General features: G+C 49.2%; 60 protein-coding genes, 1 pseudogene and 1 riboswitch (2 of these 62 cut by a window edge). Of the genes and pseudogenes, 48 read left to right on the top strand and 13 right to left on the bottom strand.

All coding sequences use genetic code 11. The annotated features are described in order from the left end of the window. From gltB to DFR62_RS06175, 13 genes and pseudogenes are all read left to right on the top strand, one after another. Positions 1–1,497, top strand: the 3' end of a protein-coding gene (gene gltB / locus DFR62_RS06230; RefSeq protein ID WP_121298793.1) for a glutamate synthase large subunit. Its footprint begins 3,087 nt before the window's first position; only the last 1,497 of its 4,584 coding nucleotides appear in the window; the start codon falls outside the window, past its left edge; it ends in the stop codon at positions 1,495–1,497. Between the two features lie 65 nt (positions 1,498–1,562). Next, positions 1,563–3,050, top strand: coding sequence for a glutamate synthase subunit beta (locus DFR62_RS06225; protein ID WP_058382702.1), 1,488 nt, complete (start codon positions 1,563–1,565; stop codon positions 3,048–3,050). Between the two features lie 296 nt (positions 3,051–3,346). Further along, entirely contained in the window at positions 3,347–3,817 is a 471-nt protein-coding gene (locus DFR62_RS06220; RefSeq protein ID WP_121298791.1) for a DUF3450 domain-containing protein, read from the top strand. A 187-nt stretch (positions 3,818–4,004) separates the two neighbouring features. Beyond that, positions 4,005–4,820 (top strand): HD domain-containing phosphohydrolase, encoded by an 816-nt coding sequence (locus tag DFR62_RS06215; protein ID WP_338324977.1) that lies wholly within the window; start codon positions 4,005–4,007, stop codon positions 4,818–4,820. Between the two features lie 115 nt (positions 4,821–4,935). Further along, entirely contained in the window at positions 4,936–5,478 is a 543-nt protein-coding gene (locus tag DFR62_RS06210) for a hypothetical protein (RefSeq protein ID WP_121298787.1), read from the top strand. Positions 5,479–5,618: 140 nt separating this feature from the next. After that, positions 5,619–7,076 (top strand): circularly permuted type 2 ATP-grasp protein, encoded by a 1,458-nt coding sequence (locus DFR62_RS06205; protein WP_121298785.1) that lies wholly within the window; start codon positions 5,619–5,621, stop codon positions 7,074–7,076. Then, positions 7,077–8,009: pseudogene (locus DFR62_RS17635) on the top strand (alpha-E domain-containing protein); the annotation flags it as partial. 87 nt (positions 8,010–8,096) lie between these two features. Further along, positions 8,097–8,948: a transglutaminase family protein gene (locus DFR62_RS17630; RefSeq protein WP_421958182.1), complete on the top strand. Its 852-nt coding sequence runs from the start codon at positions 8,097–8,099 to the stop codon at positions 8,946–8,948. A gap of 82 nt (positions 8,949–9,030) precedes the next feature. Continuing rightward, positions 9,031–10,476: a DEAD/DEAH box helicase gene (locus DFR62_RS06195; protein WP_121299540.1), complete on the top strand. Its 1,446-nt coding sequence runs from the start codon at positions 9,031–9,033 to the stop codon at positions 10,474–10,476. Positions 10,477–10,708: 232 nt separating this feature from the next. Next, positions 10,709–11,272 (top strand): 3D domain-containing protein, encoded by a 564-nt coding sequence (locus tag DFR62_RS06190; protein WP_121298780.1) that lies wholly within the window; start codon positions 10,709–10,711, stop codon positions 11,270–11,272. Positions 11,273–12,062: 790 nt separating this feature from the next. Then, positions 12,063–13,589: a phytoene desaturase family protein gene (locus DFR62_RS06185; RefSeq protein WP_121298778.1), complete on the top strand. Its 1,527-nt coding sequence runs from the start codon at positions 12,063–12,065 to the stop codon at positions 13,587–13,589. Beyond that, positions 13,586–15,037 (top strand): phytoene desaturase family protein, encoded by a 1,452-nt coding sequence (locus tag DFR62_RS06180; protein ID WP_121298777.1) that lies wholly within the window; start codon positions 13,586–13,588, stop codon positions 15,035–15,037. The genes DFR62_RS06185 and DFR62_RS06180 overlap by 4 nt, the downstream gene beginning before the upstream one ends. Continuing rightward, positions 15,037–15,867 carry a phytoene/squalene synthase family protein gene (locus tag DFR62_RS06175; RefSeq protein WP_121299538.1) on the top strand — a complete coding sequence of 277 codons (831 nt, stop codon included), beginning with the start codon at positions 15,037–15,039 and terminating at the stop codon, positions 15,865–15,867. The genes DFR62_RS06180 and DFR62_RS06175 overlap by 1 nt, the downstream gene beginning before the upstream one ends. A 62-nt stretch (positions 15,868–15,929) precedes the next feature. On the opposite strand, the gene DFR62_RS06170 is transcribed toward DFR62_RS06175, so the two are convergent. From DFR62_RS06170 to DFR62_RS06155, 4 genes are read right to left on the bottom strand one after another with little or no spacing between them, the layout of a single operon-like run. Next, a complete protein-coding gene (locus tag DFR62_RS06170; RefSeq protein WP_121299536.1) occupies positions 15,930–17,414 on the bottom strand; it encodes a phytoene desaturase family protein in 1,485 nt (494 codons plus the stop codon). Beyond that, a complete protein-coding gene (locus DFR62_RS06165) occupies positions 17,411–18,514 on the bottom strand; it encodes a glycosyltransferase family 2 protein (protein WP_121298775.1) in 1,104 nt (367 codons plus the stop codon). Before DFR62_RS06165 ends, DFR62_RS06170 begins: the two co-directional genes overlap by 4 nt. Further along, positions 18,511–19,188 (bottom strand): lysophospholipid acyltransferase family protein, encoded by a 678-nt coding sequence (locus tag DFR62_RS06160; protein ID WP_121298773.1) that lies wholly within the window; start codon positions 19,186–19,188, stop codon positions 18,511–18,513. Before DFR62_RS06160 ends, DFR62_RS06165 begins: the two co-directional genes overlap by 4 nt. Continuing rightward, positions 19,185–19,937 carry a carotenoid biosynthesis protein gene (locus tag DFR62_RS06155; protein ID WP_241663078.1) on the bottom strand — a complete coding sequence of 251 codons (753 nt, stop codon included), beginning with the start codon at positions 19,935–19,937 and terminating at the stop codon, positions 19,185–19,187. Before DFR62_RS06155 ends, DFR62_RS06160 begins: the two co-directional genes overlap by 4 nt. 268 nt (positions 19,938–20,205) lie before the next feature. Here DFR62_RS06155 and DFR62_RS06150 point away from each other — a divergent pair, with 268 nt between their 5' ends. The 4 genes from DFR62_RS06150 to DFR62_RS06135 all read left to right on the top strand — a co-directional run bounded on the left by DFR62_RS06150 (position 20,206) and on the right by DFR62_RS06135 (position 23,393). Then, entirely contained in the window at positions 20,206–21,045 is an 840-nt protein-coding gene (locus DFR62_RS06150) for a MurR/RpiR family transcriptional regulator (RefSeq protein ID WP_121298769.1), read from the top strand. A gap of 73 nt (positions 21,046–21,118) precedes the next feature. Beyond that, complete coding sequence (locus DFR62_RS06145) at positions 21,119–21,958, top strand: transporter substrate-binding domain-containing protein (RefSeq protein ID WP_121298766.1); 840 nt, start codon at positions 21,119–21,121, stop codon at positions 21,956–21,958. A gap of 31 nt (positions 21,959–21,989) precedes the next feature. Further along, a complete protein-coding gene (locus DFR62_RS06140; protein ID WP_121298764.1) occupies positions 21,990–22,658 on the top strand; it encodes an amino acid ABC transporter permease in 669 nt (222 codons plus the stop codon). A 12-nt stretch (positions 22,659–22,670) separates the two neighbouring features. Next, the gene (locus DFR62_RS06135; protein WP_121298762.1) at positions 22,671–23,393 is read left to right on the top strand and encodes an amino acid ABC transporter ATP-binding protein; all 723 of its coding nucleotides are present in this window, start codon (positions 22,671–22,673) and stop codon (positions 23,391–23,393) included. Between the two features lie 84 nt (positions 23,394–23,477). Here the strand turns inward: DFR62_RS06135 and DFR62_RS06130 are convergent, their stop codons facing one another. After that, entirely contained in the window at positions 23,478–24,248 is a 771-nt protein-coding gene (locus tag DFR62_RS06130) for a SurA N-terminal domain-containing protein (RefSeq protein WP_121298759.1), read from the bottom strand. A 192-nt stretch (positions 24,249–24,440) separates the two neighbouring features. Between DFR62_RS06130 and DFR62_RS06125 the strand changes: the two genes are divergently transcribed. Continuing rightward, entirely contained in the window at positions 24,441–24,866 is a 426-nt protein-coding gene (locus DFR62_RS06125; protein WP_121298757.1) for a CBS domain-containing protein, read from the top strand. 19 nt (positions 24,867–24,885) lie between these two features. Next, positions 24,886–25,185: an AraC family ligand binding domain-containing protein gene (locus DFR62_RS06120; RefSeq protein WP_121298756.1), complete on the top strand. Its 300-nt coding sequence runs from the start codon at positions 24,886–24,888 to the stop codon at positions 25,183–25,185. Between the two features lie 33 nt (positions 25,186–25,218). On the opposite strand, the gene DFR62_RS06115 is transcribed toward DFR62_RS06120, so the two are convergent. Then, on the bottom strand, positions 25,219–25,935 hold the full coding sequence (locus DFR62_RS06115; protein WP_121298754.1) for a DUF6904 family protein: 717 nt from the start codon (positions 25,933–25,935) through the stop codon (positions 25,219–25,221). Between the two features lie 11 nt (positions 25,936–25,946). After that, the gene (gene rluF / locus DFR62_RS06110) at positions 25,947–26,654 is read right to left on the bottom strand and encodes a 23S rRNA pseudouridine(2604) synthase RluF (protein WP_121298752.1); all 708 of its coding nucleotides are present in this window, start codon (positions 26,652–26,654) and stop codon (positions 25,947–25,949) included. 210 nt (positions 26,655–26,864) lie between these two features. Here rluF and adh point away from each other — a divergent pair, with 210 nt between their 5' ends. The 4 genes from adh to DFR62_RS06090 all read left to right on the top strand — a co-directional run bounded on the left by adh (position 26,865) and on the right by DFR62_RS06090 (position 29,714). Then, complete coding sequence (gene adh, locus DFR62_RS06105; protein ID WP_121298750.1) at positions 26,865–28,385, top strand: aldehyde dehydrogenase; 1,521 nt, start codon at positions 26,865–26,867, stop codon at positions 28,383–28,385. 19 nt (positions 28,386–28,404) lie between these two features. Continuing rightward, complete coding sequence (locus tag DFR62_RS06100; protein ID WP_121298748.1) at positions 28,405–28,764, top strand: DUF779 domain-containing protein; 360 nt, start codon at positions 28,405–28,407, stop codon at positions 28,762–28,764. A 181-nt stretch (positions 28,765–28,945) separates the two neighbouring features. Beyond that, the gene (locus DFR62_RS06095) at positions 28,946–29,134 is read left to right on the top strand and encodes a hypothetical protein (protein WP_058382723.1); all 189 of its coding nucleotides are present in this window, start codon (positions 28,946–28,948) and stop codon (positions 29,132–29,134) included. Then, the gene (locus DFR62_RS06090) at positions 29,127–29,714 is read left to right on the top strand and encodes a Fic/DOC family protein (RefSeq protein WP_121298746.1); all 588 of its coding nucleotides are present in this window, start codon (positions 29,127–29,129) and stop codon (positions 29,712–29,714) included. Before DFR62_RS06095 ends, DFR62_RS06090 begins: the two co-directional genes overlap by 8 nt. A 75-nt stretch (positions 29,715–29,789) precedes the next feature. Here the strand turns inward: DFR62_RS06090 and DFR62_RS06085 are convergent, their stop codons facing one another. Further along, positions 29,790–30,617, bottom strand: coding sequence for an AAC(3) family N-acetyltransferase (locus tag DFR62_RS06085; protein WP_121298744.1), 828 nt, complete (start codon positions 30,615–30,617; stop codon positions 29,790–29,792). 134 nt (positions 30,618–30,751) lie between these two features. Here DFR62_RS06085 and DFR62_RS06080 point away from each other — a divergent pair, with 134 nt between their 5' ends. Beyond that, entirely contained in the window at positions 30,752–31,228 is a 477-nt protein-coding gene (locus DFR62_RS06080) for an acyl-CoA thioesterase (protein WP_121298742.1), read from the top strand. A gap of 10 nt (positions 31,229–31,238) precedes the next feature. Here the strand turns inward: DFR62_RS06080 and DFR62_RS06075 are convergent, their stop codons facing one another. After that, entirely contained in the window at positions 31,239–31,757 is a 519-nt protein-coding gene (locus tag DFR62_RS06075) for a DUF421 domain-containing protein (protein WP_121298740.1), read from the bottom strand. Between the two features lie 337 nt (positions 31,758–32,094). Between DFR62_RS06075 and DFR62_RS06070 the strand changes: the two genes are divergently transcribed. Continuing rightward, entirely contained in the window at positions 32,095–32,307 is a 213-nt protein-coding gene (locus DFR62_RS06070) for a hypothetical protein (RefSeq protein WP_121298738.1), read from the top strand. A gap of 34 nt (positions 32,308–32,341) precedes the next feature. Here the strand turns inward: DFR62_RS06070 and DFR62_RS06065 are convergent, their stop codons facing one another. Then, positions 32,342–33,361, bottom strand: coding sequence for an SEC-C metal-binding domain-containing protein (locus tag DFR62_RS06065; protein WP_121298736.1), 1,020 nt, complete (start codon positions 33,359–33,361; stop codon positions 32,342–32,344). A 107-nt stretch (positions 33,362–33,468) separates the two neighbouring features. Further along, positions 33,469–34,371 (bottom strand): acetamidase/formamidase family protein, encoded by a 903-nt coding sequence (locus DFR62_RS06060; RefSeq protein WP_121298734.1) that lies wholly within the window; start codon positions 34,369–34,371, stop codon positions 33,469–33,471. Positions 34,372–34,523: 152 nt separating this feature from the next. Between DFR62_RS06060 and lepB the strand changes: the two genes are divergently transcribed. Beyond that, a complete protein-coding gene (lepB, locus tag DFR62_RS06055; RefSeq protein ID WP_121298732.1) occupies positions 34,524–35,045 on the top strand; it encodes a signal peptidase I in 522 nt (173 codons plus the stop codon). Between the two features lie 264 nt (positions 35,046–35,309). Continuing rightward, complete coding sequence (locus DFR62_RS06050; RefSeq protein ID WP_121298730.1) at positions 35,310–37,589, top strand: purple acid phosphatase family protein; 2,280 nt, start codon at positions 35,310–35,312, stop codon at positions 37,587–37,589. A 36-nt stretch (positions 37,590–37,625) separates the two neighbouring features. On the opposite strand, the gene DFR62_RS06045 is transcribed toward DFR62_RS06050, so the two are convergent. Further along, positions 37,626–38,795: a pyridoxal phosphate-dependent aminotransferase gene (locus tag DFR62_RS06045; RefSeq protein WP_121298728.1), complete on the bottom strand. Its 1,170-nt coding sequence runs from the start codon at positions 38,793–38,795 to the stop codon at positions 37,626–37,628. Between the two features lie 85 nt (positions 38,796–38,880). On the opposite strand from DFR62_RS06045, the gene DFR62_RS06040 reads away from it, so the two are divergent. The 8 genes from DFR62_RS06040 to DFR62_RS06005 all read left to right on the top strand — a co-directional run bounded on the left by DFR62_RS06040 (position 38,881) and on the right by DFR62_RS06005 (position 46,417). Further along, positions 38,881–39,675 carry a carbon-nitrogen family hydrolase gene (locus tag DFR62_RS06040; protein ID WP_121298726.1) on the top strand — a complete coding sequence of 265 codons (795 nt, stop codon included), beginning with the start codon at positions 38,881–38,883 and terminating at the stop codon, positions 39,673–39,675. A 46-nt stretch (positions 39,676–39,721) separates the two neighbouring features. Continuing rightward, a riboswitch (SAM riboswitch) is annotated at positions 39,722–39,829 on the top strand. A gap of 69 nt (positions 39,830–39,898) precedes the next feature. Then, positions 39,899–40,912, top strand: coding sequence for a methionine ABC transporter ATP-binding protein (locus tag DFR62_RS06035; protein ID WP_121298725.1), 1,014 nt, complete (start codon positions 39,899–39,901; stop codon positions 40,910–40,912). After that, positions 40,902–41,573 carry a methionine ABC transporter permease gene (locus tag DFR62_RS06030; RefSeq protein ID WP_101191632.1) on the top strand — a complete coding sequence of 224 codons (672 nt, stop codon included), beginning with the start codon at positions 40,902–40,904 and terminating at the stop codon, positions 41,571–41,573. The genes DFR62_RS06035 and DFR62_RS06030 overlap by 11 nt, the downstream gene beginning before the upstream one ends. Positions 41,574–41,585: 12 nt before the next feature. After that, on the top strand, positions 41,586–42,416 hold the full coding sequence (locus tag DFR62_RS06025) for a MetQ/NlpA family ABC transporter substrate-binding protein (RefSeq protein WP_121298723.1): 831 nt from the start codon (positions 41,586–41,588) through the stop codon (positions 42,414–42,416). A gap of 187 nt (positions 42,417–42,603) precedes the next feature. Further along, positions 42,604–43,542 carry a carbohydrate kinase family protein gene (locus tag DFR62_RS06020; RefSeq protein ID WP_121298721.1) on the top strand — a complete coding sequence of 313 codons (939 nt, stop codon included), beginning with the start codon at positions 42,604–42,606 and terminating at the stop codon, positions 43,540–43,542. A gap of 17 nt (positions 43,543–43,559) precedes the next feature. After that, positions 43,560–44,006, top strand: coding sequence for an OsmC family protein (locus DFR62_RS06015; protein ID WP_121298719.1), 447 nt, complete (start codon positions 43,560–43,562; stop codon positions 44,004–44,006). A 150-nt stretch (positions 44,007–44,156) separates the two neighbouring features. After that, positions 44,157–45,749, top strand: coding sequence for an ATP-binding protein (locus tag DFR62_RS06010; protein WP_121298717.1), 1,593 nt, complete (start codon positions 44,157–44,159; stop codon positions 45,747–45,749). Then, positions 45,749–46,417: a response regulator gene (locus DFR62_RS06005; protein ID WP_121298715.1), complete on the top strand. Its 669-nt coding sequence runs from the start codon at positions 45,749–45,751 to the stop codon at positions 46,415–46,417. The genes DFR62_RS06010 and DFR62_RS06005 overlap by 1 nt, the downstream gene beginning before the upstream one ends. Positions 46,418–46,531: 114 nt before the next feature. Here DFR62_RS06005 and DFR62_RS06000 read toward each other — a convergent pair whose 3' ends face one another. After that, positions 46,532–46,744: a hypothetical protein gene (locus DFR62_RS06000; RefSeq protein ID WP_121298713.1), complete on the bottom strand. Its 213-nt coding sequence runs from the start codon at positions 46,742–46,744 to the stop codon at positions 46,532–46,534. Positions 46,745–46,968: 224 nt separating this feature from the next. Here DFR62_RS06000 and DFR62_RS05995 point away from each other — a divergent pair, with 224 nt between their 5' ends. The 13 genes from DFR62_RS05995 to DFR62_RS05935 all read left to right on the top strand — a co-directional run. Continuing rightward, the gene (locus DFR62_RS05995) at positions 46,969–47,976 is read left to right on the top strand and encodes a tripartite tricarboxylate transporter substrate binding protein (protein WP_058382743.1); all 1,008 of its coding nucleotides are present in this window, start codon (positions 46,969–46,971) and stop codon (positions 47,974–47,976) included. A 119-nt stretch (positions 47,977–48,095) separates the two neighbouring features. Further along, positions 48,096–48,554: a tripartite tricarboxylate transporter TctB family protein gene (locus DFR62_RS05990; protein ID WP_121298711.1), complete on the top strand. Its 459-nt coding sequence runs from the start codon at positions 48,096–48,098 to the stop codon at positions 48,552–48,554. Between the two features lie 15 nt (positions 48,555–48,569). Beyond that, positions 48,570–50,072, top strand: coding sequence for a tripartite tricarboxylate transporter permease (locus DFR62_RS05985; protein ID WP_121298709.1), 1,503 nt, complete (start codon positions 48,570–48,572; stop codon positions 50,070–50,072). Between the two features lie 11 nt (positions 50,073–50,083). Beyond that, positions 50,084–51,463, top strand: coding sequence for an SLC13 family permease (locus DFR62_RS05980; protein WP_244201652.1), 1,380 nt, complete (start codon positions 50,084–50,086; stop codon positions 51,461–51,463). A gap of 139 nt (positions 51,464–51,602) precedes the next feature. Further along, positions 51,603–51,989: a DUF302 domain-containing protein gene (locus DFR62_RS05975; RefSeq protein WP_121298707.1), complete on the top strand. Its 387-nt coding sequence runs from the start codon at positions 51,603–51,605 to the stop codon at positions 51,987–51,989. A gap of 33 nt (positions 51,990–52,022) precedes the next feature. After that, a complete protein-coding gene (locus DFR62_RS05970; protein WP_121298705.1) occupies positions 52,023–53,141 on the top strand; it encodes an MBL fold metallo-hydrolase in 1,119 nt (372 codons plus the stop codon). A gap of 169 nt (positions 53,142–53,310) precedes the next feature. Continuing rightward, the gene (locus tag DFR62_RS05965; RefSeq protein ID WP_058382748.1) at positions 53,311–53,571 is read left to right on the top strand and encodes a metal-sensitive transcriptional regulator; all 261 of its coding nucleotides are present in this window, start codon (positions 53,311–53,313) and stop codon (positions 53,569–53,571) included. Positions 53,572–53,732: 161 nt separating this feature from the next. Beyond that, entirely contained in the window at positions 53,733–54,212 is a 480-nt protein-coding gene (locus tag DFR62_RS05960; protein WP_121298703.1) for a DsrE/DsrF/DrsH-like family protein, read from the top strand. A gap of 29 nt (positions 54,213–54,241) precedes the next feature. After that, positions 54,242–54,607, top strand: coding sequence for a rhodanese-like domain-containing protein (locus DFR62_RS05955; RefSeq protein ID WP_058382750.1), 366 nt, complete (start codon positions 54,242–54,244; stop codon positions 54,605–54,607). Positions 54,608–54,625: 18 nt separating this feature from the next. Next, positions 54,626–54,922: a rhodanese-like domain-containing protein gene (locus tag DFR62_RS05950; RefSeq protein ID WP_121298701.1), complete on the top strand. Its 297-nt coding sequence runs from the start codon at positions 54,626–54,628 to the stop codon at positions 54,920–54,922. 44 nt (positions 54,923–54,966) lie between these two features. Beyond that, positions 54,967–55,524: a sulfurtransferase TusA family protein gene (locus DFR62_RS05945; protein ID WP_058382752.1), complete on the top strand. Its 558-nt coding sequence runs from the start codon at positions 54,967–54,969 to the stop codon at positions 55,522–55,524. A gap of 39 nt (positions 55,525–55,563) precedes the next feature. Next, complete coding sequence (locus DFR62_RS05940) at positions 55,564–55,959, top strand: DsrE/DsrF/DrsH-like family protein (protein WP_121298699.1); 396 nt, start codon at positions 55,564–55,566, stop codon at positions 55,957–55,959. A 52-nt stretch (positions 55,960–56,011) separates the two neighbouring features. Further along, positions 56,012–56,037: the 5' portion of an MBL fold metallo-hydrolase gene (locus tag DFR62_RS05935; protein ID WP_121298697.1), read on the top strand. The gene runs 1,096 nt beyond the window's last position; 26 of the gene's 1,122 nt are visible here — the first part of the coding sequence; the start codon lies at positions 56,012–56,014; its stop codon lies off the right edge, out of view.

The following is a 56,037-nucleotide window of genomic DNA, read 5'->3' as shown; positions in this document are numbered from 1 at the left end:
GCAGTCGGTGTCGGCACAATCGCAGCTGGCGTCGCCAAAGGCCGTGCAGATCTCGTGTTGATCAGCGGTTATGACGGCGGCACGGGCGCTGCGCCGAAAACGAGCTTGAAGCATACCGGCTTGCCATGGGAAATCGGCCTTGCGGAAACGCATCAGACGCTTCTGTTGAATGGCCTGCGCGACCGCATCGTCGTCGAAACAGACGGCAAGATGATGACCGGCCGCGACGTCGTTACTGCAGCGCTCTTGGGTGCCGAAGAATATGGCTTCTCGACAGCCCCGCTAGTTGTCCTTGGATGTGTCATGATGCGCGTCTGCCATTTGGATACATGCCCAGTCGGGATTGCGACGCAAAATCCGGAACTGCGCAAAAAGTACACGGGCGAAGCAGATCATGTGGCGAACTTCATGCGCTTTATTGCCATGGAAGCGCGCGAATTGATGGCGGAACTTGGATTCCGCACAATTAACGAAATGATCGGCCGCACCGATGTGCTGGAAACGAATAGAGCGATCAAGCATTGGAAAGCGGAAGGGCTGGATTTGACGCAGCTTCTCTATCAGCCGGACCTGCCGGAAAAAGTCGGCCGCTATGCAACGATCAAGCAAGACCACGGTTTGAAGCACACGCTCGATGTGCAGGAACTCTTGCCTCGCTGCCGCAATGCGATTGAAACAGGGGAGCCAGTCGAAGTATCTACCGCAATCCGCAATATCCACCGTGCGACCGGGACGATCATCGGCAGCGCCATCTCCCGCAAATACGGTGCAGAGGGCTTGCCGGAAGATACCATTACGTTGAATTTCCAAGGCTCAGCCGGGCAAAGCTTCGGTGCGTTCATTCCGAAAGGCATGACGCTCAATTTGATCGGAGACTCCAATGACTTTGTCGGAAAAGGCTTATCCGGAGGTAAGATTGTCGTCAAGCCGGCAGTGGATTCGACATTCCTTCCCGAGAAGAACATCATCATCGGCAACGTGTCGTTTTATGGTGCTTCGGCTGGGGAAGCGTATATCCACGGTATGGCAGGCGAGCGTTTCGCCGTCCGCAACTCAGGTGCAAAAATCGTCGTCGAAGGCGTCGGCGACCACGGCTGTGAATACATGACCGGCGGGCGCGTCGTCATTCTTGGAGATACCGGCAAAAACTTCGCAGCCGGCATGTCAGGCGGTGTCGCTTATGTCTTGGATGAAGATGAAACATTCAGCGCGCGCTGCAACCCTGAAATGGTGCATATGCAGCCGCTCGCAGATCCTGTTGAAATTGCGGAACTGAAAGAGATGGTCGAAAACCATGTCCGCTATACAGGAAGCTTGAACGGCAAACGCGTGTTAGATCATTGGGAGATTCTGTCTGCCAAATTCGTCCGCGTCATTCCGAAAGCCTATTTGAAGATCAACGAACGCATCAGCAAGCTTCAAGACAGCGGCATGGAGAAATTCGATGCCGAAATGGCCGCATTCGAAGAAAGTAAAATGGCTTCGGCCGGCAAGTAACAGCGCCGGCAATAGCTGCCTTTCATAGAGAAAAGCTTGGAAAATATGCGAACTGGAGGGAAACGATGGGGAAGATAACCGGATTTATGGAATATGACCGTCAGACTGTAAAAGAACGCGACCCGGCACAGCGGACGAAAGACTGGAAAGATTATACGATTCCGCTATCTGAACAGGAAGTACAAAAGCAAGGGGCGCGCTGCATGGATTGCGGCGTCCCGACCTGCCAGACCGGCATGGATCTCGACAATGGCACGACCGGCTGCCCGGTCAATCACTTGATTCCGGAGTGGAATGATCTTGTCTATCGCGGCCAATGGAAAGAAGCGCTTCACCGTGAACATTTGAAGAATAATTTCCCGGAATTCACCGGTGTTGCTTGTCCGGCTCCATGTGAAGGGGCTTGTGTTCTGGGGATCAACGAACCGCCTGTCGCCATCCGCACGGTCGAACGCTCGATCATTGAACGCGGATTTGCGGAAGGCTGGGTCGTTCCGGAACCGCCGAAACACCGCACCGGCAAAAAAGTGGCTGTAGTCGGTTCAGGTCCTGCGGGGCTTGCATCGGCAGCCCAATTGAACAAAGCAGGCCATACCGTAACGGTATTCGAAAAAAGCGACCGCATCGGCGGTTTGCTGACTTACGGCATTCCTGAAATGAAATTGCCGTATGATATGGTCATGCGCCGCGTCAAAATCCTTGAGCAGGAAGGCATCACATTCGTGACGAATGTTGAAGTCGGCAAAAACTATCCTGCAACAAAATTGCGTGATGATTTCGATTCGGTCATCATGGCGACTGGCGCGACTGTGCACCGCAACATCGATGTCGAAGGGCGTGACTTAGAAGGCGTGCATTTCGCAATGGACTTCCTGCATGCCAGCACGAAAAGCTTGCTCGATTCCGATTTGGAAGACGGCAATTATATTTCGGCAAAAGGAAAAAACGTCATTGTCATCGGCGGTGGGGACACAGGAACAGACTGTCTCGCAACTTCCGTACGCCACGGCTGCGAGAGCCTTGTGCAATTCGATGTCTACGATCAAAAAGGCGCGCTCCGTGACGAAAAAGGCAATCCATGGCCGCAATATCCGAAAATCCACCGCGTAGAATACGGCCATAAAGAAGCTGCCGCAACGTTCGGTGACGATCCGCGTGCTTATGCGGTCATGACGAAGAAATTTGTCGGCGATGAAAACGGACATGTAAAAGAAGTCCATACCGTTAACGTCAAACTGAAAATCGATGAGCAAGGCAACCGCATCCGCGAAGAAATTCCAGGTACGGAAAAAGTGTGGAAAGCGGACCTCATCCTAATCGCTATCGGTTTCAGCGGGCCGGAACAGCTGCTGATCGACCAATTGAATGTGGAAACGCACGCCAATTCACGCGTTAAAGCTGAATACGGCGATTATCGCACGAATGTCGAAGGCATCTTTGCGGCTGGCGATATGCGCAGAGGCCAGAGCTTGATCGTCTGGGCGATCAACGAAGGCCGTGAAGCTGCCCGGGAATGCGACCGTTATTTGATGGGCAGTACGGTATTGCCTTAATAAGTGTGACTGAACGAAAAAAGCCTGCAATTTTTCATTGCAGGCTTTTTCTTTTTTGGGATTATAAATCGAGATAAAAGGGAAAGGTTAATAAATTGATTATTTTAATAACTTTAAATAATTAAATAATTTCTTTATTGTAAATTTTTTCAGGAGTTGTTGTGCAAAAGTCCTAGTGTGTATATACTAGGGATTGTAGGACTATCGGTCGCTTATTCGATTAGTAAACACAGTATAAAAATGTTAAGCGATCCGCAATTTCTTCAAAAAACTAAATCACCTCAGGAGGAATACGCATGTTCAAGAAAAGTATCACAGCCGTCATCTTCTCATTCATAATGATTTTATCAATGGGAACAGGAGCGTTTGCATCGGACATTCCAGTTGTAGACGATGTGCCATTCCATAACTTTGAAGACTCTATGACAGTAGAAGAAAAAGAAGCTATTGCCGATGTCAACAAGGTGAACGCGAAGATCGAAGCGGAAATCGCTAAAAACCAAGAAAAAGCTGACAAGCTATACACTCAATACACAGAAAAGTTAGCGGAAGAAACAGATGTTAACAAACAGGAAAAGTTAACAGCGAAGTACGAAGAACAAATCACAAAGCTGATCACTAAACTTCAGGAGAAAGCTGAGAACATGACAGTTAAAGGGATGGATAGAGCAACTGCTGCAGGACTCACTGTAGACATGGTTTATGTAGACATCCAGTTCGGCGACAGAACCGCTTTGATCGACCCGATTATTGTGGTGGCTTGGTAAGTATATTGTAGATATCTTTTAAAAAGAGTAGTATGGGGGTAGAGGAAACTTTACTCTCATTTTTTTATATTTTAGGGGATGTGAATTTGTGAAGGGCTTGGATATATTAAAAGGAAAATATCTGGAAAAAGTTGAAAATGATGCTACCACTCTTTCTTTGCTAGGCAGAGGTAGTGGTTTGGAACTGATGAAGCAAACTATTTTAAAAGATAAAACTTTTATTTTGATTCCAAGCGAGTCCGCTGAGGCACATGAATTCTATTATATATTAGATGGAGAGATACAAGCGGAAATCGAAGGCAAGCAAATTCATCTAGGCAAAGATGATTTCTTTTCATGTAAAGAATTGGAATCGCCTGTGAATTTTAATGTAGTAGAAACCGTTGTGTTATTGTCCGTTTCAAATTTCCCGGTTTTCCAATATGCTAGTAAAATGATTGCGGAGTTGCGGAAAATCGGTGAAAAAGTTGAGCATAAAGATCGTTATACATTTAATCACAGCTCTCGTGTGGCTGGCTATGCGATTAAGACCGCATCCAAATTGAAGATGACCAGAGAACGGACAGAGTCATTATTTTTGGCATCCATCCTCCACGATATCGGCAAAATCAATATTCCTGAAGAAGTGTTGAAAAAGCCTTCCAAACTGACTGACGAAGAATTCGACCTGGTGAAAAAACATCCGGGAGACGGTGCTGATATGATCCGGGATACCCCTTATAAAGATATCGCTGACATCGTCGAGCAACACCACGAGCGGGTGAACGGGCGTGGTTATCCGTTCGGTTTGAAAGGTGACGAGATTTTAATCGAGGCGAAGATCATCGGCGTATGCGATACTTTCGATGCGATGACGGAAGACCGTGCTTACCGTTCTGCGTTCACCGCCCAGTATGCGATGGACGAGCTCGAGCAGCTGATCGGCATCCAATATGATGAAGAAGTCGTCAAAGCATTCAAGGAAGTATTGTTAGAAGAAGGCAAATTAATAGATACACCGTAAAGGGCGCTCTTCCATAGGAGTGTCCTTTTTCATTTGGGAAGCGATGTTTAAAAATAGGCAATTCCGTCTATACTTACTACACTAAGCTTTATTAAATGGAGAAGGAGGTCATAAAATGGCAAGAAGATCAGGTGGATTTTTCAGCAAGCTCGTATTGCTCGGGGTAGGTGCAGCCATCGGGGCAGCGATGACACAGAAAAAGTCAGAAACCGGCAGCACGCAAAATACAGGCAGCTCTTCGACAAGTACAGCTGACATGAAAGAAAATATCAAAAAGAATTTAGATCGCTTCAACGAGCAATCGGGAGGCATGGTCGACAAAGTGAAGCCTCATATCAACAAAGCGGTCGAAACGGTCAAAACGACGATCGAAAAGCAGCAGCAAATGATGGATAAGGAAAAAGACGCGCTCGATAAAGCGAACAAGACCCTCCAGGATGATGTCGGCGAGACAAAAGGCTCAGGTTCTTCAACGGACCAATCGACATCTTCGGCGAATAAAAATTCGTTCTCGTCTACTGGTTCTTCTAAGGAAGCCGATAAACCGAGCGGAGGCGCATTCGGTGGCAGTACTCCCTATGCTGAATCGCTGAAAAAGCATCCGGAAACCGATTCATCTTCCGGTAATTCTTCAAATGATGGCACAACGAAAAAATAACTTCGGTTATAATAGAACAAAGAACAGCTATGCCGAGCATGGGCATGGCTTTTTCTTTCCCTCCAGTAGACAGAAAATTCATATCTTTTAAAAATCAGCGGCAGTTACTGGCGGTATTCTGACAGAGGGGGTTCGGCCACGTGTTTAACAACTATAAAACCAGTCCATTTTTTGATGAAATGTTTACGCCCGATGGTAAACCGAAAGCCCATTACGAAACCTTCCATGAAGTGATCAAGCGATTTTCAGAAGATGAACTAAGGGAAAAGCATGAAACGGCGCAGTTGTCGTTTCTCCGACAAGGCATCACTTTCACCGTCTATCATAATAATGTAGGGACGGAGCGAACGATGCCGTTCGACTTTGTGCCGATCATCATCCCGCCAGAAGAGTGGGAAGTGGTCGAAAAAGGAATGACGCAGCGTGCAGAAGCATTGAACCGTTTCTTGGACGATGTCTACCACGACCAAAAGATCATCGAAGCGGGCATCGTGCCGCGCCATCTAGTCGAAGACAATCCTTATTATTACGAAAAGCAGATGAAAGGCGTCGATATCCCGCTCAACAACCACATCTTCCTGGCGGGGATTGACTTGATACGAGATGAGAACGGAAAATATCATGTCCTTGAAGACAATTTGCGCAACCCGTCCGGATTGTCGTATGTGTATCAGAATCGTTACGTCATGCGCCAAGTATACCCGGAGTTTTTCGTCAACCACTCGGTGATGACGCTCGAGCATCAAATGAGCTTCCTGCACGATTCCATTCTGGACCATGCCCCAAAAGGCAGAAAAGACAAACCGTTTGCGGTGCTCCTGACGCCGGGCATGTACAACTCCGCTTATTACGATCACGTCTTCCTGGCCCAGCAGATGGGCATGGATTTAGTCGAAGGCCGCGATCTGGTCGTCCGCAACAATATCGTCTACATGAAATCGATCCGCGGGCTGAAGCGCGTCGATATCATTTACCGCCGCATCGATGATGATTTCCTGGATCCGGAATCATTCCGTTCAGACTCTGCGCTCGGGGTGCGCGGCGTGATGGAAGCTTACCAAAAAGGCAATGTCGCGATTTTGAACGCGGTCGGCAACGGCGTCGCGGATGACAAGGCGATCTATGCGTATGTGCCGGAGATGATCCGCTATTATTTGGACGAAGAACCGATCATCGACAATGTGAAAACTTATTTGCTTGATAAGCCCGAAGATCGGGAATGGGTACTCGAGCATCTTGAAGAGCTCGTCGTTAAAAACGTAGGGGCATCCGGCGGATACGATATGCTCGTCGGCCCGCACGCCTCGAAGGAGCTGATCGAAAAGTTCAGGGAGAAAATTATCGAAACGCCTCATCAATATATAGCACAGCCGACGATCAAGCTGTCCCGCGCACCGGCTTATCAAGGAGACAAGTTCTACCCCTGCCACGTGGATTTGAGGGTATTCGTCATGAGGGGCGAGACGACCCATGTCCTGCCTGGCGGATTATCCCGTGTCGCGCTGAAAGAAGGGTCGCTTGTCGTCAACTCTTCACAGGGCGGCGGCGGAAAAGATACTTGGGTGTTCAAAAAGAAAGAAGAAGGGGAGGATGCGTAAATGTTAAGCCGTGTTGCAAATTCATTGTATTGGATGTCCCGGAATGTCGAGCGGGCGGAGAACAATGCGCGCATCCTCGACGTGCAATTGCTGCAGATGATCGAAGCGGCCGACGAAGAGCTGGTGCGTGACTCAGATTGGCGGTTGATTTTTGAAATCTGCGATTCGACGGAAACGATGCGCCGGATCAAAGCCAACCCGACATATGAGGAATCAGAGCTGGTGCAATATTTGGCGATGGCGCAGGAAAATTCCAATTCAGTCGCCAGCTGCGCGATGGTCGTCCGGGAAAATGCCCGCATCAGCCGCGACCACATCCCGGATGATTACTGGGAAACCTGGAACCGTTCGTATTTGGCGCTTAATGATATGGACTTGAAGAACAGTTCGGTCCGTGACATGAGAGCGTTCCTGGAAAACATCAAAACGACTTCGCTTATTTCCCAGGGAATTGTCGAGTCTTCGATGTCACGGGGTGTGGCGTATCAAATGATTAAAATCGCCAAATGGCTTGAACGCGCAGAAAAGACGGCACGCATCTTGAATGTCGTCTGCGAGCGGACGCGTGAACGCGTGAGGAAAGAAAAGACCGATGATTATTATTTCTGGCTGGCGGCGCTCAGGATGACGAACGGCTATAACGCGTTCTTGAAGAGCAATCCACCACGCATGGAGCCAAGGAAAGTACTGGGCTTTTTGATCTCGGACAAAACTTTCCCGAGATCGATCCGCTATTGCCTTGACCATGTGCGGGATGCGGTCGAAGAACTTGAAGAAGGCAAAGTGTCCCATTATTCATGGGAGTTGTACGCAAAACTCGATGAAGTCCGGACTTCCTTCAGCGAGACGGATATTGAATCTCTTGATTCGGATGAATTGATGCATTTCCTGAATCGTTTCCAGGATGGCTGCAATGAAATCAGCCGAATTTTCTCCAGCACTTATTATTTAACAGATCCCGAAGCCGAGACAGCAATGGCGTTCCAATCCCAAGGGATGGACATGAAAGGAATAACTTCTATGAAATACAAAATCGAGCATACCAATATCTTTGATTATGAAACAATCGTCGACCAAAGCATGAATACCATCCGCCTAAAACCACGAACGGATGAATGCCAGCGCCTCCTGTCCTACCGTGCGGATATCACACCAGCAACGTTGACGAAAGAACATGTCGACATTTTCGGCAATAACGTCGAGACGTTTTTCATTGCCGAACATCATCAGCATCTGGAAGTGAAATCGACGTCCATCGTCAGCATCCAGAAGAGCCCGTTCATCCACCGCATCGATTATTCGCCGGAAATGAACGTCATTTTCCACTCCCAATTGTTTAAGGAGCATTATATGGCGTACTTGAGCAATACGGCTTATACGTATATCACCCCGGAACAGATGGAGTTGGTCGATCGCGAGCTTGGGGCGATGACCAACCCGGTGCAATACGCAATCGATGTCACCGAGTACGTATTTGACCATTTCACATACGACGGGGAGTCGACGACCGTAACGACCAAAGCAAGCGAATCATTCGGCTTGAAAAAAGGCGTCTGCCAGGATATCACACACGTCATGCTTGGCATCTTGCGCAGCAAGCATATCCCGGCGCGTTACGTCAGCGGTTATTTATACGTCGGCGAAGATTCAGCGCTTGTCGGCGATGCGGCAAGCCATGCGTGGGTGGAATTCATGGTGCCGGGCATCGGCTGGGTCGGGCTCGATCCGACCAATAATGTCGAAGCGCTGGAAAACCACATCCGCGTCGGCGTCGGCCGCGATTACAACGATGTCAGCCCGGTTCAAGGTGTCTACAGAGGCGGCAGCCAGTCGCTCGATGTGAAAGTCTCCGTGAGCCTGCTCGACCAATAATGCCAATAATCGTTTAACTGCAAAACTGCCCGATCCGTGCCATAATGAAGAGATAAGACAGATGAACGGAGAAGGAGAACATATGAACACGAACCAATTCAAAGATTACGGCATCAGCGAGCCGATCGTAAAAGCGCTGGAAGGCCTTGGCTACACGGAGCCGACTGAGGTGCAGCAACAAGTCATCCCGGCCGCTCTTGAAAAACACGATTTGACCGTCAAATCGCAAACCGGCAGCGGGAAGACAGCTGCATTCGGCATTCCGCTGTGCGAACTCGTCGATTGGGATGAAAACAAGCCCCAGGCGCTGGTCCTGACCCCGACACGAGAACTTGCCGACCAAGTGAAAGAAGACATCACCCATATCGGCCGCTTCAAACGCATCAAAGCTGCGGCAATCTACGGCAAGCACCCGTTTGCCTATCAGAAGGAAGAATTGAAGCAAAAATGCCATATCGTCGTCGGAACACCGGGACGCGTGCTCGACCATATTGAAAAAGGTACGTTGAAGCTCGAGAAAATCGAGTATTTGGTGCTCGATGAAGCAGACGAAATGCTCAATATGGGCTTTATCGAACAAGTCGAATCTATCATCAAGCAGCTTCCGAAAGAACGGACGACGATGCTGTTTTCAGCGACATTCCCGGGGCATCTGGAAAAACTGCAGCGTGATTTCATGCGCTCTCCGCGCTATATTGGAATCCAAGCAGCCGACACCTTGGAAGAGCGCATCGAGCATTCGCTCGTCATCGTGAAAGAGCAGGATAAATTCCAATTGCTGCGCGATGTCACCGTAGTCGAAAATCCGGATAGCTGCATCATTTTCTGCCGCACGAAAGACCAGGTTGATGCTGTTTCGGAAGGGCTTGAACGCCTGTTCTATACAAGCGACCAATTGCACGGGGGCATGACACAGGAAGACCGTTTCGGCGTCATGGATGATTTCCGCCGCGGCGAGTTCCGTTATTTGGTCGCAACCGATGTCGCGGCGCGCGGCATCGATATCGACGGCATCACCCATGTCATCAATTATGATTTTCCTCTCGAAAAAGAAAGTTATGTCCACCGTGCCGGCCGCACAGGGCGTGCCGGCAAGAGCGGCAAGGCGATTTCATTCGTCACGCCGTTCGAGGATAAATTCCTGAAAGAGACGGAAGATTATTTAGGGTTTGAAATCACGCGTGTCGAACGGCCGTCGAGAGAGCAAGTCGCCTTGGCAAAACCGGCATTTGAAGACAAGATCGAGAGCCGCCAGAAGCCGAAAAAGCACAAAGCGGCTGCACTCAATCAAGACATCATGAAGCTCTATTTCAACGGGGGCAAGAAGAAAAAGCTGCGTGCTGTCGATTTTGTCGGGACGCTGACCAGCATACCAGGCATCACGGCAGAAGATATCGGCATCATCAAAATCCAAGATACGGTCACGTACATCGATATTTTGAACGGCAAGGGGCTGCATGTCTTGAAGGCGATGAAAGACAAAACCATCAAAGGCAAAACCTTGAAAGTCCATAAAGCGAAAAAATAATCTTAGGCCTTTTCCGAGTTTCGAAAGCTTTGGAGGGGGCCTTTTTTCTATTGTTAGATACAGAATTTTAATGGAGCGGGTTCTTTTGTCACGAAAAAAAGCGCAATTGTAATCAAATATGCCTAATGCTGTCACATGATTGTAACCTTCCCGTGCTATTTTAATTTTACTGAAAAGCTTTCAACCGATTTACGCAAGGCACAATCATCCGATACGCAAAGGGGATAGGAACTTGAAAAAATTATTGGCGGCTTTAACAATGGCAATGCTTTTATTGCTCGGCACTTCACTCACGACTTCTGCAGCATCGAATGTTTACACAGTCAAAAGCGGCGACACGCTTTATAAAATTTCCCAACAGACAAAAGTATCTGTAACTAACTTGAAATCATATAACGGTTTGAAATCGAATTTAATTTACCCGAAACAAAAATTGAAGTTGAAAAAAACAACAGCGCAAACCATCTCCAAACCATCGACATCATCTTCAAGCAAAGATAAAGTGGTGAAGGAATTCACTGTTTCATCAACAGCCTACACGGCGTATTGCAGAGGATGTTCTGGAATCACGAGAACAGGCATTAACCTGAAAAAGAACCCAGGGCTTAAAGTCATCGCGGTCGATCCGAAAGTCATCCCGCTCGGTTCTAAAGTATGGGTGGAAGGCTACGGCACCGCAATCGCTGGAGATACTGGCGGCGCAATCAAAGGCAAAAAAATCGACGTCTTCATCCCAACTCAAAGCCAAGCGCTTAAATGGGGACGCAAAAACGTAAAAGTTAAAATCCTAAAATAAGTAAAACCCGGCTGATCCATCAGCCGGGTTTTTTTATGGCGTTTTTCACAGGAAGGCATCTGAAAAGAAATCTCGCACCGTCGTTTAGGCCATTCACTATCCAGATAGCTTTTCGCTGTAAATACTACATTACAAGATACATCACCCAAGAAGCGATTCCCCCACTAGCCGGCAACTCCGCAAAAAAGCATATCTGTTTAAACAAACTCGAATCAATGAAATCACTAAGCTGCCCAGCGCCCAGGGTGAGCCGACGCCATAAGACAGACGCTCTTCCTGGCTTATGGCTAAAGGCCAACCCAAAGCAGGGCGGCGAATAGGCAAACGAAGCTTTATTCCGAGCACCAAAACGATTCGGCAATCAAACCTGCACTATCTTCACATATTGAAAGGGAAGCGATTCCCCCGCTAGCCGGCAACTAACTATAGAAGTAGATCTGATTAAACACACCAGACTCAATGAAATCTTCAAGCTGCCAAGCGCCCAGGGTGAGCCGACGCCGTAAGACAGGCGCTCTTCCTGGCTTACGGCTAAAGGCCAACCCAAAGCAGGGCGGCGAATAGCCACAAGAAGCTTATTCCAAACACTGAAATATTTCGACCAGTAAACCCTCGCTATCCAGTTCTGGAAGTGATTTCCCCGAAAGCACGGCTTTGATTCGCCATAAATATTGAATAAAAAAACAAGCCCCATAAAGAGGTTAAATAATTAGTCTTTTAGGGAAGAGATGTATATACTGTTTGTATAGATATTGTATAACTTTCAAGAGGCGAAACGGGGGCTTACGCAATGGCAAAACGAATGATTATTATAGGAGCGGGGCCAGGAGGCTTGGCAGCAGGAATGCTGTTAGCGAGCAAAGGATACCAAGTGGACATTTACGAAAAAAATGACCGCATCGGCGGGCGCAATGCTGCATTGACATTAGGTGATTTCACATTTGACACAGGACCGACGTTTTTGAGCATGCTTCATCTGGTGGAGGAATTATTCGAAACGACTGGGCGCAATGTCCACGATTATATGGAAGCGGTCGAACTGGACCCGATGTACGAACTGCGCTTCGAAGACCAGAACTTGGTGATGACGCGCGACCCTGAAGCCATGCGCAAGCAAATCGATGACAATTTCAAAGGCGATGGGGAAGGCTACGCGCGTTTCATGAAAGACACCGGAAAGAAACTCGAAGCGTTGTCTCCGCTGTTGCAGACGAAAATGGACCGCATGACGGACCTAATGCAGCCGAAAGTGATCAAAGCGATTCCGGAACTTGAAGCAGGCAAGACGCTTTACGATGTCTTGTCCCGCTATTTTAAAGACGAGCGTTTGAAAATGGCGTTTGCATTCCAGTCGAAATACCTCGGCATGTCGCCTTGGGAATGTCCGGGCGCGTTCACGATCCTGTCTTATATGGAGCACGCGTACGGCATCTACCATCCGATCGGCGGCGTCAACCAATTGTCGGCGGCGATGGCGAAGGCAGTTAAGGAAATGGGCGGGCGCATCCATCTTGGAAAAGGCGTCCAAAAATTATGGATCGAGGACCGTAAAGTGAAAGGCGTCGACTTATATAACGGCAGCCGCGAAGCAGCGGATGAAGTGGTCATCAATGGCGACTTTGCACACGTGATGACCCACCTCGTGGAGCCGGGCATTTTGAAAAAATATACCCCTAAAAAGCTCGACAAGAAAAAATATTCATGTTCCACATTCATGCTTTATTTAGGGCTCGATAAGAAATACGATTTATCGCATCACACCATCGTTTTTTCAAAAGACTACAAGCGGAACGTCGAAGAAATGACCAAGTCGCGCATCTTGTCGGCAGATCCTTCGATTTACGTCCAAAACGCCAGCGTGACAGATCCGACTTTGGCTCCGGATGGCAAGTCGGCGCTGTATATATTGGCGCCGGTGCCGAATAATTTCAGCGATATCGGCTGGGAAAACGAACAGGAAGCTTTCCGTGAGCTGGTATTGGATATTATCGAGGAAAAAACCGATTTCAAGAATCTGCGCGACCATATCGAAGTCGAGAAGATGCTGACACCGTTCGGCTGGGAATCAGATTACTCCGTATACCGCGGCGCCACATTCAATTTGGGGCATCAATTATCGCAAATGATGGTGTTCCGCCCGCACAATAAATTTGAAGAGCTCGACAATTGCTGGCTGGTCGGGGGCGGAACGCATCCCGGCAGCGGCTTGCCGACCATTCTGGAATCTGCCCGTATCACCACGAACGGCATCTTGAAAGAAGACGGCAAATCCGGAATTCCGATTGGCCCGCTTCCGAAAGTGGAGGGATATGTATGAAAATAGCCATGATCGGAGGCGGTGTCGGGGGCTTGATGGGCGCGCTGTATTTAACAAAGCTCGGCTATGATGTCACCATTTACGAAAAAGAACACAAGCTCGGCGGCAGAATGGCGTTTGTGGAACGGGACGGCTTCCGAATCGATGAAGGCCCGACCATCGTCTTGCTGCCGGAAATGTTCCGCGATTTGTTCGCGCAAGCAGGAATCGATCCCGAAAGCATCGAATTATTACTATGCGACCCGCTTTATACAATCCGTTTCACAGATGGGAAAGTATATACAAAATACCCTGGGCGCGAACGGCAATTGCAGGAAGTCAAAGAGCAGTTCCCGGAAGACAAAGCTGGATTTATCCGCTTTATGGATGAAGGGCAGAAGCGCTTTGATATTGGCAAGCCCGCTTTTCTCGAACATGATTTTGTCCGCAAAGCGGATTTTTGGACATTCCGCAATATCCGCAATTTGATGAAGCTGAAACCACAACAATCTGTCCATCAGCTAATGGAGAATTATTTCAAGGACGAACGATTGCAACTGGCGTATTCCCTTCAGGCGTTATATATCGGTGGGGATCCTTACCGTGCGCCGGCTATGTATTCACTTGTACCGTTCAGTGAGCATGAGCACGGGGTTTACTATGTGAAAGGCGGCTATGCGAGTATCATCCCTGTCATGGAGCGGGAGTTGCGCAGCCGCGGCACTGAGATCCGGCTGGACACGGCTGTCAAACGCGTGGTGAAAAAAGATGGCCGTGCGACAGCAGTTGAAACTGAAACGGGCGTCGATCCTTATGATGCGATCGTCTATAACGGGGATTTCCCCGGAATCAACCAATTAGCGCCGATGAAGAAACAGAAAGAATACACGCCTTCTTCCGGCTGTGTGCTGCTGTATTTCGGGTTGGACAAGGTCTATGAAGACGTAAATGTCCATCAATTCTTTATCGGTGATGATTATAAAGAACATATGGAAGATGTGTTTGTCAGAGGACAGAAAACGGAAAATCCGGCATTTTACACATTCCATCCTTCTGTCATTGACGATACCCTGGCTCCTGAAGGCAAATCGGTGCTTTATGTACTCGTGCCGGTTCCTTCAGGCACAGAAATCGACTGGAAAAATGACGAACAGTGGATCGGGCGTATTTTGGACCGGATGGAGACATTGTCGTTTCCGGGCATCCGGGAGTCAATTGAATGGATGGACGTGCGCACACCGAAAGATGCAGAAGCGTTTGGCTTGTTCAAGGGAGGCAGCTTCGGAATCGGCCCGACATTGCGGCAATCCGGAGTTTTCCGCCCACAGATCAAACCGGACGACACGGACAATTTGTATGCAGTGGGAGCTTCCGTCCATCCGGGCGGCGGCATACCGATTGTCATGCAAGGAGCGAAATTGCTGGCCGACAGAATCCACAGCGATTTGAAAGAAAGGGGCGGTTCATGATGGAATTGAAGCAAGCCTATAGCTATTGCGAACGCATTATCGCCGATAATTCAAAGAGCTTTTATAAAGCATTTTCCCTATTACCGAAAGAAAAGCGCAAAGCCGTATGGGCGGTGTACGCCTTCTGCCGGAAAGTGGACGATATCGTCGATGAGGGCAGCCATCCTGAACCTGAGCTGAAAGCGTTCCGAAAAGACTTCGACGAATTTCTAGCAGGTTCAATTCAATGGAACGATCCGATGTGGCTGGCGCTCGAAGACGTTTTTGAAAGCTATGATATGGACGCGAGCGCGTTTTACGGATTGATCAAAGGGCAGGAAATGGATTTGACGATCAACCGCTACCGTACACTCGATGAGTTATTGGATTATAGCTATCATGTCGCGAGCACGGTCGGCCTGATGCTGTTGCCGATACTCGCACCTGGGCGTACGGCCCTGTTGAAAGACGGCGCGATTTCGCTTGGCTACGCCATGCAAATCACCAATATCCTCCGTGATATCGGTGAAGACTTGTCGATGGACCGTATCTATTTGCCACAGGACATCATGCGCAAATACGGCCTTGCAGAGGAAGCGCTAGGAAGCGGCACAGTGTCGGAATCGTTCATCCAAGTGTGGGAAGAACTTGCCAGCATAGCGGAATTCCATTATGACCGCGCATTTGAAACGATCAATGATTATCCGTTGTCTTCCCGCGTGCCGGTCAAAGGCGCCGCGCTTGTCTACCGGGAAATCCTGTCGACGATCCGCTCGAAAGAATATACGGTATTTCACGAAAAGCATTACGTTACGGACGATTCCAAGCAGTCCATATTGCAATGCTTATAAAATAGAAAAAGCTGTTTTCATCCGCCAGTTGTGGCGGATGGAAACAGCTTTTTTTGGTTATTTTAAGATGAATAACTTTCGATCAAGCGCCGCGCCACATTCAAGCCGCTCAACGTAACCATCGGGGAGCCGCCACCGGGGTGGACGCTTCCGCCGACGAAGAACAGCCCCTTGATGTCGCGGCTTGCATTCGAAGGACGCAAAAAGGCGTCTTTAGGGTGATTGGATGACGGCCCGTACAAAGCCCCACGATGAGAACCGAACGTATCGCGGATGAATTCAGGAGTGAAGATCCGTTCTTCCTGCAGGTGGTCGCGTATCTTTATTCCATAATGTTCCAATAAATCATAAATTCGTTCTTTGTATTGCTGCGGGTCAATCTGCAAATCACCTTGCGCTGTAAGGGCGGGGGCATTGATGAGAATGAACAAGTTGTCCCCAAGCGGCGAAACGGATGGGTCCGAATGGGATGAGTTGCTGATGTAGATGGTCGGCTCGCCGCTGTATTGTTTGTCAGCAAATAATTCACGGAACTCCCGTGGATAATCGGCTGAAAAGAAAACATTATGATGCTTCAGTTCCGGTAAGCGGACATCTAGCCCTGCCGTGATGACAAAAGCAGAAATCGACGGCTCGAACCGGTCACGCTTCGCATCCCGGAAAGACGGACGCTCAGCTTCAGCTACTAACTCAGGAAAGGCCGACAACAAATCACCGTTCAAGATGACGGCGTCAGCGGCAATCCGTTCGCCATCCGCGAGCTCCACACCGCATGCTTCTCCTTGTTCTGTCAAAATGCGGGTGACTGCTGTCTCGGGATGCATTTCCACGCCGCATTCCGCTGCGACCGTTGCAAAGCCCTGTGCAATCGACACGTTTCCGCTTTTTGCGTAAAAGACGCCTTGAGAAAGTTCAAGGTGGGCGATCATCGCAAACGTGGCAGGGGCTTTATAAGGTGATGACCCGATATAAGTAGCGTAGCGACCGACTGCCTGGCGCAATCCTTCGTGCTTGAAGTAGCGGCTGAAAAAATGGTCCATCGATTCAAGCGGGCGCACCTTCAGCATGGCCACTCCGAGAGATGGGGAAAGATAATCCCGGAACGATTGAAAGCTCAGCGGAAAGAAATATTGCTCGGATGAACGATACAGACGCGCGACTTCAGCCAAGAACGCATCGTATTTACTGGCGGCAAAGGGATCCAGCGTTTCGAGCTGGCGGATCATTTCGCCGCGGTCTGCCGTAAAGTCGATGTGGCTGCCGTCTGAAAAATGGTTGCGCGTATGGACAGCGAGTTTTTCAAGTTGAAAATACTCATCAGGGTCGCGTCCGGTTTGTTCGATGACTTGGCGGAAGATGTGGGGCATCGTGATGGTGTTCGGCCCAAAATCGAACCGGTAGCTGCCAAGTTCGACAGGCATCAACTTGCCGCCGAAATGGCTGTTTTTCTCGAATAGGCTGACGCGCATCCCCGCGTTTGCGAGCGTAATCGCAGCAGACAAGCCGCCAAGCCCGCCGCCGACGATGGCGATATGTGATCGTTTCATGAATAATGCCTGCCTTTCCATGTATAGGGCTCATTTTTCAACGATTTTTTCATGGCCGTAAGCATGACTGCAAGCATGGCTGCTGCTTGCAGTGGAATAAGAAACGCCAAATACCAGCGCTGATTGGTTACCATGTCGACATACCAGCGCTGCAAAACAGTCAGCGCGTATGGCGCGAGCCAGATCCAGTTGGCTGTTACGAGGCCGGCTGCGGCTAGAAATAGAGGGAAGATGTAAAAGACGCTGTAAAACAAGGTCAGAAGGATGGCGATCAACGGCGAGCGCCCGATGCCAGTGTAGCTATTCTTCAAGAAACCTTCCCATACTTCGGCTGGCGTTTCGTACATCCGGCATTTGACCGAAGCGGTGATATTGGCAAGCAGTACTTTGTGGCCTGCTTGTTTCAAAGTGCGTGCAATATGTACATCCTCGACGAGCGACGTGCGCACGGCTTCATGCCCGCCGATTGACTCGTAGGCTTTTCGTTCAAATGCCATCCACATGCCGTTTGCCGCGGTGGCCGCCGGGAATTTCGCGTAATTCGCCAGCGCTAGCGGCAAGTGGAATAGAATGACGAAATGAAGCATCGGCACGAGTAATTTACTCAAGAACACCGGCACTTCAAAAGCAGGGAATCCGGACAATAGGGCAGCACGCCGTTTTTCCATCAAGCCGAGTGTCTGCCGCACCGCCTGCTTGCGGAAGCGGACATCGGCATCGACGAAGAATAAGTAATCGCCTGAAGCGTGTTTTTGCAATTGATGGCAGGCATGGACTTTGCCGATCCACCCGGCAGGCAGTTCGACGCCTTGCAGGACAGTGAAGCGCTTGTCGCCCGCAATTTCCTGGTCGAGCGCCGCTTGAGTGCCATCAGTCGACTGGTCATTCAAAAGGATGAATTCGGCTTTTTCCCAGTCGGTTTCTTTTAATGAACGGACAATCGTCGGCACGTTGCGTTCTTCGTTGCGCATAGGCACGAGAATGGACACGAGCGGTTCTGTTTTCATTAGTGGCTGTTTAGGCAGTGCCGGCAGGAACAGGCGATTGAAGACAATCCACAAGAAAAAGGCGATATGGATGACGATCAAAGCCGTGATCATGATTTGCGCCTCCTTTTCAACATCTCCTGGAATTCTCCGTAATTCTCGTTTAGCACTTCTTTTTTTAATTGATCAAGCGCAGCGGTTTCCCGTTCCTGCAGCCATAAGGTCCGTTCGTTTCTTGTACCGGCAGGGATGTCATCAAGTGTCAGGCTGTCGCCTTGGTCGATCCACACTTCGGGATGTTTTTTACGGCGCATTGAATAATAAAAGCGTACCGGGACGAGTGGAATCTCCGGACATTTCTCCATCAAATACAGGAGGCCTGTATGAAATTCCAGCGGGCGCGTCTCCAAATGATATTCATCGCCTTGCGGAAACAGGATGACTGTTTTGCCTTGTTTCAATAAATTCTCGGCATAGCGCAGCGAAGCCAAAATATCTTTCGGATTGCTGCGGTCGATTGAAAAGGCGCCAAGCCGGCGGAAAAAAGGAAATTCCTTTAGTCCGTGTTCGTGCATCATGATATGGACGTCCAAGTTCCAGACGCGCCGGTTTAAAAAGAAGAACAATAATCCGTCCCACCAGGAGCTGTGATTTGAAATGATCAACGCCGGCCCTTTAGGCGGGCGGATGTTCCGGCCGTATAAATGGGAAAAAGAACGATGGATCGATGGCATTAAATACAGGGCGAATGCGCGTTCAAAGAGCGTCGATTTTTTCGCCTGGATCATTGCGGCCGCCTCTTCCATGCTAGGGCGACGATCGCGGCCGTCAGGACGGAGGTCAGGAAGGCTGCGAGCCATAATCCGTTGATCAACCCGAGCAGCACGAACAAGGCGATCATCAACACATACAACAGAGCCATGCGCTTTTCGGCCTGGCCGGCTGACACTTTAAGCCTTTGCTTTTTGAAGGCGGCATCGAGTATAAGGTGAAGGGTGAACGCTACGATAAACCAGCCGGTGAAATTGGTCCACGGAATATCATAGTAGAAACCTGTATCTTCCCATAACCAATAGCCTTTCACTTTATAGGCGACCGGATCGATGATCAAGTCAATGATGACCGCTGCAATGCCTCCGGTGGCTGCATAAAGAAAGCCGCCGCCTGGCACGATCCAGCGCGCGATGACATGGCTTGTCGCCATGACCATGAGCCAAGCGAACCCGATTGCGATTGGCACGCCGAAGACATTCGGGGCGAAGCGGTCGGTATAGTCATAAGAGCCGAACAAGAAGCCGCTGTCGGCGCCAGCCCATTCGACGATAAAGGTCGAAAAGAAAATGAGTACGCCGATCGACCCGCCGATTGCAGGGCCGAATCGCCGCCATAAATAAAGGAAGCCGAGGGATCCCGCAAGGATCAAGAAGAAGGCGTTGGCCCATTCCAGCCAAGATGGCAATAAATCAAAACCCAGCAAGATAACACCGCAGATATACCAAAAAATGAATAACTTAAAAATCCGATCTTCCCATTTCACGAGCAGCACCTCATCTAAATTAGTTATACAAATAGTGTACAACAATAGCTGGAAAAGGCGAAAGAAAAGGACGGGGCGCTCTGTTAGCGAAATGGTGAAACTTTTTTGCATTGCGTTTTTTTGCTGTGATAGTTGGCATGACGGTATATTTATGAGGAAAATGTCATAAACGCTAGCAGAATTTTCAGTAAAATATTGCAGGGAATCCTGCAAAAGTATATACTAAGTGACAAGCAACTAAGCGTGTTCTTGCGATGGGGGAATGAATATGCAGGATTTAATGCGAAATGTGTCAACTTCTTATAAAGAATTCAGTTCCGGGCAAAAAAAGATTGCAGACCTCTTTTTCCGCGAACCGATTTTCATCGCTTTTTCGCCTGCATTGGAAGTGGGAAGGCGGGTGCAGGTCAGCGAGTCGACCGTCATCAGGTGGACACAGAAGCTCGGCTACAGGGGGTATACAGAGTTTCAGCATACGCTTCAACGAAAGTTGGCAGAGGAACGGCTGGACAATGCACAACAGGAACGGCCTGTTACTACGGACCAGTCGTTTCTTGAAAACCTGCTCGATGCAGACATCACCAGCATCCTGAAGCTCAAGCAAACAATCAATGAAGAAAATTTATTGCAAGTGGTCGACCGCATCAGCAAATCTGGGCAGCGTTATGTCACAGGCAATTTCTTTGATTTCGGCTTAGCTGAATGGTTTGGCGGGTGGCTCGGCAGTGCGCTCGGAAATACAGCGATGATGCAGCCTGGAACTGCCGTTTACTATGGGCAGATGGCTGAGCTTGGGCCAAACGATACGGTCATCGCTTTCGCGTTTCCGCGCTATACGCGTACCTTGATGGGCACCTTAGAGCAAGCGAAACGCAAAGGTGCGGAAGTCATCGTCTTAACCGATAGTGAGGATTCACCCGCCGCGAAGAGCGCAGATATCGTTCTGACCGTTTCCGTGAATGCGAATCTGAACATCGATTCCTACACAGCGGTCCATGCCTTACTGACTTCTGTCATGCGCTTTGTTTATGTCAAGGAACATGCAAAAGTGAAGGAAAAGCTAGCACAGCTCGAAGCGGCTTACACGGACCAGGACATCTTCATATAATATCACCCATCGCAGGCACGTCCCGAATCGCTCCGGCGTTTTGGTCAAACATAAACGAAAAGGGGAGAGCAATATGAATAAAAAATTTACAACAGCAGGGGTAATTTTAACAGCAGGCATGCTTTTGGCAGCTTGTGGATCGGACGACTCAACCACCGGCTCGGAAGGATCAAGCGAAGGAGCGGCAGGAAGCGATTTGAACCTGGTAGAAGAAGGTAAGTTCACAACTGCATCAAGTGGGTTGTACAAGCCGTTCAACTACGAGGAAGGCGGCGATTTGACCGGCTTCGATATCGAAATCGGCAATGCTATCGCAGAGGAAATGGGACTTGAACCAAATCCAATCACGACGCCTTGGGAAACGATCATCCAAGGATTGACGACCAACCGTTTCGATGCAATTTTGGGATCGATGGCCATTACGGAAGAGCGTGAAGAACAAGTTGCCTTCTCGGATCCATACTATTACTCAGGCGGGGTTATCTTCGTACGCGAAGGCAATACGGAAATCCAGTCGGAAGAAGACCTTGAAGGCGCGACAATCGGCGTCGTCGGGCAAAGTACGTATGATACGGCAGCACAAAAATACACAGATGATATCCAATACTATAATAGTGACGTTGTCGCTTTGCAGGATTTGACGGTTGAAGGCCGCTTGGATGCCGTTATCACGGCAGACGTCGTCGGCTTTGAAGCACAAAATGCAGGGCTTGAAATCGAAATGGTCGGCGACCCGCTTTGGATCGAGCAAGCAGCTGTCGCTGTACGCCCTGAAGATGAGGAATTGCTCGCTGCAATCAACGAAGCGTTAGCGGCAATCATCGAAGATGGAACTTACGCAGAGATTTCGGAAAAATGGTTCGGACGTGATCTCCTTGATGTCGATCTTGAAGGCGTCGAAATTCTCAATTAAACACAGCTGGGAATAGAAGGGAGATTCGACTATGTTTGAATTATTCGGGACAGTTTTTGAAGTATTTATGCGGACATATCCGGGCTTCCTTGAAGCTACAGTCGTTACGCTTCAGCTGACGGCGATTGGTGTCATTTTAGGGACAGTCATCGGCCTGGTATTTGCCTTAATGAAAATTTCTGGATCCAAGATTTTGCAGTGGATCGCCAATATCTACATTACAGTTATTCGCGGAACACCGTTGATCGTACAGATCATGTTCCTGTACTTCGGTATCGTGGAAATCTATACGATGTCGAATTTCTGGGCCGGCGCTATTGCCCTAGGTGTTCATAACGGTGCCTACATTGCGGAGATTTTCCGCGGAGCCATCCAAGGCGTGGACCCAGGGCAGCGCGAAGCGAGTATGTCTCTCGGGATGAACCGCAAGCAGACGATGCAGCGAATCGTATTCCCACAGGCGCTTCGCCGTTCGATTCCACCGCTCGGCAACCAGTTCATCATCACGTTGAAAGATTCGTCGCTTGTCTATATTATCGGCGTTGCGGAGATTTTCTCCCTTGCCAACCGAGAAGCGGCACAATCATTCCAGCCATTTGAATCGTTCCTTGTCGTAGCGCTCTATTACCTGGTGCTCGTCATGATCTTCACGTACTTATTGCGCTGGTATGAAAACCGGCTTGATGTGGACAAAACCTAAGGAGGAGCAGTTATGATTATTGGAGAGAATATACACAAATCCTTTGGTGATCTCGAGGTGTTAAAGGGCGTGGATCTCCACGTCCAGCCCCAAGAGGTGGTTGTTCTGGTCGGGGTCAGCGGATCCGGCAAAAGTACGCTGCTCAGATGCTTTAACTTCCTGGAGATGATCAACGAAGGATCCATCACGATCGATGGCAAAAAAGTCGATCCGAAAAAAGACAATTTGACGAAGATCCGTGCCGAAGTCGGCATGGTCTTCCAGCATTTCAATCTTTTCCCGCATAAGACGGTGCTTGAGAATGTCATCGAAGCGCCTATTACGGTCAAGAAGATGAATAAGGAAAAAGCGAAAAAACTCGGCCTTGAACTATTGGAGAAAGTCGGCTTGAGCGACAAGGCGGATGTTTACCCGAGCAAATTGTCAGGCGGACAGAAGCAACGCGTCGCTATCGCCCGTTCCCTTGCAATGGAGCCGAAAGTGATGCTCTTCGATGAGCCGACCTCAGCACTTGACCCGGAACTTGTCGGGGAAGTACTGCAGGTCATGAAACAGCTCGCAGAAGAAGGCATGACAATGGTCGTCGTGACACACGAGATGAAATTCGCCAAAGAAGTGGCAGACCGCATCATCATGATTGACCAAGGAACCATCATCGAATCCGCGGACCCGGAGAATTTCTTTGGAAATCCGCAGCATGAACGGACGCGCCAATTCATTCAATTGGTGGAATAAGCGTTTCGCGGTCCTGTAAATCAAGTATCATTTACAGCTAATCAAAAAAACCAGATCCGGTTCATCCGGATCTGGTTTTTTGTATTAAAGATTGATCGTGACGTCTGCTTTTTCACGCAGCTCCGCTACAAGCGTTTGGGTAGCTTCGTTTTCTTTTTGCATTTTGACTTGTTCTTCAAGGTCCGGTTTCAGTTCTTCAAAAGCAGGGAGTTCTTCTTCGCTGCCCATTTGTTCTTGCTGGGCTTTGAGTTGCTCGTAAGCTGCTTCCAATTCTTCGTTGCTAGGATTCGTATCCCCAGCGGATTCAGCGATCAGCTGGTCCACTTTCACTTGTGTTTCAATTTGGGACATGACTTCATCTTCTGCCATGCCCTGTTCATTCAAGGCCGTTAGGAACTCATCTTTCGACTCCAGCCCATTTTGCTGTGCCAACTGTTCCAAAGTTTGGTCCACTTCTTCATCGGAAGCGGTCAATTCTTGATTTTCAGCTTCCTGGACGAGCAATTTCTGGCCGACCATGCTTTCAGCCAATTGATTTTTCAATTGATCCTGGTCGATTTCCTGGCCGGACATTTGTGCTTGCATGGCTGCTTGTTGGAACTGCCCTGTATAGGCTGCTTCAAATTCCTCTTTGCTGACTTCTTCGCCGTTCACTTCTGCCACGACGTCAGGGACGCCTTCCAAATCAGGCTCTGGCATTTCCGGTTGCCCGGCACTTTCCTCGCCGCTAGGGGCTTGTTCTTCAGTTTCAGGTTGCGCGTTTTCGTTTTCTGCGGATTCATCGGCACCGCCGCATGCTGACAATACAATGAGCGATGTACCAAGGGATAGGCCTAAAAACCATTTTTTAATCATTGTCATTCTCCTTCCAACGCATAATGTCCGGTAGTGTACCATAGCCCGGAATTCGATGGGAAGCGAGACCCCTCGTGAGCATGACGGTGTACATTAATAAGACAGAAATACCTATTCTTTTTACTAATGACGTTTCCAACCTTCAAAAGAGGATAAAGACTATTAATAGAGAGAATTCGAGGAGGAGACGGCATGAAAATAGCGGAAATAATGACAACTGATGTAGAAACTTGCCCGCCAACTGTAACGATTCAAGACATTGCCGCCAAGATGCGTGAAATTAATGTCGGGTCTATTCCGATTTGTGAAGAAGGACGGATTGTCGGCATCGTCACGGACCGTGACATTGTCCTGCGAGGCATCGCCGAAGAGCTCGGGGCCGATGCGCCGATTTCAGAAATTTTCTCGGAAACCTTGATCACCGGAACGGAAGGGATGCTGGTTGAGGAGGCGGCTTCGTTGATGGCGAGGCACCAAATCCGCCGATTGCCGATTGTGCGGCAAGAACAAGTCATCGGCATCGTCTCGCTCGGCGATATCGCCGTAAGAGGCAAAGCTCAGCGTGAAGCGGAAACAGCGCTCGAAAAAGTTTCAGAACCGGCCAAACCACGCCGTTGAGCAGAATAGGAGGCTTGAGATGGAAACGAAGAAGACTCCAAATGTATTGGGAGAGAAGGCGAAGAAAAGTGCAGCAGTTTTACAGACGGCCAATGCCAAAGTGATGAACATTCAATTGCGGAAAGGTGAAGCCATCCCGGAGCATCATGCGGATGCAGAAGTGGTCATCGTGGTACGGAAAGGGCGTGTGCAGTTCACATCGGAAGGCGAAACGGTCGAGGCGACGCCGGAAAACGTCCTGCATCTCGCCCCGATGGAAAAGCACCAGCTATTGGCAGCGGAGGACAGCGATTTATTGGTCTTTCAAATTGAAGCGTAAAAAACCTCTCGAGTTTAGGCTCGAGAGGTTTTTTTACCATTCTACTTGTTCAGGGTATTCTGCCTGGATTCCGATTTCGTGGATCGGCCGTTTTTCAGGAGCCGCTGCGTTGATGACTTGTTTGCGGAACGCCTGGTACTCAGGATCCTGGAGCGTGAGTTTCATGGCGATGGCGGAAAGGCTTTTTTCGCGTTGCTGTTTGGTCATGCCGATGTATTTCAAGTTCAACAGGTCCACATACTGGATGGCGTAATCATTGACCGACGGTGATTTGCGGAACGCTTCCAGGATCGCTGCGTATTCTTCACCCGGCACGTGGCCTTGCAGGCATTCGAGGACGAGTGCCTGGAATTTCGCAATCACCGGCGCGTAGGTGTCAGCCAGCAAGTCGCCGCGCTTGTCCGCATATAGCCGGACGAAATCACGGAGTGCATAAGCTGCATACAAAAGCTCTGGCCACAGCACTTCTACCGAGAAATAAATATTTTTGTCCGGTGCGATAAAGCCATGCTGTTTTTTCGTGTGCTCGTGCAAGCCGTTGAAGACGAAATCGACATTGCGGTCGCCTTGTGCAGCGTGGCGGATTTCATAGGAAACGCCAAGTATCCGCAAACGCGATCCTTCATAGCCGTGGTATTCGCCTTCTTTGCCGATGACTTTGTAGATGGCTTGGTTCAATTCATCCAAATCGAAATAATCTCCGCTGATCTTGACGCCAGTATGGTTCGGCGTCGTTTTCATGCTTAGCATAAAATGCCTCCTTAGCGTTTCGGTTGATAATCAAGCTGGCGGAACAATTCCAGTTTCTCTTCTTCTGTCAGGTCGCGCCATTCACCGGCCTTCAAATTACCGAGGCGGATGTTCATGATACGGATGCGCTGCAGGCGTTTCACATCGTAGCCGAGCGCTGAACACATGCGCCGGATCTGCCGGTTGAGCCCTTGCTGCAAGGTCAGTTTGAATACGTGCTTGGCGATCCGTTCGGCTTTGGCGGGAAGCGTCACCGTGTCGAGAATCTCGACGCCGCTTTCCATCTTCTCCAAGAATTCATCGGTGACCGGTTTATCGACCGTCACGATGTATTCTTTTTCATGTTCGTGCTCAGCCCGGAGGATTTCATTGACGATATCACCGTCATTGGTCATGAGGATGAGCCCTTCTGAATCTTTATCGAGCCTCCCTACGTGGAAGATGCGTTCAGGATGGTTGATGAAGTCGACAATATTGCCTTCGATATGGCGTTCGGTCGTGCTGGTGATGCCGACCGGTTTATTGAGCGCCAAGTAAACGTAAGCGCGCTTCGGCTGCTGGATCACTTTGCCGTCGACGCGCACTTCGTCTTCGTGTTCGACTTTGCTGCCGAGCTCCGCTTTTTGGCCGTTGATCTCGACACGTCCAGCTTCGATGAATTTATCCGCCCCGCGGCGGGAAGTGATGCCTGTTTCACTGAGGAATTTATTGATTCGCATAAAAAAATCCTTTCGGTTGTATATTTCCACTGTCTGGTCCCATTATACTCCAGATGACCCTTATAAGAAAAAAATTTGTAGGCTAACAGTTGCAATTTTCCGATTTATTTGACAATATATAGAGGCGAGCCCTGAAATAAATGGTGCGCCAAACGAAAATTGAAAGCGTATACATAACCGGGCCAAAACAAGCAAAGGGGAGATGGAGTAATGGTATATGCAGTTCCAAACACAGATGGTTCAAAAGTGAATTTCAAAGAGCAATACGATAATTATATAAATGGTGCCTGGCAGGCGCCGAAAAATGGCCAGTATTTTGAAAACCTATCGCCAGTAAACGGCAAAGTGTTCACAAAAGTGGCGCGTTCAAGTGCAGAAGACGTGGAGTCGGCGCTGGACGCTGCACACGCTGCGAGAGAAGCCTGGGGGAAAACATCCACGACTGAACGCGGCAACATCCTCTTGAAGATTGCCGACCGCATGGAAGAGAACTTGGAAATGCTGGCGGTAGCTGAAACGTGGGATAACGGGAAAGCGGTCCGTGAAACCTTAAATGCCGACTTGCCGCTCGCAATCGACCATTTCCGTTATTTTGCCGGTGCGATTCGCGCGCAAGAAGGCGGCATCAGCCAAATCGATAACGATACAGTCGCCTATCACTTCCATGAGCCACTAGGCGTGGTCGGCCAGATCATTCCCTGGAACTTCCCGCTTCTCATGGCGGTATGGAAACTCGCTCCAGCACTCGCAGCAGGAAACTGCGTCGTCTTGAAGCCGGCTGAACAAACACCAGTCAGCATCCTGGTGTGGGCTGAATTGGTCGGCGATTTGCTGCCTCCGGGCGTCCTGAACATCGTCAACGGATTCGGGATCGAAACAGGCAAGCCGCTTGCATCGAGCCCGCGTATCAGCAAAATCGCTTTTACCGGTGAGACGACGACTGGCCGCATGATCATGCAATACGCGTCGCAAAACCTGATTCCGGTGACGCTCGAACTGGGCGGAAAATCACCGAACATCTTCTTCAAGGATGTAATGGACCAGGACGATGCATTCCTTGATAAAGCGGTGGAAGGCTTCGTCATGTTCGCATTGAACCAAGGCGAGGTATGTACATGCCCATCCCGTGCCTTGATCCAAGAAGACATTTATGAGGAATTCATGAAACGTGCCATCAAGCGCGTAGAAGAAATCAAGACCGGCAACCCGCTGGATCCGGCGACGATGATGGGAGCACAGGCCTCCACGGAGCAATTGGAGAAAATCCAATCCTATCTAGAAATCGGCAAGCAGGAAGGCGCAGAAGTGCTGGCAGGCGGAGACCGCAATCGTTTGGAAGGCGACCTTTCAGAAGGCTTCTACATCCAGCCGACGGTCTTCAAAGGCGACAACAAAATGCGTATTTTCCAGGAAGAGATTTTCGGGCCGGTACTCGCAGTCGCTACATTCAAGACGAAAGAAGAAGCCATGGAAATCGCCAACGACACGCTTTACGGCCTTGGGGCAGGCATCTGGACACGCGACACGAATACGGCTTACCGTTTCGGCCGCGGCATCCAAGCTGGCCGTGTATGGACAAACTGTTACCACCAGTATCCTGCACATGCAGCGTTCGGCGGTTACAAGATGTCCGGGTTCGGGCGTGAAAACCATTTGATGATGCTCAGCCATTACCAAAACACGAAGAACATGCTCGTCAGCTACAGCGAAGACAAGCTTGGATTCTTCTGATCAGAAAGAAGGGCTAGCCATGACAGAACGGGTAATCGCCACTGACGCCGCCTTGGAGCTGATCAATACCTTGAAGGAAAAGCACGGGCCATTGATGTTTCATCAATCGGGAGGCTGCTGCGACGGCAGTTCTCCGATGTGCTATCCGAAAGGTGATTTGATGGTTGGCGACCAGGACGTATTGATGGGTGTCATCGGCGACAGCGAGTTTTATATGCACAAGAGCCAGTTTGACTATTGGAGCCATACGCAATTGATCATCGATGCCGTGCCTGGGCGCGGCGGGATGTTCTCGCTTGAAGGGGCAGAAGGACAGCGATTCTTGACCCGCTCACGCGTCTTCACGGCAGAAGAAAACGAAGAACTGCAAAATCAATAATAAGAGGAATTCCCGGATGCTCGGCATCCGGGAATTTTTTTGTGTAGGCACCGAAAACCAGAAGGAATCAAAGATACAAAAAGGCGTTCACAGAGCCATTTTAAGCATTCTTGAAGAGGGGGAATCGTGGAAAAACAAGCACGAAAATGGTATAATAGCAGAATGAAAGGTGGTCATCCATGTGACGAATTTAGCTAACCGGGTATCCCATGAACAAGCAAATCACGCGATTTCCTGCGCCGCACACTCTCTCGTAACGGAAGGGTTTGATGTGACCCATGAAGACCGGAATTTTGTCCGCTCTGTCCTGACCGGAGAACGGACGGAAGCTCAATTCCACCAGGCCATCAAAGCACGCTTCGATGTCTAAATACCAGCATACGTCGATGTATTGCTACCCAGGAACCGATGTGCTGGTGAATGCGTTCGATATCCGGGACGAAGACAAGCTGAAGGAATTGGAAACGGTCTACGCGCTTTACCGCTTGTCGGAATTGCAATTAAAAAAGCCGAAAAACCCAACTAATCTCAATGTGTTCCTCGATATCCACCGTTGCCTGCTGCAGGACGTCTACCCGTTTGCCGGCAAGCTGCGCGAGGAAATGACGTCCAAAGGAAGTTCGACATTCGCCCATCCCAAGCACTTGGCTAGCCAGCTGAAGCAACTTTTCGATGAATTGGCTGAAGAGGCTTATCTGAAGGGGTTGAGCAAAGACGTTTTTATTCAGCGACTCGCCCATTATTTGGCCGAATTGAATGCGCTCCATCCTTTCCGTGAAGGTAATGGCAGGGCAGTCCGTGAATTCGCCCGCCAGCTGGCATTCAATGCCGGCTACCTGTTGGATTGGGCGAAGATTGAAGAACCTGCCCATATCATTAACGCATTTGTGGACTCTTTTAATAAAGACAATGAACGTTTGGAAGTTTTATTGGGTGAAGTTATCAGTTGAATGTGCCAACTGGGTGCATCTCGACAGAAAAATAGGCTGAAGCGGCAGGCAACCTGCCGCTTCAGCCTATTTGGTTTAATTTTTTTGTTCCTGCTGTTCTTGCGGCGCTGGATTTCGCTGGAGCCAATCGGTAGCGAACTCCACAAGGGGCCGCATCTCAGTAAGCTGGGTTTCGGCCTGTCCGAGAACGCCTTCAGTAATAGTTCCAGGAAAGTCTTTGGCGATGTCTGGGAAGCGGTCTGAATCCATATCGACGCAATCGTATGTAGCCCATTGCCGCTCTCCGTTGACGTACATTGCTGCGCCTTGCGGGGAAGTAGAACGTTCTGGCTGCAGGAATTCTGCGTAATGAAGCGCAGTGCACGAATCGAATCCGGTCCCGATCAGCAGGATCTTCACTTGATGCGGCATCATTTTTCCAAGAGGCGAGGCGGGGCCGAACGAATCTTCCAGCGGCTGTTCAGCCATCCACTCAGCGGCAAGACGCCCCCAGGCGATGAATGAATGAGTCGGATGGGGACTTCGGATCGTCGCCGGATGGCGGTGCAGGCATTCCGGTATTTTACCCATTCCGCGCATATTCGTCAGATCGGGATCATAAGCTGGCATTTGGTCGCGTGTCGGCTGATGCCAATTCTCAGGAATCGGTGGAGCCATCCAATAGACAGGATCGGAATTATCGGCAGACTGGGAAGGCATGACGAGAGTGCCTTCAGGAGTGATGACTTCCATCAAGGCTTCGACGACTGCTTGCGCGCCTCCGGCAATCCAGCCCATCGACTTCAGTGAGGAATGGACCATTAGGTGATCGCCCGCAGCAATCCCGAGTTGCTGCAATTGCCGCTTCAGCGAATCTTTGGATTGGAATTCAGGTGTGTTCAGAATTTGAAAAAGATCAGACATGGACTTGATTCCCCCTTTTTTCCACTTTACCATAAGGAGGAATTTTGGTTTTTATTTTCAGTGGAATAAATTATCGGGGATTGAAAAATTTCTGCAGCGGGAATAGCCTTAAGGAAGAAAGAGGAGGAGAATACATGGAAGCGAAACCTATGCGCGAATCACGGACGATACAGACAAAGCTGGTGCTTCCGCCTGACACCAATCACATGGAATCGATTTTCGGCGGGAAAGTGCTTGCCTATATCGATGAAATTGCCGGCATCTCGGCCATGAAACATGCGAGCCGCCATATCGTCGTGACGGCCTCGATCGACTCGGTGGATTTCCTGTCGTCTGCAAAAGTCGGCGACGTCCTGGAATTGGAAGCGAACGTCACATCAACCGGCAGAACGTCGATGGAAGTGTATGTACGCGTCAAATCGAAGAATCTGGAAACCGGGGAAGAACGCTTGACGACCGAATCATTTTTGACGCTGGTCGCGATTGGTGAGAACGGAAAACCGACACCGGTACCGCCCGTCTATCCTGAAACAGAAGGCGAGAAGTTGTTTTTCGAATCAGCGCCTGCGCGACGGGAACACCGGAAACAACGTGCGAAGACACCCAGATAAAAAAAGGATCCTATACGGGATCCTTTTTTGTGTTCTCTTTAACATTGGCAAGCGCGCTGCCTGCTTGATTGGTGATGACCGACATGCTGCCGTCGGTCTCGAGAATGACAGCTTTAACATTCTGCAAATCGCCTTCGCCTGAATTGCGCACCGCCTGCATGATTTCAATATCCTTAACTCGTTCCTTGCGCATGGCTTGTTTTAGAAATTCACCTTCCAAAAACAAAAGGCGCGGTTCGGATTTGATCAAATCGTTAAACCACGATAAGCGGACAGCTGTAAACGTCAATAAATACTGTAACCCGATCAGGACGGCAAACGCAGTCAACCCTTCCCATAAGCTGATTTGACTGTTAAGCAAAATTGTCGCCAAAGTGGAACCGAGAGCAACAGTTACGACCAAATCAAACGCATTGAGTTTCGTCAAAGTACGCTTGCCTGAAGTTCTTAAAAAAATCAATAGCCCAATATACGCCAGAACACCTACCGTGACAATACGGATAAAACTATCCCAAGTGATTTCAAACATTCAGCTCTTCCTCCTTTTGAAATATGAAAAGATAAGATGGACTTATCAACATGTGGATAAGTCCATTATTTATAAAAATCGACTGTAAATTTCGACATTTACCCACATAACTCACGGTTTTTTGATAAATATTGTGCATAACTGCTGTTTTTCAGCATATATTAAGGGCTTTCCCCACAAGCAGGTCAGTGAAACGGTATTTTGTGGATAGCTTTGGCATAGGAAAGAAAAAATCAGCAGGCTTGAAATAAACTCTGTCACGAAGCGGTGCGTTTTTCTGTTCAAACCAGCTTATTTCGGGAATAGGGGAGTAAGAGTTAGAAGGAGAGGTGAAAAGATGGAAGCTGTCCGCAATATTTTCCGCTTTTTGGGCATGGGAGTATTTTTCCTGAGCATTGCCCTGTTTCTTGTGACGGTGTTGAACAATTGGCTTGGTTTTGCATCGGCCACTTGGCTGAGCGGACCGTTTTGGCGCGTATACTTGTTTTTCGCAGTTTCCGGAATTTTATTGTACATCCTGATCACGTTCAGACGAAAAAAAGACGAATAAAAAAGCACCGGATGCATTCCAGTGCTTTTCTCCATTATTTTTTAGCAAGCAATTCTTCGAAATATGAACCGAATTCTTTAGAGCGTTTCAAGATCGTGCTGGACGAAACGCCGAATTTTTCACTCAAGTCTTTTGCAGAAAGCATCGGTCCTTGAATGAGTTCATGGTCCTGCAGGAAGCGCCAGTAGCCGGCAACGAGTGCTTCGGGTTTCTGGACGGTCGGCTGCTGGCTGACCAGGTAGCTGTTGAGGATGCTTGTCACATTGGTCACGGTTTCTTCATCGAAGTCCGCTTCGTCAACGTGTTTTTTCAATTCGTCCATGACAGATTGGTGCTCCGGGGAAAGCTCGATGCTTTCCTCAACAGCGCCTGTCGAGTATTGGACGATATGTTCGACCACTTCGAGATAATGCTCGCGAAGATAGTCTTCGTTCGCGGAAGCGCCTTTTTCTTCAATGCGCTTTTGCAGCTGCTCAAAGAATGGGGCGAATTTGCCGACGATCGTCAAATAGCCGTTCAAGAACAGGATGCCTTGTTCGCCTGCTCGCGCATCCGGCAGAAGAATCGCAAGAAGCCCTTGGTTTTCTTCCATATCCGTCGGCGGCTGGTCTGCCATGACGTAAGTTTCGCCGGTAAAGGCATCTTTCAATTCCGCTTTTTCTGTATCCCCTGAGACCAATTGGCCGAGGAATACACGGAAGTTGGACCATTGTTCCAACACTTCTTGCGTTGTTGGGCGCTGCGTCTGTTCGATCTGCTTAGACAGGAAGTTTTCCCATAGTTCCGGTTTCTGCATGAACAGGAAGTTTTCGATAACGAATGCTTGTGCATCGTTTTCCGCCATCGATTTCATCAAGCGCGGCTGCCATTCCTGCTGGAGCTCGCGGAAATCCGTCAGTTGGTCACGGTTCGGGTTTTCCGAGAAGAATTGCTGTCTGACTTGGAAAAGCTCTTCGTTCACCAGATCATTGATGGAAACTGTCTGTTGTTTCCCGTGACATTTTTTATATTTCTTTCCGCTGCCACATGGACACGGATCATTTCTTCCTACCATTCTAATCACCTACATTTTTTCTTGAGTGTAACATAAAATCTTTCGGCGCTCAAAAGTCTGACGATTCAGACGTCTAAATAGCCCTATATCTCCTTATAATTCCCATATTACGCAAATAAACGGAAGCCCAGTCCTTGCAGCACATGGCATGGAACAAAGAACCTGGCCGTCACAAGGGGGTCGACCACTTGGCTGATCTGCGTTTCACCGGCTGCACTCATAAGCATCGTCATTTCGCTGACGGACAGATCGGATTGAGGCAGCAACAGGTCGATCATCTCCTCGACCGCAGTGGAAACGGCTTCGTCCAATGTCATCGCCGAGACAAGAAACGCCAAGCCCTCTTCATTTTCGAGCAGGGGATGCTTCAGGCGGTTGCCTTTGATGACATCGAATTGGACGGTGGCGCTGCCGGGCACTTCAATTCCGGAAACGCTGATTTCCCCGTCACCCATCGCGGCATGGAAATCACCAAGTGCAAACAGCGCGCCTTCAGCCGCCACCGGGAAATAAAGCGTGGCGCCTTTTGTGATCAGTTTCGTATCCATATTGCCACCGTGTGCACCCGGTGTGCCGCATGAAACGGGCTCGCCTTCCGGTGCAACACCGATGACGCCGATCATCGGATTCAACGGGAGCTGCAAACGCTCGTTGAATACCGCTTTGCCATTTTGAATGGGAATGATTTTCGATTCCATCTTTTCCATCCGGTGGCCCATCACGCCGAGGTTTGGCCCTGTGACCATGACGCCTTGCTCGCCGATTTCAAGGTCTTTGATCTCCACTTTCAAGACGTCGCCGATCTCGGCTCCTTCAATGAAAATCGGCCCTGTCGCAGGGTTCACTTGATCCCAGTCGATTGCTGCGACTTCCTGGTCGCTCGACTGGAGCTGGTTTTTAAAGCAATCAAAAGTATCGATTTTCACGGTATCGCCGGCCGCTATCCGCAGGCTCGGTTCATGTGTATTGGCAAAAGCGTAAATGACATCTTGTGCAGGTAATGTTTTCATCAATCCCACTCCTTTAAAATTAAGATAGAAATCAACTTCGTGTCTGATAATTCTTTCAACTCGCCTATTTCATTATCGAGCAAGAAATCTCCGAGTGCAAGGCGTGGGGCGCTATAGTAAACTATAGAAAAAAGCGGGGCGGGGGAGAGTCAGTGTACGAAGATCCGGTCAAAGAAATGCTTATATGGATGAAAGTGCTGCTGCTGACGGCATTGATCATCTTTGGGGTCCGCCAGTTCCTGTTCGAGCCGGTCATCGTCGAAGGCGGATCGATGCAGCCAAGCTATTACGAAAACGATAAATTAGTGCTGAGCAAAGCGACCACAATCACCAACTTCGATACAATCGTGTTTTTCGCACCGGACGACAGCCGTTTCATCAAGCGGGTCATCGGCGTTCCGGGCGACCATATAAAGATGTCGGGTGGGGAGATTATCCTGAACGGACAGCCGCTGGACGAACCCTACCTGGATGGAGGCGGAAATGACGAATTCACGGCACAGCCCCAATTGGCCAGTGAATTTTCAGTTCCCCCGGATTGCTATTATGTCCTCGGCGACAATCGCAGCAATAGCACGGATTCCCGCGTGCTGGGATTTATCCAGAAACAAGACGTGATCGGTGAAGTGAAATTCCGCTTTGCGCCTTTCAGGGAGTTCGGGTTCGTGGAATGAATGAGAAATTTAGCAAAAGCTTTTTCCGTTGAGCAGGGGCTCTTCGGAAAAAGCTTTTTTGTATGGCTATGATTTTCTTTTCTTTATATGGATGAAGCATTGCTTATGGAATAGCCATGGATATTCAGAATGAATTTCAATTCCTTTTAAATAGTTCTAAATATTCACAATTTATTTCTTTTTAGTCCAATTGAATTATGCTAAAATTTAATTACTGAATATTTGAAAAACAATAGATCGGATTGTTTACGAAGGGGTGGGGAAATGAAGACGATTTGGCGGGGTGCAGGGAGATATTTTCTTATAGCGATGATTGCGGGAGGTGCGGCTTTCCAGCTGAGCGAGGGGCAAGCAGAAGCGGCAGAAGGCGTACTGGAAATCGGGGCGGCGCATTTAATGGAAGGGCAGCGCCAGGCTTTTCAATCGCATCTTGCCAGTTCGCTGTTATTTATGGACAAAGGCTTTTTGGATAGCGAAGCGGATGATTCCTATCCTGCCTCCCATATCGCATTCGCCCCTGGGAGCGATGAGTCGGAGATGAACTTTTCGTGGTATTCACCAAGCACAACGCGTGCCGGCCAGGTGCAATACGCAGAAGTTTCTTCCGGGACCGAGGATTTTCCGGAAAATGCTGCGGTAACGGTCGATGCATCATTGAAAAACGCTACTTACGGCTATTCTGCCCATGAAGCGGTGATCACCCAGCTCAAAAATGAAACGGATTATATGTACCGTTTAGGGGATGGGCGTGGCAATTGGACACGAGCTTTCCATTTCAAGACTAAGGATCCTTCTTCATATGAATTTGTGATGGTTGCTGATCCGCAAATCGGCGCGTCTGGTGATATTGCAGAAGACCAAAGAGGCTGGGACAAGACCCTGCAGCAAGCAATTGGAAACAGTCCCGACTCAAGTTTCATCCTGTCGGCAGGCGATCAGGTCGACGCCCGCTATTCCGAAAAAGAGTATGCAGCCTATTTTGCGCCTGAACCGCTGCGCAATTATCCGACGGCGACCACCATCGGCAACCATGATGATACCTATCATTACTCCTATCATTTCAATGTCCCGAATGAAAACTGGGAACTCGGCAATTACGATAATTCCGGTGGCGATTATTATTTCTCCTACGGGGATACCTTGTTCATGAATTTGAATTCCAATAGCCAGAATCCGGAAGAGCATATTCAGTTCATGGAGGAAACGGCTGAAGCAACTGCCGGCCGGGACTGGAAATGGAAGATACTCGTTTTCCATCATTCAATCTATAGCGCCGCTGCACATTCGCAAAGTGAAGTGGTGCTGAACTTGCGCGATGAGCTCGTGCCGACCATCGACGAACTCGGTTTTGATGCGGTATTGATGGGGCATGACCATTCCTATGTGAGAACTTATCAGATGGAAAATTTCCAGCCTTTGAAAAATCACATGATGCAAGGCGAGGTGCCGGTCAATCCGGAAGGCACCGTCTATATTACAGGGAACACGGCGAGCGGCAGCAAATTCTACGGCATGCAGACAGAACGCGAACCGTATTCGGCGGTACGCGAACAATGGGGCGTGCCGACTTATATGACTATCCAAGTGGAGCCGACGCGTTTGCGCTTTGAGACGTACCGAACGGATACAGAAGAACTGGTCGATGAATACGAGATCATTAAAGACCCGTCCATCGAAACGGTCGTGCCTGCGCTTGAAAAAGTGGAACTGGAAGCGAACAGCACCGTGCTGGCAACGGAAGAGAATTCTTTCTATCCTGAAACGGAATTGAAGCTGAAAGGAGAAAACGTCGAAGGCGGCCAATACGATATTTCGCTTGACTCGGTTACGTACCGCACGAGCAGTGATGGCATCCAAATAAAAGACGGGAAAGTCCTGGCAGCAGAAGGTGCGGAGCCTGGAAAAGTGGAAGTATTTGCAGAAGTAAAAGACGGCGATAAAGTGTGGGAAAGCAATGCAATTGAATTCGAATTGGTGGCACATGAAGAAACCAAGCTGCTTGAAGCAGGCAGCGAGTGGCGTTATTTGGACGATGGCAGCGACCAGAAAAAAGACTGGATTGAAGCCGATTTCGATGACAGTGATTGGGCACAAGGCGCTGGCCCGCTCGGCTTTCCGGAAGATGAAGAACGCCCGGAATTGGGGCCAGTGGAAACGCTCGTCGGCTTTGGCGGAGATGAGACCGAAAAAATCGCATTGACGTATTTCAGAGCAGCATTTGAAGTGGAAGATGTGGAAGAAATCGGCGACCTCGGATATGTGGAATTCGGTGTCGATGATGCGGTCATCTTGTATTTGAACGGAGAAGAAATTATGCGCTTCAATATGCCGGAGACTGGCGAGTTCGGTTTTGAGGACTACCAGGAAGCGGTAAGTGATGAGGATTTCGGCAGCGAAGACCGAATCGAGCGCATCTACTTGGATGAAGAGGCCTTGGCGCATCTGAAAGACGGCGAGAACGTGCTCGCTGCCCAAGTGCACCAGGACGACCGCTTCAGTTCCGACCTGTATTGGGATATGGAAATGGCCGTTAATAAAAAATAAAAAAAAGAAGGCGTAATGCCTTCTTTTTTTATTTGCCTATTTAGTGAAGATTCCCAATTTCTCGATGCGTTCAAGCGCTTCTTTAATGCGTTGCTCGTCGACCAATAAGCCGACACGCACAAAACCTTCACCGACAGAGCCGAAGCCGCTTCCTGCAGCGACAGCAATATCCGCTTGATCCAGCAGGTAATCGGAGAACTCCACGCTCGTGAAGCCTTCCGGAACGGGCAGCCAGGCAAAGAATGAACCTTTAGGCGCTTCCACATCCCAGCCGATCCGGCGGCATTCATCGACCAACACTTGACGCCTTTTTTCGTACAGTTCGACCAATTCATCGACGCATGCTTGGCTGGCGCTGAGTGCTTCGGCTGCGGCAAGCTGGACAGCCGGGAAGATGCCGGCAAACAAATGGTCTTGAATCAAATTCAAGGCTTCGATCATCTTGGAATTGCCGACTGCAAAGCCGATGCGCCAGCCGGCCATGTTATAGGTTTTCGACAAAGTATACATTTCAATGCCGACTTCTTTTGCCCCCTTTGACTGCAGGAAGCTGACCGGTTTTTGCCCATCAAAACCGATGCCGCCATAGGCGAAGTCATGCACTACCGCAAGATCGTTTTCTTTGGCGAACTGCACGGTCTCATCAAAAAATGCCTGAGTGGCTGTAGCGCCAGTCGGGTTATTCGGGTAATTCAAATACATCAGTTTGGCGCGGTTGCGAATGGACGCTGACACTGCGTCATAGTTCGGTAAATAGCCATTTGCCTGCTCGAGCTTCATCAAATCGAGTTCGATGTCGGCAAGCGGTGCGCCGGACAGGTAATCCGGATAGCCGGGATCGGGCAGTAAGAGTGAATCGCCCGGATTAAGAAGGGCGATCGGCAATTCGACAAAGCCGATTTTTGTGCCCGATAAAATGGCGACTTCAAGGTCCGGATCGATATCGACACCGTATTCCCGCTTATAGAAATCCGCGGCAGCCTGGCGCAATGTGCCGAGCCCGCGAAACGGCGAGTAGCGATGCGTTTTTGGATCCCCCACTGCGTCTTGCAATGCTTTGACGATATGCGGCGGTGTCGGCTGATCAGGGTTTCCCTGGCCCAGATTGATAACATCCCGCCCTTCATCGGCCGCTTTTGACACTTTTGCGACAAGCGCGGCGAAAAATTGATCGGGAAGATTTTGTAAGCGATTTGAAAAGTCCATGGAATCCTCCTCGTTTTCTAAATAATTGCACATCTACCTCAAATCTTATAGAGTTTAATCTAAACTGTCTACAGGGGGAGAGAACATGAAAATCGCTTGTGTGCAGATGGATATCGCTTTCGGAGAGCCCGAAACGAATTTTCAGCGTGTGGAAAATTATTTGGAAGAAGCAGCAGAAAACGGTGCAGAGCTTATCGTCCTGCCTGAAATGTGGAACACCGGATATGCGTTAACAGAGCTGGGCGAACTCGCGGACAGCAATGGCCGAACTGCCGATTTCCTGAAAAAATTCGCCAAAGAGCATAGCGTCCATATCGTCGGGGGCTCAGTGTCCACAAAGAAAAAAGATGGTTTCTATAACACGATGTATGTCGTCGACCGGACAGGCGCGCTCGTTTCGGAATACGATAAAGCGCATCGCTTCGGCTTGATGGACGAACATATCCATCTTGAGGAAGGCGAGTCGCTCGGCACATTCGAGCTGGACGGGGAGACCTATGGCGGTGTTATCTGCTACGACATCCGCTTTCCGGAATGGCTTCGGGCGCAAGCGCTGAACGGCGCGAAGGCGATCTTCGTGCCTGCAGAATGGCCCGCAGCTCGCATAGATCATTGGCGCATCCTGCTGCAGGCGCGTGCGATCGAGAATCAATGCTTCATCATCGCCGCGAACCGGATCGGCAGCGACCCGAAAAATGAGTTCGGCGGCCATTCGATGGTCATCGCGCCGTGGGGTGAAGTGCGGATGGACATGGGGCAAGAACAAGGCATCGGCTATATCGACATCGATCTTTCAGAAGTAGACGAAGTGCGTGGCCGCATCCCGGTATTCGATGACCGCCGCGTCCCATTGTACAAAAAGTTTGAAAAATCGCATTGACAAGCTGTCGACCGTACAGGTAATATTGAAAACAACCAAATACGCATGCTTATCAAGAGAGACCGAGGGTAAGGCCCTATGACGTCCGGCAACCCCCATTTAAATGGGAAGGTGCCAAGTCCTGCAGAATGGAATTCATTCTGAAAGATAAGTCGGAATTCTAATTTTCGATGTCTCTTTTGATAAAAGAGGCATTTTTTATTTGCCTGGGGGAGTGGACAGCATGATTCAAATCGAACAACTGAGCAAAACTTATCAAACTAAGCACGGCACGGTAAAAGGTGTCGATGATGTCACTTTGGAAGTGAAAACCGGTGAGATTTTCGGCATCGTCGGCTATTCGGGCGCCGGAAAAAGTTCCCTCATCCGCTGCATCAATTTGCTTGAGCGGCCGACGTCGGGCACCGTCAAAGTCGGCGGACAGGATTTAACGAAGCTGCGTGGCGATGGCTTGCGGAAAGCGCGCCTCAAAATCGGCATGATCTTCCAGCATTTCTATTTGATCAGCCAAAAGACGGTCGCTGAGAATATTTCATTCGCCCTTCGCGCAGCAGGGACCCCGAGCAAGAAAATCGGCCCGCGCGTCGATGAACTGCTCGAAATGGTCGGCTTGTCGGACAAGCGCAATGTCTATCCGGCGCAGCTGAGCGGCGGGCAGAAGCAGCGCGTCGGCATCGCCCGCGCACTCGCGAATGAACCGGCCGTGCTGTTATGCGACGAAGCAACATCCGCTCTCGACCCGAATACGACTTTATCGATCTTGCGCTTATTGAAAGACATCAACCGCAAGCTTAATATCACGATTGTGTTGATTACGCATGAAATGAACGTCGTCAAGGAAATTTGCGACCGCATGGCGGTCATGCAAGGCGGTCGCGTCATCGAAGAAGGGCGTGTTTACGATATCTTCGCCGATCCAAAGACCGCTTTGACAAAGGAATTCATCTCGAGCGTCGTGTCGTTCAATGTACCGGAAGAAATCCTGGAGAAATGTGACGGCACAATCGTCAAAGTCTTGTTCAAAGGCGAAGTCGCTGGGGATGGCATCATTTCCGATATGCTGCAAAGCTATCCGGTCAAAGGAAATTTCCTACACGGGGCGATCGAATACATCCAGGAATTGCCCCTCGGCATTTTTGTCATGGAACTAAAAGGCGATCAAGCAGATGTGAGTCAGGCGATTCACTATCTTGAGCAGCGTGAAGCGATTGTGGAGGTGATGGAGCATGGGAATTGAATGGGGAAGAATCATCGAATTATGGCCGGAAATCCAAGTGGCGTTTTATCAGACCTTGATCATGATCGGCATCTCGCTGGGCGTGGCGCTTGTGATCGGTTTGCCGCTCGGCATTTTATTGTTCATCACAGATCGCGGCTTGTTCTGGGAGAACCGCCCGGTCAATTCCGTCATCGGATTTGTCGTCAACATCGTCCGGTCGATTCCGTTCATCATTTTGCTGGTCGCGCTCATCCCGCTGACGCAATTGATTACCGGCACGACAATCGGGCCTGTCGCAGCGAGTGTTTCCTTGTCGGTAGCGGCGATTCCGTTTTTCGCACGCATTGTGGAAACGGCGCTGCGTGACATCGATAAAGGTGTCATCGAAGCAGCGATTGCGGTCGGTGCGACGCCTTGGATGATTATTAAAGATGTGCTCTTGCCGGAAGCGAAAGCGAGCCTGATCCAAGGCATCACGTTGACGGTCATCAGCCTCATCGCCTATTCCGCGATGGCGGGCGTCGTCGGTGGCGGCGGCATCGGCGATTTGGCGATCCGCTTCGGCTATTACCGCTATGATAATACGATCATGATTGTCACGGTCGTCATTTTGATCGTACTCGTCCAATTGATTCAACAGGCCGGCGACTTTACAGCCAAAAAACTCGATAAACGATAAGGGGAGAATGATATGAAGAAACTCACATGGATATTGGCAGCGAGCGCGCTTGCACTAGCCGCATGCGGTGGAGAAGAAGCGGATACAGGAACGACAGAAGGCGGCGAAGCGTCGAAAGACATCAAGCTCGGTGCGACAGCCGGCCCTTATAGCGACATGCTGAACGAAGCGATCGTGCCTGCGCTTGAAGAAAAAGGCTATACCGTCGAAACGATTGAATTCAGCGATTATATCCAGCCCAATAATGCGTTGAACAACGGCGAGATCGACGCCAATTTGTTCCAGCATACGGTTTACCTAGAAAACTTCGAAACAGAAAACGATATGGATTTGAGCGCATTGATTACGGTGCCGACCGCGCCAATGGGTATCTACTCCAATGAATTCGATTCCTTGGATGCGGTATCCGACGGGGCCACAATCGCGATTCCGAACGATCCTGTCAACGGTGCGCGTGCATTATTGATGCTGCAGGACGAGGGATTGGTCGAGCTTGATCCGGAAGCGGAAGTGCTTCAAGCGTCTGAACGCGATGTAACGGAAAATCCGAAGAACCTGGTATTCCAGCCGATTGAGGCAGGGCAATTGCCGCGTGCGGTTGAAGGCACGGACCTTGCAGCCGTTCCAGGAAACTTCGCACTGGCTGCGGACATGGATTTGCTCGATGCGTTGGCGCTCGAAAACATGCCTGACCAGTACCGCAATGTCGTAGCCGTTTCAGCTGAAAATGAAGACAGCGAATTGGCAGCGGATTTGGTCGAGATCGTCGAGTCGGAAGAATTTGAAACGGTCATCGATGAGCAATTCGAAGGCTTCGGAAAACCGGAGTGGATGGCTGAATAATAGGAGAACCCAGCCGGAGAGCTATTTTCTTCGGCTGTTTTTTTATGCAAAATATTGTAGCACCGCGCTTTTTAGGCTTTTTCCTTGCCCTGCCTGTTTTCTGCTGAAATAATAGGGAAAGTGAATTTCAACAGCTTGCTGCGAATAAGGCTGCAGCTAAGGGTTCTTTGGAGAAGGGGAGAGAAATATGGAAGCTAACAGGCACGTCCTGACTTACGGCGACGCGTTTGTCGACTATATCGCAACGACCAAAAACAACGATCTATTCGATTTGTATCTCGGTGGCGCCACCGTCAACGTCTCGGCAGGCGTCAGCCGCCTCGGAGTCCCGTCGGCATTCATCACGATTACCGGGGATGATGAGATTTCGGACTTTTTCTGCCAGGCACTGCGGGCGGAAGGCGTCGATTTGAAGCATTCTGTCAAACGCCCGGAAAAACGCATCAGCGGCGTGTATATTCATTTAACGGAAACGAACGACCGCGTTTTCGCTTCCTATGATAATGAAACGCCTGATTTGCAAGTAAAGGCTGACGAGCTGGCGGGAGAAGCGTTCGAATCGGCCAGCCTATTCCATTTTTGCTCTGGGACACTGTTTCATCCGGAAGCGCGTGAAACGACGGCGCAGGCTTTGGAATTGGCGAAGTCTCACGGCGTGATTTGTTCATACGATGTCAATATCCGGCCGCTGCGCTGGGAAAGCGAGGAGTTGTGCCGTCAAACGGTTCTGCGCTTTTTGCCGCAAGCGGATATTTTGAAGCTGACGGTCGAAGAATTATTGTTCCTCATGGAAGCTGATTCAATGGAAGCGGGCATTGAGCGCCTGAAAGCTTACGGGCTTCCTGTCGTTTTCGTCACGGACGGTGAGCATGGCACGCACGCGGTATATAAAGACGAGACGATCCACGTACCGGTCGTGCCGGTCAAGCCTGTCGATACGACGGGCGCCGGGGATGCGTTTATGGCAGGCATCATCCGCCATGTCCATTTAAACGGCATGCCGGAAGACCAGGAACAATTGATTGCTTGCGCTGGATTCGGCAATAAGCTGGGGGCTCTTTGTGCAACACGGGCGGGAGCCATCACGGCGATGCCGCGAAGCGAAGATATGGAAGATTGGGAATAGAAGAGGAGGAAACAGCAATGGCTTTGCATAGTTTTCATTTAACAGCAGACTGGCCCGGCAATCGAAACGATGTCGGGACAATCGAATCGGGGAATTTGAAGACGCAAATCTCGATTCCCCCGGAAATGGACGGCCCAGGGGTCGGCACCAATCCGGACGAAATGCTGCTCGGTGCGGCAGCGACTTGCTATATCATCACACTTGCCGCGATGATGGAGCGCAGCAAGCTGGCGAAAGAGTCGCTGACGATGGATTCGGAAGGCATTGTGGAAGTCGAAAATGGCATCATCACTTATAAAAAAATCATCCACCGCCCGAAAGTCGTCTTGTCGGCCGAGGCAGGGGAGAAGGAATTCAAGCTGGCGCACAAACTCGCACAAAAAGCGGAATCTTCCTGCATGATTACGCGCGCCATCCAAGGCAATGTTGCAGTCGAACTGGAAGCCGAGATTACAAAAGCATAACGACAAGCCCTGATTTTCCATTTTGGAGAACAGGGTTTTTTATTGGAAAAATGATGTTTTTAGAGAATTCTAAGAATTTTTTCTTTCGGCCGTTTCGGGATATGGTAGACTACATTTAATGAAAAACGGTCTATACAGGGGACAGGTGCCATGAAAAAATTATCGCTTCAAACCAAAATCATCCTGCTGACGACTTCGCTCGTACTGTTGACGACAGTGGTGTTCGGCGGGATTTTGAGCTATCAAGAAATTGCGGAAATCAAAGAGAACATCGGCCAACGCGCGCAGGAAACAGCGATCGGTATTTCGGCCATGCCAACAATTGTCGAAGCGATGGATGACGAGGAACCGGCTTTGCAAATCCAGCCGATCGCCGAGTATTTGCGCAAGCAAGTAGGCGCCGAGTTCATCGTCATCGGCAATCGGGATAGCGTCCGTTATTCGCATCCGGATCCCGAAAAGATCGGCAAACGGATGGTCGGCGGCGATAACGAGCGCGCCCTCCAAGAAGGTAAAGTCTATGTGTCCGAAGCATTCGGGTCGCTTGGCAGAAGCCTGCGCGGCAAAGCGCCGATCTATGACGGCGACGGGCGCGTCATCGGTGTGGTGTCGGTGGGATACATGATTGACGATATCGAAGCAATCATTTTCGGCAATATTATGGACGTGATGGCGCTGGCTCTATTGACACTCGTCATCGGCGTCCTGGGCAGCATCCTGCTGGCGAAGAATATCCGGAAAGATACGCTGGGGCTTGAACCCCGTGAAATCGCCCGTTTGTACCAGGACCGGGAAGCTTTGCTATCATCGATTATCGAAGGGGTCATCGCCATCGATAAAGACGGCCGCATCACGGAGTTGAACAGCTCCGCAGAGAAAATGCTCGCCATGGACCAAAGTTTTCTCCACACACCGTCCGATGACATATTGCCAGAACTCAGGATGGGCGAAACTTTGACGACAGGGAATTCATGGAAGAATAAAGAAATTCTCATTGGCGGTACCGTTTTTATTGTCAATCAAAAGCCGATTTGGGCAGAAGGGGAAATGGTCGGCGCCGTTTCGACATTCCGTGAAAAAACGGAAGTGCAGGAAGTGCTGGAAACCCTATCGGAAATCCGCCAATACTCGGAAAGCCTGAGGGCGCAAACGCATGAATATGCCAATAAGCTGTATGCCATATCCGGGCTTCTGCAATTGGAGGAAACTGAGGAAGCGGTCCGGCTGATCCAGCAAGAGACGAATCATCATGAAAAACAGACGAAGCATACACTGAATCATATCGAAGATAAAAAAGTCCAGGCGATCCTGCTCGGCAAAATGGGGAAAGCTTCCGAAGCAAAAGTCGAGCTGTCGGTGGACGAAAACAGTTCGCTCGCCAAATTGCCTGCTCATGTCGATATCTCCAAAGTCATTCACATTGTCGGGAATTTGATCGACAACGCCATTGAAGAAGTCGAGTCCAGCGACCGCAAAGAAGTGTCTTTCTTCATTACCGATATCGGCAACGACTTGGTCATCGAAGTGCAGGACAGCGGGCGCGGAATTGAAACCGAAAACCTCGACCAATTTTTCACGCAAGGATTCTCCACGAAACTTGAAAAAGCGGATAGGGGCTATGGCTTGGCGATCGTCAAACAAGCGGTTGAAGACTTGGATGGCTGGATTGAAGTGGATTCGACGCCACAGCACGGGACAGTATTCAGCGTCTTTATCCCGAAAAAAACGATGGAGGTGGCATAATGCTGCGGGTAGTGATTGCAGAAGATGATTTTCGTGTTGCGCAAGTGCACGAAAAATTTTTAGCGAAAATTAAGCAAGTGGAACTGGCAGCGAAAGCAAAAGACTGCGCCGAGACACTGGCGGCGGTCAAGCAAGAGCGGCCGGATTTGGTGTTATTGGACAATTACATGCCGGACGGGCTCGGCATTGAACTGATCGATGAGTTAAGGAAAGAAAGCCCGGAGACCGACATCATCCTCGTCTCGGCAGCAAACGAGCGGGAGTATATCGAAACGGCGCTGCGCAAAGGCGTAAAAGGCATCATCTTAAAGCCAGCCGAACTTAGCCAGTTCACTGCAACCATCGAGAAATATCGGAAAGACAGGGAAAAGCTGTCGAACCAAGAAACCATCGACCAGGAGTATTTGGATGAACTGTTTGGCGTCAAGGCGGTCAAAAAAGAAGCGCCAGCAGTCAAAGGCATTGATCCGCTGACGATGCAGAAAGTGCAGAAATTATTGGAGCAATACGAGGAAGGCGTAACGGCTGAGAAGATGGGCGAAGAGATGGGCGCTTCCCGCACGACCGCCAGGCGCTATCTGGAATATTTGGTGTCGACGGATGATTGCTACGCTGAGCTTGGATACGGGATTGTCGGCAGGCCGGAACGGAAATACTTTGTTAAATGAAGTGAAGGCGAGTGACAAGCTCCGGCAGACACACTTCTCTAGAGTTCCAAAAAAAAAAGCAACTCCCTGAATTAGGGGAGTTGCTTTTTTGCGTTATCGTTTCGTTGTCGGCAATCAATCGGTGTGGCATTCGAAATGAGTCATTTGCCAACCGCTTTTCTCGATTTCGGGAAATCCGCCCAGATCATAGCAACGGTCGGCTGCTTCCGTCACTTCTACATAACTGAAATAGCTCTGTGCCGCAATGGCGCTTCCGATGCTGAGAACTAATATGATGGCGAGCGCAATGGCCGTCATGCCGGGAGTTGCACCTGGTAGGCGTTTCATTATAGGCCTCCTTAAGGTTCATTTCATGCTATTTCTAGCCTAGCATAATTCCCTGCTGTTTCCTATAAATGAAATATCAGTAAAATCAACACTTTCTGTGAACTTTATGAACAAAATGTTCACAAAATCCTTTATACAGCTTATTTTGCAAACGGTTACATTCTGAAAATTCACAGTTATACTTCAACTCATAAGAAAACTACTTGAACTGAGGGGGAAATAAAATGAAGAAAACGATTTTTGCCAGTGTCTTGACTGTAAGCGCTTTAGCATTCGCCGGGTGCGGATCCGAAGATACGGCTAATACAGCGGGAGAAGACGGAACCTTCGAACCGTCGAAAGGGATTGAAATGGTGGCGCCGGCCGGGTCAGGCGGCGGCTGGGATACGACAGCCCGTGAAGTTGCCCGTGTATTCGGCGAAACGGGAATCATCGATGAAAATATGACCGTCATCAACCGTGAAGGCGGCGGCGGAGCAATCGGCTGGGCTTATGTCCACGCAAAAGAAGGAGACGCCCATAGCATGTTCGTCGCTTCACCGCCACTGATGTTCGTGCCGCTCAACGGCCAATCGGAACATGGCCATGAAGACTTTACGCCGCTTGCCAATATGATTGCAGACTACGGCGCGTTTGCTGTACGTGAAGATAGCGAATTTGAAGATTTGAACGATCTATTCGACCAAATGAAAGACGATCCGGAAAGTATCACCGTTATCGGCACTTCCGCTCCGGGAAGCATGGACCATATGCAATTTGTCCGCATCGCCAAAGCGGCAGGCGTTGACCCGACAAAGATCAAATACGTTTCTGACCAAGAAGGCGGCGCTTTGACAGCGGTTCTGAACGGCTCGGTAGATGTCTTCTCAACAGGTGTCGGCGAAACGATTGAGCAAGTGCGTGCCGGCAATATCAAAGTTCTGGGTGTGACGGCAGAAGAACGCATGGAAGGGGAAGTGCTTTCCGAATTCCCGACAGCAATCGAGCAGGGCATCGATGAGAGCTTCGTCAACTGGCGTGGATTCTTCGGGCCTCCAGGCATGGATGAGGCAGCGGTCGATTATTATGAAGCCAAATTCCAGGAATTGAGTGAATCCGAAGAGTTTGCGGAAGTCCGCGAGAAGTACGGATGGAACGAAATGTACATGGGCAGTGAAGAATACAGCGAATTCCTCGAAGGCGAAAAAGAAGAAATTGCCGCATTGCTCGAGGAAATTGGATTAGGCCAATAAAATTCTCTTTGCAAAGGAACATATAGCTGCCTAGGCAGCTCAAAAGTAAAAAATCAACAAGTGAAACCGGATCTTTGGCATTCGGTTTCTCTCTTTTCAGTTAAAAGGAGGCGTTTCGTTTGCTTGCAAGCATAAACCGGAAGTTGGGGCTGCTGATTTTCATTGTTGCGGCCGTCTATTTATATTTAAGTTTTCAATTGCCCAATTACGAATATGCCCCGATCGATGCGGATGTCATTCCGAAGGGCTTAGGCATCTTGTTATTGGTGCTGTCCGTCTTCCTATTCTTTTCCCGTGTAGTGGAAACGGATGCCGAAAAGGCGAAGCGCAATATCCCGAAAAAAGAACTGGGGGTCATTGCCGCGGTATTTGCCATGATTTTTGTCTACATTCTATTGTTTGAAGCGATCGGCTTTATCATCACGACGGCATTATTCATTTTCTTCTGTTCGTGGTTTTTAGGTTATAGAGCATGGAAGACAAATATATTGGTCTCCCTTCTGTTCCCGATTGTTATGTATGCTATTTTCGTTTTCGCGTTGGGGATTGTCTTGCCGCGCGGCATCTTGCCATTTTAAGGAGGGAGTTTCCATATGGATGCATTTCAAGGTCTATTGACCGGTTTTCAAGTTGCCTTAAGTCTAGAAGGGATCATGTTCGTACTGATCGGCGTTATCGTCGGTACATTGATTGGGATGATGCCAGGGCTAGGCCCGATCAGCGCCATTGCGATCATGATTCCGATTACATATGGGATGGACCCGGCACCGGCACTCGTCATGATGGCGGGCGTCTATTACGGGGCTGTATTCGGCGGGTCGACTTCTTCGATCCTGTTGAACGCGCCGGGGATTTCCGGAACGGTCGCTACAGCTTTTGACGGCTATCCGATGGCCCAGCAAGGGAAGGCCGGGAAAGCGCTGGCCATTGCGGCGATTTCTTCATTCATCGGAGGAACCGTCTCGGTTGTCCTCTTGATGCTGCTTGCACCGGCTTTGTCGAGCGTAGCGATTTCTTTCGGGCCGCCAGCGTATTTCGCCTTGATGTTCATGGGCTTGACCGCGATTTCTAGTCTTTCTGAAGGCTCGACGATCAAAGCGATGATCGCAGCCGTCGCAGGCTTCATGGTCGTCACGATCGGTATCGACCCGCAGACAGGGACGCAGCGTTTTACCTTCGGGAACGTCAACCTGTTCGACGGATTCGACTTTTTGATCATCGCGCTCGGCCTCTTTGCGGTCGCTGAAGTCTGCATGCTGATCCTGAACCGCAAAAACCGCAGCTTGAGCGACGACCAGAAACTGGGCAGCTTGAAGTTGTCCAAGGCAGACTTGAAAGAAATGAGCGGGCCAGTCAGCCGCCAGTCGTTCGTCGGCTTTTTGCTCGGCGTCTTGCCAGGTGCAGGAGCGACAATCGCTTCTTTCATCAGTTATATTTTTGAAAAACGAATCGCTAAGAATCCTGAAGAGTTCGGTAAAGGGTCTATCAAAGGGCTCGCAGCACCGGAAAGTTCCAATAACGCCGCGACAAGCGGTGCGTTCGTTCCACTTTTGAGCTTGGGGATTCCAGGTTCAGGGACGACAGCTGTCATGTTGGGTGCATTCCTTGTGCTCGGCGTACAGCCAGGACCGCTCTTGATGACCGACCGCCCGGAAATCTTCTGGGGCATCATCGCTTCCATGTATCTCGGGAACGTGTTCCTGTTGATCTTGAACTTGCCATTGATTCCATATTTGGCAAAAATCTTGAGCATTCCACGTCCTTTGCTCATTTCACTCGTCATCATGTTCAGTTTGATAGGCGTCTATTCGATTAGCTTCAACGTCTTTGACCTATATATGCTGCTGGTATTCGGCGCATTAGGATTTGCGATGCGGATCTTTTCATTTCCAGCACCGCCATTCATCTTGGCATTTATCCTTGGAGGCATGATGGAGCAGGCTTTCCGCCAATCCATGACCATCTCTAACGGCAGCTTGAGCATTTTTGTCGATACTCCGCTTCCGCTATCCTTGCTCTTGGTTGCATTGATTTCATTATTGGTTCCGGCATTCCTGAAATGGAGAAGCAACAGGTTGGCATATAAACAACGTTAAGGGGTGGGAAAGTGAGAAACTCTAAGCTAGTGCCGCGTGTTCTTGCTTTTCTGCTGGCCACCGGTTTTGCTCTTTTATGGATGTTCGGCTTATTGGATGCTTATACGGATGACCAGAAACTGACGCTGCTATTGCTTGGCATCGCCATAGGTTTGTGGACGGTAAGCGCTATGCCGCTCGCCGCTTCGAGTCTGCTGGTGCTTGGCCTGCTGCTGCTTTTCCGCCTGACGGAAGAGCCGGAGCAGGCTTTTGCCGGTTTTTTGTCGGATGCGCTTTATTTTATCCTGGCACTGACTTTAATTTCCAAAGTGCTAGTGAAAGCGAAAGCCGATCAAGTATTTGTCGGCGTGTTATTGAAAATGAGCAAAGGCAAAGTCCAGCGGCTGTTGGTCGGCTTGCCGCTATTGATCGTCTTTTTGCCGATCCTGCTGCCTTCAGCTGTCGCCAGGTTCCGCATTCTGGAGCCGATCATCGAGCAAGTGAATGATCGTTTCGCACTCGGCAAGAGAAGCCTGTTCCGCCAGTTCAGCTTTTATGTCATCGGCATGATGAACCAGAACTCGACGATGATCGTCTTCACGGGCGGTGGATTCCCGATTCTCGCGGCTCAATTGCTGAGCGATTTCGGAGGCATCCAAATTTCCTGGCTCGGCTGGTTCGTTCGCATTGCACCGGCGCTTTGGCTGTCACTGCTAGTGGTCAGTTTCGGTGTCTGGTTCTTTTTCAAACGCCGTAGCGGTCCAGGACCTCAGATGGAGCAGATGGAATTTACTCCTGCCGCCCGCTTGCCGGAACGTTTCTGGCGGGTGATCATCTCGTTTTTCGCCATGATCATCAGCTGGATCGTCATCGATCAGGAACAGATCCCACTCATCGTCGCGCCTTTCCTATTGCTCGCTTATTATGCGTTGCCGATGAATGGGCTAGTCGATGACCGGCTCGTCCGGGATTACGATTGGGAAACTTTCCTATTGCTCGGCGCCTCATTTTCACTTGGCTATTTAATAGAAGAAAACGGAACGGCCGGTGTCCTGGCGAGCCAATTGATTCAACTGCTGCCAGCAGGAATGGGCCAGGGGGTAAATATTATTTTTATCGCTTGTCTCATTTTCCTATTGCGCTTCTTGTTTGTCGTGCCTTCCACATCGATGATCGTCATTTTTCCGATCATCGTCAGTTTTGCAGAAATGTTGGGCTTGCCGATTTTGCCGATGGCGTTTTTATTGATCATGATCATCGGCGGCGTCACCATCTTGCCAATTCATTCACCTACAACTTTTTTAGCATTTCAAAAAGGGGCATTCTCCCAGCGCGAACAATTGCTCGTAGGCAGTTTTTCAAGTATTGTCATCACGGCAATTGCCATCCTTTTTGCGGTTTTCATCTGGTGATGGAACCCATTCATAATTGCCAAAGCCAGCCTTCACAAGAAGGTTGGTTTTTTTGTCTGAAAAGAGGCCGTATGTTTAGCCGGAAAAATAGGGGGTAGGGTAATTCTAGAAGCGATTTAAATAAGAGGAGGCAGAAAAAATGTTTGATTATACCGTTACGACTAGCAAATCTGTAGATGAAGCAGTGGCATCGCTCGAGGAAAACTTGAAAGAAGAGCAGTTCGGCGTATTATGGAACTTCGATTTGACGGCAAAACTTCAGGATAAGGGACAAGACTTTGATACACCGTACAAGATCCTGGAAGTATGCAACCCGAAAGAAGCGAATACGGTACTCTCTGAAAACTTGATGGTCGGCTATTTCCTGCCATGCAAAATTGTCGTATATAAAGAAGGCGAAGAAACGAAAATCGGCATGCCAAAGCCGACATCATTGATCGGCATGGCAGAAGACGGCGGCAAATTGAATGAAGTGGCTGCAGATATCGAAAACCGCCTCATCGGCTGCATCGACCGGACCGCCTAAGTTTCAAAAATTTACGAATGGAGGAGTTTTTTTATGACAGTCAAATTTACATCCGCTGAAGAAATTGCAGAAAAAGTAATGAACAATGAACCTGTTGCCATTCTCGATGTCCGCAGCAAAGAAGATGTGGAAAATTGGCATGTAGAAGGCAGCCAAGTTGAATTGCATAATATTCCGTTCAATAAAATAGAAGAAAGCAGCGAAGAAATCAACAAGCTGCCGAAGGAAAAACCGCTCTACACGATGTGTGCGAAAGGCAACACATCGAAGAAAGCGGCGGAGTACCTGCAGGATCAAGGATTTGAAAACATCATTTCCATTGAAGGCGGGATGGCTTCCTGGAGTGAACAATTGGAACCGGTGAAAATCGGCGACTTGAAGACTGGCGGCGCGATCTATCAATTTGTCCGTGTCGGCAAGGGCTGCCTGTCTTATTTGATCGAATCGGATGGCGAAGCGGCAGTGGTCGATGCGGCACGAATGACCGAACCGTATGAAAACTTCGCAAAAGAGCATTCGGCGAAAATCACTCATGTGTTGGATACCCATCTCCATGCCGACCATATTTCAGGCGGCCGAAAATTGGCCGAGCAGTTCGGCGCACAGTATCACTTGCCGCCGGAAGATGCGGATGAAGTGGTATTCGGTTATGAACCAGTTGAAGACGGAACAACCGTGGAAGTAGGGAAAGCCAAGATTAAGGCGTTCTATTCGCCAGGCCATACGATCGGCAGCACCTCATTTATCGTCGACGATGAATATTTGCTGACAGGCGATATCCTGTTCATCGAATCGATCGGCCGTCCAGACCTTGCAGGGAAAGCGACGGATTGGGCAGAAGACCTGCATGAAACGCTTTATGAACGCTACGATGACCTGTCGAAAAACTTAATTGTTTTGCCTGCACATTATGCAGACGTTAAAGAAATGAACGAAGACGGCAGCGTCCACAAAAAACTCAGCGAGCTGTACAATCAAAATGAAGGGCTCAATATCGATGATGAAGAACGTTTCATCAAACGTGTGACGGAAAACTTGAAAGAGCAACCGAACGCTTATGAAGATATCCGCAAAACGAATATGGGAAAAATCATCCCATCCGAAGACGAACAAAAAGAAATGGAAACCGGCCCGAACAATTGTGCAGTCTAAGCGGTGCCGGTTATACAAGGGTCCCCGCTGTATTGGCGGGGACTTTCCGTGTTAAAATACCTTCAGGCAAAGCGAAAAATAATCAGTGAGTTTTTCGTTTGACTTTATACCCTAAGGGGTATATTATTGAGCATAACAACTTCAATATATTGAACAGGAGGCTTGTCTGATGGAATACGATAAAAAGATTGAAAACCGCCTCAAGCGGATTGAAGGCCAATTGCGCGGAGTCATCAAAATGGTCGAAGCAGACGGTGAATGCCGTGATGTAGTGACCCAGCTGTCGGCAGTAAGAAGCGCAGTGGACCGGACGATCGGAGTCATTGTCAGTGAAAATCTGCAGTCTTGTGTACGCGATAGCTTAGAAAAAGGCGAAAGTACCGAAGATGTCGTAAAAGAAGCGGTCGAGCTTCTCGTAAAAAGCCGTTAAAACGGGATAAAATAAAAAAAGAAGTTTCCTGTTGACATAGCAGAATAGATGCTTTAATATACCCTATAGGGTATTGGAAGGAAGTGCGACGCCACTATAAAACGTTCTTTTTTTTGGAATAAAATATACCCATAGGGGTAATTAATGGAGGAATTTACAGAATGGCAGAACAAAAGAAGACAACAATTGTACTTTTCAGCGGAGACTATGACAAAGCAATGGCCGCCTATATCATCGCAAACGGAGCAGCGGCTTACGATCACGAAGTTACCATTTTCCATACATTTTGGGGATTGAATGCACTTCGCCAAGAAAATCCGCCAGCAATCAAAAAAGGGCGCCTCGAAACGATGTTCTCAAAAATGATGCCGCGCGGAGCCGACAAACTCGGGCTTTCCAATATGCAATTCGGGGGCATGGGCCCGAAATTGATCAAGCAAGTCATGAAAAAACATAATGCAATGCCATTGCCGGATCTAATCGAAATGGCTCAAGAGCAAGACATTAAATTGGTTGCCTGCACGATGACAATGGATCTTCTCGGCTTGCAAAAAGAAGAGCTCTTGGATGAAATTGAATACGCTGGCGTAGCCGCTTATCTTGGCGACGCAGAAGACGGCAACGTCAACTTGTTTATCTAACTCCCAAAAGTGGAAAGGATGAAGTATAGATGGAATGGTTGCTCTGGATTGCAGTCGGGGTTATTGCCTATTTCGCGATCTCCCGCTTTACTGCACCAACTAAAGGAATCAAGACAATGTCCACTGACGAACTGAAACCTGCACTCGGCAAGAAAGATAAGCAGTATATCGATGTCCGGACGCCTGCAGAGTTCAAAGCGAACCATATTAAAGGCTTCAAGAACATTCCATTGAATGATTTACCGAAGCGTGTAAATGAATTGTCGAAGGACAAAGAAACACTGGTCATCTGCCAAAGCGGCATGCGCAGCAGCAGAGCGAGCCAATTATTGAAGAAAAACGGATTTACCAATATAGTGAATATCAGAGGCGGAATGAGCAGTTACCGCGGATAATTTGAGGAGGAATTTAACATGAAAAGCATGACTACACAAGAAGTTCAGGAATACATCAAAAACAACCCTGAGGCGTCGCTGATCGATGTGCGCGAAACAGAAGAAGTCGCTGCAGGAAAAATTCCAGGAGCCGTCAATATTCCACTTGGCCTGTTGGAGTTCCGCTTGCAGGATATCGATAAATCGAAAGAACATATCATGATTTGCCGTTCTGGCAACCGCAGTGGCATGGCCAGCCGGTTATTGGAAGACCGCGGCTATAACGTCATCAATATGGACGGCGGCATGATGAACTGGGAAGGCGACACCGAGTAATCTTCAGCAACAGGCTCGGATTCATAAAAGGAGGAGAATGATTAATGGTTCAAACAGATAAAGTATTGGACGCTAAAGGGCTCGCATGCCCAATGCCGATCGTCAAGACGAAAAAGGTAATGAAAGACATGGGTTCTGGTGAAGTATTGGAAGTCCAAGCAACTGATAAAGGGTCCACAGCCGATTTGCAGGCATGGGCGAAAAGCTCGGGTCATGAATACATCGGTACGGAAACAGAAGGGGACGTGTTGCTTCATTACTTGCGCAAAGACGGCGCAAATGAAGTAGAAGAGACGATTGAAATCCCTGAAGTATCGCTCGCTGATTTTCAAGCACGCGTTGAAAACGGTGATTCGTTGAACATTTTGGATGTTCGCGAGCAAGAAGAATACGATGAAGCGCATATCCCTGGCGTCAAGCATATTCCGCTCGGTGAAGTGGAAAATCGCATGAACGAATTGGATCAAAACCAAGAAATTTACATCATCTGCTATTCAGGCCGCAGAAGCGGAGTTGCTGGCGACATGATGGCGAAAAAAGGGTTCAAGACTTTGTATAACGTAGTGCCTGGCATGCGTGATTGGACTGGCAAAACCGAGTAATCGGGCCAGTCCCCAAATTTTGAAGGAGTGTGTTCATTAATGGCTAAGAAAACAGCAATCATCGCCTCTAACGGCGGATTATTCGAAGCATATAAAGTATTCAATATTGCAACAGCAGCGGCAGCAAGTGATCACGAAGTGTCCATTTTCTTCACATTCGAAGGCTTGAACTTGATCCACAAAGAAGCGAACCAGCAATTGCCGATGCCTGAAGGCAAAGAGCATTTTGAAGAAGGCTTCAAAAAATCGAACGTACCGGCTATTCCGGAACTAATCGAAATGGCGCAGGACCTCGATGTTAAATTTATCGGTTGCCAAATGACGATGGATGTCATGGGCCTTGAGAAAGACGCATTCGTTGACGGCATTGAAGTCGGAGGCGCAGTGACATTCCTTGATTTTGCACAAGATGCAGACGTGACACTTACATTCTAATCAATAGAAAAATTTTTTTACGAAAAAATATACCCCGGGAGGTAATTAGTTTATGTCAGTAAAAGCAATGACAGCGGC

This window comes from Planococcus citreus (assembly GCF_003664125.1).
In the GTDB taxonomy this organism is placed as follows: Bacteria; Bacillota; Bacilli; order Bacillales_A; family Planococcaceae; genus Planococcus; species Planococcus citreus.
The sequence above is the reverse complement of the archived record's forward strand: the minus strand, read 5'-3'. Positions and strand labels throughout refer to the sequence as shown.

What these genes read in the sequence shown, in the direction of transcription:
- DFR62_RS06225 (WP_058382702.1), top strand. Translation starts at nt 1,563, where the DNA reads ATGGGGAAGATAACCGGATTTATGGAATATGACCGTCAGACTGTAAAA.
- DFR62_RS06220 (WP_121298791.1), top strand. Translation starts at nt 3,347, where the DNA reads ATGTTCAAGAAAAGTATCACAGCCGTCATCTTCTCATTCATAATGATT.
- DFR62_RS06215 (WP_338324977.1), top strand. Translation starts at nt 4,005, where the DNA reads ATGAAGCAAACTATTTTAAAAGATAAAACTTTTATTTTGATTCCAAGC.
- DFR62_RS06210 (WP_121298787.1), top strand. Translation starts at nt 4,936, where the DNA reads ATGGCAAGAAGATCAGGTGGATTTTTCAGCAAGCTCGTATTGCTCGGG.
- DFR62_RS17630 (WP_421958182.1), top strand. Translation starts at nt 8,097, where the DNA reads ATGAAATACAAAATCGAGCATACCAATATCTTTGATTATGAAACAATC.
- DFR62_RS06195 (WP_121299540.1), top strand. Translation starts at nt 9,031, where the DNA reads ATGAACACGAACCAATTCAAAGATTACGGCATCAGCGAGCCGATCGTA.
- DFR62_RS06185 (WP_121298778.1), top strand. Translation starts at nt 12,063, where the DNA reads ATGGCAAAACGAATGATTATTATAGGAGCGGGGCCAGGAGGCTTGGCA.
- DFR62_RS06180 (WP_121298777.1), top strand. Translation starts at nt 13,586, where the DNA reads ATGAAAATAGCCATGATCGGAGGCGGTGTCGGGGGCTTGATGGGCGCG.
- DFR62_RS06175 (WP_121299538.1), top strand. Translation starts at nt 15,037, where the DNA reads ATGGAATTGAAGCAAGCCTATAGCTATTGCGAACGCATTATCGCCGAT.
- DFR62_RS06170 (WP_121299536.1), bottom strand. Translation starts at nt 17,414, where the DNA reads ATGAAACGATCACATATCGCCATCGTCGGCGGCGGGCTTGGCGGCTTG.
- DFR62_RS06165 (WP_121298775.1), bottom strand. Translation starts at nt 18,514, where the DNA reads ATGATCACGGCTTTGATCGTCATCCATATCGCCTTTTTCTTGTGGATT.
- DFR62_RS06160 (WP_121298773.1), bottom strand. Translation starts at nt 19,188, where the DNA reads ATGATCCAGGCGAAAAAATCGACGCTCTTTGAACGCGCATTCGCCCTG.
- DFR62_RS06150 (WP_121298769.1), top strand. Translation starts at nt 20,206, where the DNA reads ATGCAGGATTTAATGCGAAATGTGTCAACTTCTTATAAAGAATTCAGT.
- DFR62_RS06145 (WP_121298766.1), top strand. Translation starts at nt 21,119, where the DNA reads ATGAATAAAAAATTTACAACAGCAGGGGTAATTTTAACAGCAGGCATG.
- DFR62_RS06140 (WP_121298764.1), top strand. Translation starts at nt 21,990, where the DNA reads ATGTTTGAATTATTCGGGACAGTTTTTGAAGTATTTATGCGGACATAT.
- DFR62_RS06135 (WP_121298762.1), top strand. Translation starts at nt 22,671, where the DNA reads ATGATTATTGGAGAGAATATACACAAATCCTTTGGTGATCTCGAGGTG.
- DFR62_RS06130 (WP_121298759.1), bottom strand. Translation starts at nt 24,248, where the DNA reads ATGATTAAAAAATGGTTTTTAGGCCTATCCCTTGGTACATCGCTCATT.
- DFR62_RS06125 (WP_121298757.1), top strand. Translation starts at nt 24,441, where the DNA reads ATGAAAATAGCGGAAATAATGACAACTGATGTAGAAACTTGCCCGCCA.
- DFR62_RS06120 (WP_121298756.1), top strand. Translation starts at nt 24,886, where the DNA reads ATGGAAACGAAGAAGACTCCAAATGTATTGGGAGAGAAGGCGAAGAAA.
- DFR62_RS06115 (WP_121298754.1), bottom strand. Translation starts at nt 25,935, where the DNA reads ATGCTAAGCATGAAAACGACGCCGAACCATACTGGCGTCAAGATCAGC.
- rluF (WP_121298752.1), bottom strand. Translation starts at nt 26,654, where the DNA reads ATGCGAATCAATAAATTCCTCAGTGAAACAGGCATCACTTCCCGCCGC.
- adh (WP_121298750.1), top strand. Translation starts at nt 26,865, where the DNA reads ATGGTATATGCAGTTCCAAACACAGATGGTTCAAAAGTGAATTTCAAA.
- DFR62_RS06100 (WP_121298748.1), top strand. Translation starts at nt 28,405, where the DNA reads ATGACAGAACGGGTAATCGCCACTGACGCCGCCTTGGAGCTGATCAAT.
- DFR62_RS06090 (WP_121298746.1), top strand. Translation starts at nt 29,127, where the DNA reads ATGTCTAAATACCAGCATACGTCGATGTATTGCTACCCAGGAACCGAT.
- DFR62_RS06085 (WP_121298744.1), bottom strand. Translation starts at nt 30,617, where the DNA reads ATGTCTGATCTTTTTCAAATTCTGAACACACCTGAATTCCAATCCAAA.
- DFR62_RS06080 (WP_121298742.1), top strand. Translation starts at nt 30,752, where the DNA reads ATGGAAGCGAAACCTATGCGCGAATCACGGACGATACAGACAAAGCTG.
- DFR62_RS06075 (WP_121298740.1), bottom strand. Translation starts at nt 31,757, where the DNA reads ATGTTTGAAATCACTTGGGATAGTTTTATCCGTATTGTCACGGTAGGT.
- DFR62_RS06070 (WP_121298738.1), top strand. Translation starts at nt 32,095, where the DNA reads ATGGAAGCTGTCCGCAATATTTTCCGCTTTTTGGGCATGGGAGTATTT.
- DFR62_RS06065 (WP_121298736.1), bottom strand. Translation starts at nt 33,361, where the DNA reads ATGGTAGGAAGAAATGATCCGTGTCCATGTGGCAGCGGAAAGAAATAT.
- DFR62_RS06060 (WP_121298734.1), bottom strand. Translation starts at nt 34,371, where the DNA reads ATGAAAACATTACCTGCACAAGATGTCATTTACGCTTTTGCCAATACA.
- DFR62_RS06050 (WP_121298730.1), top strand. Translation starts at nt 35,310, where the DNA reads ATGAAGACGATTTGGCGGGGTGCAGGGAGATATTTTCTTATAGCGATG.
- DFR62_RS06045 (WP_121298728.1), bottom strand. Translation starts at nt 38,795, where the DNA reads ATGGACTTTTCAAATCGCTTACAAAATCTTCCCGATCAATTTTTCGCC.
- DFR62_RS06040 (WP_121298726.1), top strand. Translation starts at nt 38,881, where the DNA reads ATGAAAATCGCTTGTGTGCAGATGGATATCGCTTTCGGAGAGCCCGAA.
- DFR62_RS06035 (WP_121298725.1), top strand. Translation starts at nt 39,899, where the DNA reads ATGATTCAAATCGAACAACTGAGCAAAACTTATCAAACTAAGCACGGC.
- DFR62_RS06030 (WP_101191632.1), top strand. Translation starts at nt 40,902, where the DNA reads ATGGGAATTGAATGGGGAAGAATCATCGAATTATGGCCGGAAATCCAA.
- DFR62_RS06025 (WP_121298723.1), top strand. Translation starts at nt 41,586, where the DNA reads ATGAAGAAACTCACATGGATATTGGCAGCGAGCGCGCTTGCACTAGCC.
- DFR62_RS06020 (WP_121298721.1), top strand. Translation starts at nt 42,604, where the DNA reads ATGGAAGCTAACAGGCACGTCCTGACTTACGGCGACGCGTTTGTCGAC.
- DFR62_RS06015 (WP_121298719.1), top strand. Translation starts at nt 43,560, where the DNA reads ATGGCTTTGCATAGTTTTCATTTAACAGCAGACTGGCCCGGCAATCGA.
- DFR62_RS06010 (WP_121298717.1), top strand. Translation starts at nt 44,157, where the DNA reads ATGAAAAAATTATCGCTTCAAACCAAAATCATCCTGCTGACGACTTCG.
- DFR62_RS06005 (WP_121298715.1), top strand. Translation starts at nt 45,749, where the DNA reads ATGCTGCGGGTAGTGATTGCAGAAGATGATTTTCGTGTTGCGCAAGTG.
- DFR62_RS06000 (WP_121298713.1), bottom strand. Translation starts at nt 46,744, where the DNA reads ATGAAACGCCTACCAGGTGCAACTCCCGGCATGACGGCCATTGCGCTC.
- DFR62_RS05995 (WP_058382743.1), top strand. Translation starts at nt 46,969, where the DNA reads ATGAAGAAAACGATTTTTGCCAGTGTCTTGACTGTAAGCGCTTTAGCA.
- DFR62_RS05985 (WP_121298709.1), top strand. Translation starts at nt 48,570, where the DNA reads ATGGATGCATTTCAAGGTCTATTGACCGGTTTTCAAGTTGCCTTAAGT.
- DFR62_RS05975 (WP_121298707.1), top strand. Translation starts at nt 51,603, where the DNA reads ATGTTTGATTATACCGTTACGACTAGCAAATCTGTAGATGAAGCAGTG.
- DFR62_RS05970 (WP_121298705.1), top strand. Translation starts at nt 52,023, where the DNA reads ATGACAGTCAAATTTACATCCGCTGAAGAAATTGCAGAAAAAGTAATG.
- DFR62_RS05965 (WP_058382748.1), top strand. Translation starts at nt 53,311, where the DNA reads ATGGAATACGATAAAAAGATTGAAAACCGCCTCAAGCGGATTGAAGGC.
- DFR62_RS05960 (WP_121298703.1), top strand. Translation starts at nt 53,733, where the DNA reads ATGGCAGAACAAAAGAAGACAACAATTGTACTTTTCAGCGGAGACTAT.
- DFR62_RS05955 (WP_058382750.1), top strand. Translation starts at nt 54,242, where the DNA reads ATGGAATGGTTGCTCTGGATTGCAGTCGGGGTTATTGCCTATTTCGCG.
- DFR62_RS05950 (WP_121298701.1), top strand. Translation starts at nt 54,626, where the DNA reads ATGAAAAGCATGACTACACAAGAAGTTCAGGAATACATCAAAAACAAC.
- DFR62_RS05945 (WP_058382752.1), top strand. Translation starts at nt 54,967, where the DNA reads ATGGTTCAAACAGATAAAGTATTGGACGCTAAAGGGCTCGCATGCCCA.
- DFR62_RS05940 (WP_121298699.1), top strand. Translation starts at nt 55,564, where the DNA reads ATGGCTAAGAAAACAGCAATCATCGCCTCTAACGGCGGATTATTCGAA.